The 51,724-nt window shown below is 52.5% G+C and carries 43 protein-coding genes and 8 tRNA genes; 9 read left to right on the forward strand and 42 right to left on the reverse strand.

Translation table 11 applies throughout. The features are described 5' to 3' along the window. A partial coding sequence (locus ABYK60_RS09280) for a diguanylate cyclase domain-containing protein (RefSeq protein ID WP_372871722.1) occupies positions 1-751 on the forward strand: 751 nt, incomplete at its 5' end. A 10-nt stretch (positions 752-761) separates the two neighbouring features. Here ABYK60_RS09280 and ABYK60_RS09285 read toward each other — a convergent pair. From ABYK60_RS09285 to ABYK60_RS09305, 5 genes are all read right to left on the reverse strand, one after another. Then, positions 762-1,376: a hypothetical protein gene (locus ABYK60_RS09285; protein WP_372871724.1), complete on the reverse strand. Its 615-nt coding sequence runs from the start codon at positions 1,374-1,376 to the stop codon at positions 762-764. A 114-nt stretch (positions 1,377-1,490) separates the two neighbouring features. Beyond that, positions 1,491-1,913 (reverse strand): hypothetical protein, encoded by a 423-nt coding sequence (locus tag ABYK60_RS09290; RefSeq protein ID WP_372871726.1) that lies wholly within the window; start codon positions 1,911-1,913, stop codon positions 1,491-1,493. Beyond that, positions 1,901-3,541, reverse strand: a complete 1,641-nt coding sequence (gene gshA, locus ABYK60_RS09295) for a glutamate--cysteine ligase (protein ID WP_372871728.1) — start codon at positions 3,539-3,541, stop codon at positions 1,901-1,903. Before gshA ends, ABYK60_RS09290 begins: the two co-directional genes overlap by 13 nt. 117 nt (positions 3,542-3,658) lie before the next feature. Continuing rightward, positions 3,659-6,496 (reverse strand): M16 family metallopeptidase, encoded by a 2,838-nt coding sequence (locus tag ABYK60_RS09300; protein WP_372871730.1) that lies wholly within the window; start codon positions 6,494-6,496, stop codon positions 3,659-3,661. Between the two features lie 110 nt (positions 6,497-6,606). Continuing rightward, complete coding sequence (locus ABYK60_RS09305) at positions 6,607-7,023, reverse strand: YqaA family protein (protein WP_372871731.1); 417 nt, start codon at positions 7,021-7,023, stop codon at positions 6,607-6,609. A gap of 271 nt (positions 7,024-7,294) precedes the next feature. On the opposite strand from ABYK60_RS09305, the gene ABYK60_RS09310 reads away from it, so the two are divergent. Both ABYK60_RS09310 and ABYK60_RS09315 read left to right on the forward strand, forming a co-directional pair. Next, positions 7,295-8,548 carry a dicarboxylate/amino acid:cation symporter gene (locus tag ABYK60_RS09310; protein WP_372871733.1) on the forward strand — a complete coding sequence of 418 codons (1,254 nt, stop codon included), beginning with the start codon at positions 7,295-7,297 and terminating at the stop codon, positions 8,546-8,548. 141 nt (positions 8,549-8,689) lie between these two features. Beyond that, entirely contained in the window at positions 8,690-8,863 is a 174-nt protein-coding gene (locus ABYK60_RS09315) for a hypothetical protein (protein WP_372871734.1), read from the forward strand. A gap of 102 nt (positions 8,864-8,965) precedes the next feature. On the opposite strand, the gene ABYK60_RS09320 is transcribed toward ABYK60_RS09315, so the two are convergent. The 16 genes from ABYK60_RS09320 to recA form a co-directional block, all read right to left on the reverse strand. Then, positions 8,966-10,096 carry a sodium ion-translocating decarboxylase subunit beta gene (locus ABYK60_RS09320; protein WP_372871736.1) on the reverse strand — a complete coding sequence of 377 codons (1,131 nt, stop codon included), beginning with the start codon at positions 10,094-10,096 and terminating at the stop codon, positions 8,966-8,968. A gap of 9 nt (positions 10,097-10,105) precedes the next feature. Further along, the gene (gene oadA, locus ABYK60_RS09325; protein WP_372871737.1) at positions 10,106-11,905 is read right to left on the reverse strand and encodes a sodium-extruding oxaloacetate decarboxylase subunit alpha; all 1,800 of its coding nucleotides are present in this window, start codon (positions 11,903-11,905) and stop codon (positions 10,106-10,108) included. Beyond that, the gene (locus tag ABYK60_RS09330; RefSeq protein WP_372871739.1) at positions 11,902-12,159 is read right to left on the reverse strand and encodes an OadG family transporter subunit; all 258 of its coding nucleotides are present in this window, start codon (positions 12,157-12,159) and stop codon (positions 11,902-11,904) included. Before ABYK60_RS09330 ends, oadA begins: the two co-directional genes overlap by 4 nt. Before the next feature lie 411 nt (positions 12,160-12,570). Then, positions 12,571-12,647, reverse strand: a tRNA-Arg gene (locus tag ABYK60_RS09335). Positions 12,648-12,693: 46 nt separating this feature from the next. Further along, a tRNA-Ser gene (locus ABYK60_RS09340) sits at positions 12,694-12,785 on the reverse strand. 7 nt (positions 12,786-12,792) lie between these two features. After that, a tRNA-Arg gene (locus ABYK60_RS09345) sits at positions 12,793-12,869 on the reverse strand. 29 nt (positions 12,870-12,898) lie between these two features. After that, a tRNA-Arg gene (locus ABYK60_RS09350) sits at positions 12,899-12,975 on the reverse strand. Positions 12,976-13,014: 39 nt separating this feature from the next. Continuing rightward, positions 13,015-13,091, reverse strand: a tRNA-Arg gene (locus tag ABYK60_RS09355). A 31-nt stretch (positions 13,092-13,122) separates the two neighbouring features. Further along, positions 13,123-13,199: transfer RNA gene (locus ABYK60_RS09360), tRNA-Arg, on the reverse strand. A 35-nt stretch (positions 13,200-13,234) separates the two neighbouring features. Continuing rightward, a tRNA-Arg gene (locus ABYK60_RS09365) sits at positions 13,235-13,311 on the reverse strand. A 23-nt stretch (positions 13,312-13,334) separates the two neighbouring features. Beyond that, positions 13,335-13,426, reverse strand: a tRNA-Ser gene (locus ABYK60_RS09370). Positions 13,427-13,656: 230 nt separating this feature from the next. Next, positions 13,657-13,851 (reverse strand): carbon storage regulator CsrA, encoded by a 195-nt coding sequence (csrA, locus tag ABYK60_RS09375; RefSeq protein WP_011759166.1) that lies wholly within the window; start codon positions 13,849-13,851, stop codon positions 13,657-13,659. Between the two features lie 113 nt (positions 13,852-13,964). Further along, positions 13,965-15,161, reverse strand: coding sequence for an aspartate kinase (locus tag ABYK60_RS09380; RefSeq protein WP_372871740.1), 1,197 nt, complete (start codon positions 15,159-15,161; stop codon positions 13,965-13,967). Between the two features lie 48 nt (positions 15,162-15,209). Further along, positions 15,210-17,831 carry an alanine--tRNA ligase gene (gene alaS, locus ABYK60_RS09385; RefSeq protein WP_372871742.1) on the reverse strand — a complete coding sequence of 874 codons (2,622 nt, stop codon included), beginning with the start codon at positions 17,829-17,831 and terminating at the stop codon, positions 15,210-15,212. Between the two features lie 226 nt (positions 17,832-18,057). Continuing rightward, entirely contained in the window at positions 18,058-18,495 is a 438-nt protein-coding gene (locus tag ABYK60_RS09390; protein ID WP_372871743.1) for a regulatory protein RecX, read from the reverse strand. Between the two features lie 11 nt (positions 18,496-18,506). Next, the gene (gene recA, locus ABYK60_RS09395) at positions 18,507-19,571 is read right to left on the reverse strand and encodes a recombinase RecA (RefSeq protein ID WP_372871745.1); all 1,065 of its coding nucleotides are present in this window, start codon (positions 19,569-19,571) and stop codon (positions 18,507-18,509) included. A 275-nt stretch (positions 19,572-19,846) separates the two neighbouring features. Here recA and mutS point away from each other — a divergent pair, with 275 nt between their 5' ends. Next, positions 19,847-22,414: a DNA mismatch repair protein MutS gene (gene mutS, locus ABYK60_RS09400; RefSeq protein WP_372871747.1), complete on the forward strand. Its 2,568-nt coding sequence runs from the start codon at positions 19,847-19,849 to the stop codon at positions 22,412-22,414. 86 nt (positions 22,415-22,500) lie between these two features. Here mutS and rpoS read toward each other — a convergent pair whose 3' ends face one another. The 13 genes from rpoS to rlmD all read right to left on the reverse strand — a co-directional run bounded on the left by rpoS (position 22,501) and on the right by rlmD (position 36,381). Further along, positions 22,501-23,484, reverse strand: coding sequence for an RNA polymerase sigma factor RpoS (gene rpoS / locus ABYK60_RS09405; RefSeq protein ID WP_372871749.1), 984 nt, complete (start codon positions 23,482-23,484; stop codon positions 22,501-22,503). Between the two features lie 84 nt (positions 23,485-23,568). Beyond that, positions 23,569-24,459: a peptidoglycan DD-metalloendopeptidase family protein gene (locus ABYK60_RS09410; protein WP_372871751.1), complete on the reverse strand. Its 891-nt coding sequence runs from the start codon at positions 24,457-24,459 to the stop codon at positions 23,569-23,571. Between the two features lie 29 nt (positions 24,460-24,488). Then, positions 24,489-25,124, reverse strand: a complete 636-nt coding sequence (locus tag ABYK60_RS09415) for a protein-L-isoaspartate(D-aspartate) O-methyltransferase (protein ID WP_372871753.1) — start codon at positions 25,122-25,124, stop codon at positions 24,489-24,491. Continuing rightward, positions 25,121-25,870 carry a 5'/3'-nucleotidase SurE gene (surE, locus tag ABYK60_RS09420; protein WP_372871783.1) on the reverse strand — a complete coding sequence of 250 codons (750 nt, stop codon included), beginning with the start codon at positions 25,868-25,870 and terminating at the stop codon, positions 25,121-25,123. Before surE ends, ABYK60_RS09415 begins: the two co-directional genes overlap by 4 nt. Then, entirely contained in the window at positions 25,848-26,930 is a 1,083-nt protein-coding gene (truD, locus tag ABYK60_RS09425) for a tRNA pseudouridine(13) synthase TruD (protein WP_372871755.1), read from the reverse strand. Before truD ends, surE begins: the two co-directional genes overlap by 23 nt. Further along, entirely contained in the window at positions 26,927-27,409 is a 483-nt protein-coding gene (gene ispF, locus ABYK60_RS09430) for a 2-C-methyl-D-erythritol 2,4-cyclodiphosphate synthase (RefSeq protein ID WP_372871756.1), read from the reverse strand. Before ispF ends, truD begins: the two co-directional genes overlap by 4 nt. 9 nt (positions 27,410-27,418) lie before the next feature. Next, positions 27,419-28,135 (reverse strand): 2-C-methyl-D-erythritol 4-phosphate cytidylyltransferase, encoded by a 717-nt coding sequence (gene ispD, locus ABYK60_RS09435; protein WP_372871758.1) that lies wholly within the window; start codon positions 28,133-28,135, stop codon positions 27,419-27,421. Next, positions 28,132-28,437 carry a cell division protein FtsB gene (gene ftsB / locus ABYK60_RS09440; RefSeq protein ID WP_372871759.1) on the reverse strand — a complete coding sequence of 102 codons (306 nt, stop codon included), beginning with the start codon at positions 28,435-28,437 and terminating at the stop codon, positions 28,132-28,134. Before ftsB ends, ispD begins: the two co-directional genes overlap by 4 nt. A 98-nt stretch (positions 28,438-28,535) precedes the next feature. Beyond that, the gene (gene eno, locus ABYK60_RS09445) at positions 28,536-29,831 is read right to left on the reverse strand and encodes a phosphopyruvate hydratase (protein ID WP_372871760.1); all 1,296 of its coding nucleotides are present in this window, start codon (positions 29,829-29,831) and stop codon (positions 28,536-28,538) included. Between the two features lie 227 nt (positions 29,832-30,058). Beyond that, positions 30,059-31,696 carry a CTP synthase gene (locus ABYK60_RS09450; RefSeq protein ID WP_372871762.1) on the reverse strand — a complete coding sequence of 546 codons (1,638 nt, stop codon included), beginning with the start codon at positions 31,694-31,696 and terminating at the stop codon, positions 30,059-30,061. Between the two features lie 97 nt (positions 31,697-31,793). After that, the gene (gene mazG / locus ABYK60_RS09455; RefSeq protein ID WP_372871763.1) at positions 31,794-32,621 is read right to left on the reverse strand and encodes a nucleoside triphosphate pyrophosphohydrolase; all 828 of its coding nucleotides are present in this window, start codon (positions 32,619-32,621) and stop codon (positions 31,794-31,796) included. A 79-nt stretch (positions 32,622-32,700) separates the two neighbouring features. After that, entirely contained in the window at positions 32,701-34,905 is a 2,205-nt protein-coding gene (relA, locus tag ABYK60_RS09460; protein ID WP_372871765.1) for a GTP diphosphokinase, read from the reverse strand. Positions 34,906-35,046: 141 nt separating this feature from the next. Further along, a complete protein-coding gene (rlmD, locus tag ABYK60_RS09465) occupies positions 35,047-36,381 on the reverse strand; it encodes a 23S rRNA (uracil(1939)-C(5))-methyltransferase RlmD (RefSeq protein WP_372871766.1) in 1,335 nt (444 codons plus the stop codon). A 94-nt stretch (positions 36,382-36,475) separates the two neighbouring features. Between rlmD and barA the strand changes: the two genes are divergently transcribed. Beyond that, on the forward strand, positions 36,476-39,301 hold the full coding sequence (barA, locus tag ABYK60_RS09470) for a two-component sensor histidine kinase BarA (protein WP_372871768.1): 2,826 nt from the start codon (positions 36,476-36,478) through the stop codon (positions 39,299-39,301). After that, the gene (locus ABYK60_RS09475) at positions 39,291-39,899 is read left to right on the forward strand and encodes a YjaG family protein (protein WP_372871769.1); all 609 of its coding nucleotides are present in this window, start codon (positions 39,291-39,293) and stop codon (positions 39,897-39,899) included. Before barA ends, ABYK60_RS09475 begins: the two co-directional genes overlap by 11 nt. A gap of 293 nt (positions 39,900-40,192) precedes the next feature. On the opposite strand, the gene ABYK60_RS09480 is transcribed toward ABYK60_RS09475, so the two are convergent. Continuing rightward, complete coding sequence (locus tag ABYK60_RS09480; RefSeq protein ID WP_372871771.1) at positions 40,193-41,095, reverse strand: LysR family transcriptional regulator; 903 nt, start codon at positions 41,093-41,095, stop codon at positions 40,193-40,195. Between the two features lie 118 nt (positions 41,096-41,213). Here ABYK60_RS09480 and ABYK60_RS09485 point away from each other — a divergent pair, with 118 nt between their 5' ends. From ABYK60_RS09485 to ABYK60_RS09495, 3 genes are all read left to right on the forward strand, one after another. Then, positions 41,214-42,155: an AEC family transporter gene (locus ABYK60_RS09485; RefSeq protein ID WP_372871773.1), complete on the forward strand. Its 942-nt coding sequence runs from the start codon at positions 41,214-41,216 to the stop codon at positions 42,153-42,155. 117 nt (positions 42,156-42,272) lie between these two features. After that, positions 42,273-43,937 (forward strand): DNA repair protein RecN, encoded by a 1,665-nt coding sequence (gene recN / locus ABYK60_RS09490; protein WP_372871774.1) that lies wholly within the window; start codon positions 42,273-42,275, stop codon positions 43,935-43,937. 179 nt (positions 43,938-44,116) lie between these two features. After that, positions 44,117-45,934 (forward strand): thiamine pyrophosphate-binding protein, encoded by a 1,818-nt coding sequence (locus ABYK60_RS09495; protein ID WP_372871775.1) that lies wholly within the window; start codon positions 44,117-44,119, stop codon positions 45,932-45,934. An 82-nt stretch (positions 45,935-46,016) separates the two neighbouring features. Here ABYK60_RS09495 and ABYK60_RS09500 read toward each other — a convergent pair whose 3' ends face one another. The 7 genes from ABYK60_RS09500 to ribD form a co-directional block, all read right to left on the reverse strand. Next, entirely contained in the window at positions 46,017-46,511 is a 495-nt protein-coding gene (locus tag ABYK60_RS09500; RefSeq protein ID WP_372871776.1) for a phosphatidylglycerophosphatase A, read from the reverse strand. Further along, the gene (gene thiL, locus ABYK60_RS09505) at positions 46,511-47,470 is read right to left on the reverse strand and encodes a thiamine-phosphate kinase (protein ID WP_372871777.1); all 960 of its coding nucleotides are present in this window, start codon (positions 47,468-47,470) and stop codon (positions 46,511-46,513) included. The genes ABYK60_RS09500 and thiL overlap by 1 nt, the downstream gene beginning before the upstream one ends. 98 nt (positions 47,471-47,568) lie before the next feature. After that, positions 47,569-47,973: a transcription antitermination factor NusB gene (nusB, locus tag ABYK60_RS09510; protein WP_372871778.1), complete on the reverse strand. Its 405-nt coding sequence runs from the start codon at positions 47,971-47,973 to the stop codon at positions 47,569-47,571. A gap of 14 nt (positions 47,974-47,987) precedes the next feature. Next, the gene (gene ribE, locus ABYK60_RS09515; protein WP_372871779.1) at positions 47,988-48,464 is read right to left on the reverse strand and encodes a 6,7-dimethyl-8-ribityllumazine synthase; all 477 of its coding nucleotides are present in this window, start codon (positions 48,462-48,464) and stop codon (positions 47,988-47,990) included. A gap of 135 nt (positions 48,465-48,599) precedes the next feature. After that, on the reverse strand, positions 48,600-49,706 hold the full coding sequence (gene ribBA / locus ABYK60_RS09520) for a bifunctional 3,4-dihydroxy-2-butanone-4-phosphate synthase/GTP cyclohydrolase II (protein WP_372871780.1): 1,107 nt from the start codon (positions 49,704-49,706) through the stop codon (positions 48,600-48,602). Between the two features lie 112 nt (positions 49,707-49,818). Continuing rightward, positions 49,819-50,472, reverse strand: coding sequence for a riboflavin synthase (locus ABYK60_RS09525; protein ID WP_372871781.1), 654 nt, complete (start codon positions 50,470-50,472; stop codon positions 49,819-49,821). 37 nt (positions 50,473-50,509) lie between these two features. Next, on the reverse strand, positions 50,510-51,646 hold the full coding sequence (gene ribD, locus ABYK60_RS09530) for a bifunctional diaminohydroxyphosphoribosylaminopyrimidine deaminase/5-amino-6-(5-phosphoribosylamino)uracil reductase RibD (protein WP_372871782.1): 1,137 nt from the start codon (positions 51,644-51,646) through the stop codon (positions 50,510-50,512). Positions 51,647-51,724 lie beyond the last annotated feature (78 nt).

Here is a 51,724-nt window from a genome sequence, read left to right on the forward strand (position 1 = left end):
CAGGGTTGTGGTGGTTGACGACATGCGCCACATCAACGCCGAAAGTACCCTCACTGAGGCTGAGCAGGAAATACTGCTCACCGCAGCCAAACTCCCTATACGCTCTACCTTATCCAGCCCCATCCACATCGATGGCAAGCTTTACGCCATGTTAAACCTCGACAGCAGCCAGTTAAGCGCCTTCAGCGACTATGACCGCAATCTGGTGGCCATTTTGACTCACGAAGCGGCCAATGCCATTTCCCTTTATCAAAAAAGCAGGGAAATCAGACGTCTTGCGCACTTTGATGCCTTAACCGGACTATTTAACCGTCGCCATTTTGAAGACAGTCTGTTCGAATGGAAACACAGCCGTACCCTGGGCAGTTTCCTGACTCTGATTGATATGGATAACCTAAAGACCATTAATGACCGTTATGGGCATCAGGCGGGTGACAGGGCCATTGAAAAACTGGGAGTCAAACTTGGGCAACTATGGCACGGCAAAGCCTTGGTTTCCCGCTTTGGCGGTGACGAATTTGTTGTGCTGAGCCAGGGGCCCGAAGACAGACTGCGGGCAAGCCTGAATAGCTTACTGCAGGAGCTTGAAAACGAAGCGATTCCCGTGGGCTTCAGCTATGGTATAGCGCCCTACGCATCAGATTGGGAGTCTGCATTCAGCGATGCAGATAAGGCCATGTATACACAAAAATTTCAACGTAAACAGGCGGCAATTATCAAACGTGGGGCTGAATATTCCGGCCAGCGCTGAGATTCACGAATTACCCCCAAAGCCAGCGGGAAAACCAGGAAGAATTAAGCTCATCCTTACAGCCTTTGTACTGGGCAGCGTAACGGCGGGAGCGTTCATCCACCCTGGCTGCCACCTTAATAAGCCATTTCTTTGATTTGTAACTGCCACGACGGTAGCCACCCCAGCCTTCATGGTAATTCAGGTACTGCGCACCTGCATCCCACTTGGATATACCATTAATTTTGTGGGTCTTGGTAATAAACCACCCCATAAAATCCATCGCATCGTCAAAGTCACTGCGGCTCGACCAGCTGTTGCCCGTCTCGCGCACATAATCATCCCAGGTCATGGTTTTGGCCTGGGCGTAACCATAGGCATCACTGGCACGGCCAATGGGGATAAAACCTAAAAAATACTCCATTGGCGGCTTTGCGTTGTGTTTGAATGAGCTTTCCTGATACATCATCGCCAGCGGCACATGCACGGGCACACCCCACTTTTTCTGAGTGTCCAGCGCTGCTTCATGCCAGCTGCGATGCTCCTTAAAAATGGCGCAGATGTTGTCGGGGTCTTTGGGAGGTGAAGTGGCACAGCCGCCAAGCAGCAGTGCCAGTGGAAACAGCAGAATAACGGCCTTTGACATAGCGCTTCTCTTTATATCAGGGATAGCGTTCACAGGGAGCTTGAGTGTCCCATGTCATTGATTAAGATGCAATTCAGATAAAGCTAACTGACGACCAGATCGCGAAGGAGACGCTTAAGGCGTCTGTGTCTCACATTCTGCGGCTTCCGTTTGCCAGATAACCGGCTCCCAAAAGTCAGCATCTTTGCCAAAGTAACGCTTATCGTCCTTAAAGCGGGCGGCAAAGTGATAGCGGGTGTTGGCCGCCACATCAACTTTGAGGGTCTTTTTCTGATGCGCCTCAGGCGCCACCCGCAAATCGACCGCATCAATCAGCTCCACCAGGGTGAACTCGTAACTGCCCGGTGCCAATTGATAATTGGGCCGGGAGATCACCGGCGTACCATTGAGGTGAGTGACGATGGCGCGGTAGAGGCGCTCATTTTCGGGGGGATCCTGATAACCTGATACCCAGCCGCACTGACGACTGGTATCCTCCTGACTGGCACAGCCGCCGAGCACGGCGACAATCCCCATTCCAAGCACTAGAGCGCGCATGGTACGTCCTTGAAATAGTCACGCAAGAAGTCATCAAAATTCTGAGTGTCCGCCGCTTCAATCTCATGCTGGGCTGCCAGCGAGGACGCCGCTTCTGCCAGGTAATCCGCTTCGGTTTCCTCGCTCAGCGGATAGCTGAGGAAATAATCCTGATACTTGGCGGCAAGGCTCATAACGAATTCGCCATGATCGTGCCCTTCTTCAATCACCGCCTGGTGCACACGGCCTGACAGGGTCAGCGATGGATCCAGCACAGCCTTGTGCCAGTGGCCGAGGGCATCGGCATACACACAGCTGTCACCATCGAGCAGGCTGGCAATCTTGCCAAGCTCGCCAAAGAGTTGCCCGAGCCAGTCTTTGATATCAACCGCTTCACCATGACGGCTTAGCTTCAGTCCGGGCTTTCGCCCCTCAAGAATAACCGCCTTGAGGTTGGCTGCGATTTCGGCCTCACCGCTGACATCGCCTTTTGGAGAGTCTGCCAACAGGCAATAGAGCAGGAACAAATCGAGGAACCGCAGCTGCGATGCCTCGACACCCACGGGGCTGAAAGGATTCACATCCAGTGCCCGCACTTCGATGTACTCAACCCCTGCCCGCGCCAGCGCTTCTGAGGGTTTCTCCCCCTTGCGGGTTACCCGCTTGGCGCGGATAGGCGCATAAAATTCGTTTTCAATCTGCAGTACATTGGCGTTGAGCTGACGGTATTCGCCGTCTACTTTAACGCCGATTTCAGCAAAATGGGCCGATGGCAAACAGATGGCTGCGCGGATGCCATCGAGGTATTCCGCGAGCGAGTTGTAGCTGATATTCAGGCTTGCCTGTTCTTTGTTGGTATAGCCTAGGTCGCTCATCCGAAGCGAGGTGGCATAGGGCAAATACAGGGTGCCGCGCTCGGTTTTTTCGAACTGCACACTGGTTTTCTGGCCCTTGAGGAAAGATGAGCACAGTGCTGGCGATGCGCCAAACAAATACGGCAGCACCCACACCAAACGGCGATAATTGCGGATAAGACCGAAATAAGACTCAGAAATAAAGTCGCTCAGGCTAAGCTCGCTGCCCTTGATGGCATGCAAGCGCGGCCAGAGCTCATCGGATACCGAAAAGTTAAAGTGCACGCCGGAGATAATCTGCATCAGCGGCCCATAGCGGTAAGTCAGGCCCTTACGATACAGGGTCTTCATCTTGCCGGTGTTGGAGCTGCCATATCGGGCGATAGGGATGTCTTTTTCGTCGCCGACAAAGCAAGGCATACTCACCGGCCACAACTTCTGACCGTCGAGGTGACGTAAAGTATAGGCATGGGTTTCGGCAAGCCCCTTAAGCAAGTCGTCGATATTACCATTGACAGGAGTAATGAACTCCAGCAGGGCCTCACTGTAATCGGTGGTAATCCGCGAGTGGGTCAACGCTGAGCCCAAGGCTTCGGGGTGTGTATCCATCGCCAAATTACAACAGCTGGTGATGCGCAGTGCCTCTCGCTCCAATCCCCTTCTCAGGTCAGCCAGAGCCTGACGACCTTGTGCATCGGAGAGAGCCCCGAGCGTCTCATTGAATACTGTCAATTGATTTTTCCTGGTTGCAATGGCGCGCGGCGCCGCCGTACAGAGCAGACCCGAATGGCACATCCGGTCTTTCGGCTTTCGTCCAAAATAATGCTATTTGCCAGTGGCGGCAAGAAACACAAGCAAGGGTGACGAAAACGCCACCCTTGCCAAACTACATATGGGGTCTTGGCGATTGAATTACAACGCCAAATCCTTCACCGGATAACCCAAAGCCTTGAGTTCTCGCTCCAGACTGGCTTTATCTCCCACAACAAAAATGACCATCTCATTGATGTTGAGGTGCTTTTTAGCCAGAGCATCGATTTCACCCTTGCCGATACCAGCAACAATTTTATCCTGCTCAGAGGTGAAATTGTCAGCCAGTTGATAACGCTGGATCATCCGCATAAAGCCGGCTTTCTGGTAAGGCGTTTCATAATCCAACGCCTGCCCTTGGGAGATGGAGCTGCGCATAAACTCAAGCTCGTCGGCGCGGATCCCGCTTTCGCGATAACCCGAGATTTCCTTGATGAACTCAGCCACTGCGGCGGCAGTCACATCGCTGCGCACACTGGCGGTCGCAAAGAACTGGCCAGTCTCAAGTCCACCACTGAAACGACTGCGGGCACCATAGGTATAACCCTTATCTTCGCGAAGATTCAGATTAATGCGGCTGTTAAAAGCGCCCCCCAGCGGATAGTTCATCAGTCCTGCCTTGAAGTACTCACCGGTGGCATCAAAAGGCAGCGACACCTTACCGATGGAAATCACTGACTGAGCCGCGCCTGGCTTATCCTGCACATAAATGGTGCCACCTTCAAGCTGCGGCAGTGCACCAAGCGCCGGCAGCGACGAGGCCGCACCCTGCCACTGGCCAAGGGCATTGAGGGATGTCATCAGCGATGCCTTGGGCGCACTGGATACCGCCACAACCTGGGCGTTACCGGCTCGGTACTGGGCATCATAGAAGGCTTTTACATCTTCCAGCGTCAATGCCTGCACCGAGTCTATGGTGCCTCCGGCATCCACACCAAGCGCATTGTCACTGCCAAACAGCAAACGGGCGAAACCTGTGCTGGCAAGGTAGTTAGGGTTTGATTGAGAGTGCTTAAGCCCTTGCAGGGTTTGCTGTTTCACCCGCTCAAAATCCGCAGCCCTGAAGCCTGGGGTCATTAGTTTTTCTTTCAAAACTGCCAGGGTGGCATCAAGCTTGTCGGTCAACGCCGAAACCTTGATCTCACTCTGATAATCGCTGGCAGAAAACTGCACCGACGCGCCCAGCAGCTCCAGAGCCTGAGTCAGCTCTTCGCTTGAACGTGACGCGCTGGACTCGTTCATCATGGCAGCAGTCAGGTTGGCGATACCCGCCTTGCTGACATCGGCCATACGGTGGCCTCCGGCAAGATAGACCACGATTTCGGTGGTGGGTGTTTCACGGCTCTCGGTACCGAGCACGGCAATGCCATTGCCCAGATTGTCACGCCACAGGCTGGGCACTTTCAGCTTGGGCGCCTCGCCGCTCTTGGGCATCACGCTTCTATCGAAGGATGACTTGGCCTGGGCCACTTTCAGCTCACCAACGATGGCATGCGCTGCCACCTGCGGCGCGGGCGCCACAAAGTTGTCAGCAGCGGCAATCAGGGCTCCGGCGCCTTCAGGCACTACGCTCATTACCACCATGGGCTTATCTTTAACGTACTGATTAAATACGCGAACAACATCTTCTTTGGTGACGCTGGCGTAGCGTTTCAGATCCTGGGCAATCATATTGGGATTGCCATAAAAGGTTTCGTTGGCGGCCAGGGTCGAGACTTTGCCGCGTACGCTTTGCAGACCAAAGACGGTGTTCGCCTCGAACTGAACCTTCACCTTTTCCAGATCGTCATCGGTCACGCCACGGCTTTCAAATTCAGCAATGGAAGCACGAAGCATGGCTTCAGCCTCTTTAAGGCTGCCGCCCTTGGCTGGGTTGGCAAGAGCGAAGAACGACATTTCACAGGAAAACTCACGGCAAGGGTGACTGACGCTGGCCTGCACCGCATAGCCTTCTTTCACCAAATTTTTGTACACCAGCGAGGTCTTGCCGCCACCGAGAATGTTGGCAAGCAAATCCAGAGCAGCTTCGTCCTGATGGCTGGCATACACCGTGGGTAACGCCATACGAATAAGTGGCAGGTGTACCTTGTCTTCCATGGACAGGTATCTGTCTTTATCCAGAGTAACCTTGGTCTTTGGCAGCGGTTCAACTTCCGGACCGCGCGGAATATCACCGAAGTACTTGTTCACCCAGGCCAGGGTTTGCAACTCATCAAAATCACCACCAATAGTCAGGGTGGCGTTGTTCGGGCCATACCAGCGCTGGAAGAACTGCTTCACATCGGCCAGTTCAGCACGATTCAAATCTTCCGGCCAGCCTATCACAGGCCAGGAGTAAGGATGGCCAGCCGGGTACATGGCCTGACTGAAACGCTCATACATGCGGCCATAGGGCTGGTTGTCGATTCGCTGGGCACGTTCGTTTTTCACGGTTTCGCGCTGTACTTCAAATTTCTCTTCTGTCAGCGCCGGCAGGAAGAAGCCCATGCGGTCAGATTCGAGCCACAGCATCTTTTCCAGCTGATTGCTGGGCACTGTCTCAAAATAGTTGGTGCGATCGGTATTAGTGGTGCCATTGAGGGTACCGCCTGACTCGGTGACGACTTTAAAGTGCTGCTCATCGGCGACGTTTTCTGAGCCCTGGAACATCATGTGTTCGAACAGGTGAGCAAAACCACTGCGCCCCGGCAATTCACGGCCTGAACCCACATGGTAGGTCACATCGACATGCACCAAAGGATCTGAGCTGTCCTGATGCAGAATTACCGTCAGGCCATTGGCCAGCTGGAATTTTTTGTAGGGGATGCCTACGCCAGCCTCAGTGGCACTGACCGTTTCCAGCCGCGTCACCCCGGCGGGTAAGGCGAGTGAGTCGGATGAATGCTGGGCACAACCAGCAAGTGCGGCCGAAACGGCGGCTGCGAGTATCCATTTTTTCATTAGCTATCCCTTATTTTACTTGTAGTTAGTCACCAAAAGATCTGGTCGACTATAACAGAGCCCCCACTGGGCCATTATGAATTTGTCTGCCTGGGTTGTAAAAAAAGATGTCAAAACGCCTGCATCAGCAGCAATAACAAGGCGTAACGCAACGCCTTGCCAATGAGGATAAGCACTGTGGATGCCAGCAGCGGCAACCGGATCCAGCCAGCGAGCACGCATAGAATGTCACCAATCACCGGTGCCCATGACAGCAACAAACTCCAAACGCCATATTTTTCCACCAACGCCATAGCACGCCGCTGCGACGCAGATAACTGCCGAGGTTCCCAGGCGATACGGCCCATACGCCCAAGCCCCAGACTGGTCAGCGCCCCCAGGGTATTACCCAGAGTGGCGGCCACAAACAGCCCAAACCACAGCTCGGGGCTGGACTTCACCAACCCCAGCAGCAATACCTCAGAGCCTCCGGGTAGCAAGGTGGCAGCCAGAAAGGCGCCGGAAAACATCAGCCATAACGGCTCCATGGTGAGACTCCAGACAGGCGCGTTAATAAAAACGGATCATTTTAACGCTATAAAAACAAAACTAGATATCACAATAAGTTATATCAAAAACGGTTTGTTTTGGATCTCCTTGTGTCGATACAATGCAATTGCACTGTAATTTTTCCCGCACTCTGCCGGTTAACTGCTTCAGGTGGCTATCGGCTTGGGCTGCCGCAATTTTGCCCCGTAGTCTTTTTTGGGCAAGGCAGTTTTGCTGTGGGCCTTTAGTTAAGAAATATTGGAAATTTCCATGATAATTCAAACGTTAAATAAAATTCCCTTCTGGCAGAAAGTTCTGGCAGGTTTCGCACTGGGGATCCTGACCGGCGTCATGCTGGGCGAGTCAGCGACCGCACTCAAACCCCTTGGCGATCTCTTTATTGCCGCCATCAAGATGCTGGTTGCCCCCTTGGTACTGTGCGCCATTGTGGTCAGCATTACCTCCCTTGGCAGCTCTTCCAACCTCAAACGCCTGAGTTTTAAAACCCTGGCGCTGTTTATGCTTACCGGTACCCTCGCCTCTTTGATAGGCCTGGCGGTAGGCAGCAGCTTTGACATGGGTGGCAGCATGCAGCTGGCAAGCTCTGAGGTACGGGAGCGGGTGGTACCGGGCTTTGCTCAGGTGCTACTGGATATGATCCCGGTTAACCCCTTTGCCTCACTGACCGATGGCAAGGTATTGCAAATTATAGTGTTCGCCGCGCTGGTGGGGATTGCCATAAACGCCGTTGGTGAAAAAGCCGAACCATTGAAGAAGGTATTTGACGCCGGCGCTGAGGTGATGTTCCAGCTGACCCGCATGGTGCTCAAACTCACTCCAATCGGGGTATTTGGTCTGATGGCCTGGGTAGTGGGCGAATATGGTCTCTCAACCCTGCTGCCGCTGGGTAAGTTTATTATTGCCATCTACATCGCTGCCCTTATCCACATTCTGTTTGTGTATGGTGGTCTGGTGAAGTTTGCCGCCCGTTTAAGCCCGCTGCAGTTTTTCCGTAAAGCCATGCCAGCGCAGCTGGTAGCCTTCAGCACCGCATCGAGCTTTGGCACCCTGCCTGTCACCACCAAGTGTGCCGAGTCCATGGGGGTTTCCAAGCGTTACAGTGCCTTTGTGCTGCCGATGGGCGCTACCATGAACATGGATGGTTGCGGCGGTATTTATCCTGCTATTGCAGCCATTTTCATTGCGCAGATCTACGGTATTCCGCTGGATATGACCGACTATATGCTGATTGCCGTGACAGCCACCGTTGCCTCCGTGGGCACCGCAGGTGTTCCCGGCAGCGCCATGGTAATGCTGACCGTAACCTTGGGGGTTATCGGCCTGCCACTTGAGGGGATTGCCTTTATTGCCGCCATCGACCGGGTGATTGACATGATACGTACCTGCACCAACGTCACCGGCGATATGATGACCGCCGTGGTGGTGGGTAACTCGGAAGGTGAACTCGACCGCGAGCGCTTTTACAAGGCAGAAGAAGACAAAATCGTTGCCGAGAATGCCTGAGGCTAAGCTCAAGTCTCTCCTTGGCAAAGCAAAGGTTTGTTGATATTGAAGGCCATTCCCACCGAATGGCCTTTTTGTTTACCTCGACGGGCAAAGCACCTACACTGACTTTAGTGTTTTCAATAATAACAAGCCCTTGCCATGACCAAGCTTTTTCTGTTCCCCATCATTCTGTGCCTGCTGTGGACGGCATTTTTACGCTTTAACGGCATTCCGCTGGTCAAGGGTAAGACGGGTTATATCTATATCATCGCCATAAGCGGTACTCTAATCCTGTTAATGGCATTGCTGTTATGGCTGACCCGGGTTCAATGATCCACAGGCGCAGTGAGCCACAATCAAAGGGAGCCACTGTCAAAATAACCCAAAGCTAAAATGAAAAAAGCGCCCAATGGCGCTTTTTGCATTTTCAGCAGATTAACCAAGCACAGCCAGCAGAATACCCGCCGCCACGGCGCTGCCAAGTACACCTGCCACATTTGGCCCCATGGCATGCATCAACAAGTAATTGTGCGGATTGGCTTCAAGTCCAACCTTATTCGCCACCCGCGCAGCCATGGGCACCGCTGATACGCCAGCGGCACCGATGAGGGGATTCACCTTGCCACCACTGAGCTTACAGAGCACCTTTGCCATCAACACACCGGCCGCTGTACCTATGGAGAAGGCAACGGCGCCCAGCACCAGAATCCCCAGGGTTTCTACCCTCAGGAACTGCTCTGCCGATAGCTTTGAGCCAACAGCAAGTCCGAGGAAAATCGTTACTACATTAATCAGCTCGTTTTGGGCGGTGTTGGACAGGCGGTCTACCACACCGGATTCACGCATCAGGTTACCCAGACAGAACATGCCAACGAGTGGGCTGGCCGCGGGCAAAAACAGTATTGTCAGCCCAAGCACCATCAGCGGGAACAATACCTTCTCCATTTTGCTCACTTCCCGCAACTGCTCCATCTTGATGGCACGCTCTTCCTTGGTGGTAAGCGCCCGCATGATGGGTGGCTGGATAATGGGTACCAACGCCATATAAGAGTATGCAGCCACCGCAATGGCTCCTAACAGCTCTGGCGCGAGCTTAGTAGAGAGGAAGATGGCCGTCGGTCCATCAGCGCCGCCAATAATGGCAATGGCCGCCGCATCCGTCATGGAAAACTCAAACCCTGGCACCAGATTCAACGCAATGGCACCGAGCAGGGTGGCAAAAATCCCGAACTGAGCTGCCGCCCCCAGCAACAGGGTCTTGGGGTTGGCAATAAGGGCGCCAAAGTCAGTCAATGCGCCGACGCCTAGGAAAATCAGCAATGGGAAGATGCCGGTTTCGAGCCCCACATGGTAGAGGTAATAAAGTAAGCCCCCTTCATCGGTAAAGCCCGCGTTGGGAATATTGGCAAGCACGGCACCAAAACCAATCGGCAGCAGTAATAAAGGCTCAAAGCCTTTACCAATAGCAAGATACAAAAGTACCAGCCCTACCGCCATCATCAGCAGCTGACCCAGCGTGAAGTGGGCAATACCCGTTTCGGCCCAGAAAGCCATCAATCCTTCCATGATGCCTCCTTAGACCAATGACAAAAGCTGAGCGCCTACGGCAACCGAGTCACCTTCTTTCACCCAAAGCCGTGCTATAACGCCATCGGCCTGGGCGCGGATTTCGGTTTCCATCTTCATGGCTTCAAGGATGATCACCACATCCCCGGCTTTAACTGAATCGCCGGGCGACACATGAACTTTGAAGATATTGCCTGAAAGTGGTGCGCTCATTTCCAGTTTGATTTCGTGACCAACAGGCGCAGCAGGTGCGGCGACTGGGGCAACTCCAGCGCTGGACTGACTTACACCCTGAGGCTGGATTTGACTGATTTCGCCGCCCGCTGAGACTTCTACCACGTAGGTTTGTCCATCCACCTTCACAGTGTAGGTTTCCGGCCCTGAGGCCGCCCTGACTGAGGCTGACGCTGTCTGAACGACTGCCACAGGAGCAGGCTCAAAGGCATCGGCATTGCCTCGGTTTTTGAGGAATTGCAGGCCAATCTGCGGAAACAGCGCATAGGTGAGCACATCATCATCGAGATCTTCACTAAGCGTTATATTCTCGGCAGCGGCCTTTTCGACCAGTTCAGTTCGAAGGCGATCCATCTCAGGATGGAGCAAATCTGCCGGACGGCAGGTCACAGGCTCGGCACCCTTAAGCACCCGCAGTTGCAATTCACGATCCACAGGAGCTGGGGTAGCGCCATATTCCCCCTTAAGAACTCCTTCTGTCTCCTTGGTAAGTGACTTATAACGCTCACCGGTCAGCACGTTGATCACCGCCTGGGTGCCGACGATTTGCGATGTTGGCGTCACCAGTGGCAGGAAGCCCAGGTCTTCGCGCACTCGGGGAATTTCATCGAGCACCAAATCGAGTTTATCGCTGGCGCCCTGCTCTTTAAGCTGGCTCTCCATATTGGTGAGCATGCCACCTGGCACCTGCGCCCGCAGAATACGGGAATCAATGCCCTGCAACGCCCCTTCAAACTTGGCGTACTTTTTACGCACCTCTCGGAAATAGGCGGCAATCTCTTCCAGCAGCACCATATCCAGGCCAGTTGAGCGTTCAGTATCTTCCACCATAGCCACCAGGGTCTCGGTAGCGCTGTGGCCGTAAGTCTGGCTCATGGACGAAATCGCGGTATCGAGCACGTCAATACCCGCCTCAATCGCTTTTTGATAGGTAGCCGTAGAAAGCCCTGTGGTGGCATGGCTGTGCATGGCCACCATCAGGCCTGTCTGGGACTTAAGGCGACTGACCAGTTCAAAGGCCTCCATGGGACGCAAAAGGCCAGCCATATCCTTAATGCACAAGGAATCGCAGCCGAGATCCTCAAGGCGCTTGGCCATGTCCACCCAGGTATCCAGATTGTGAACCGGACTGGTGGTGTAAGAAATAGTGCCCTGTGCGTGGGCGCCCACTTGCTTGACTGCACGGACCGATTCCTGGAGGTTCCGGACATCGTTCATGGCATCAAATACCCGGAATACATCCATGCCATTTTCATGTGCCCGCTCGACGAATCGATGCACCAAGTCATCGGCGTAATGGCGATAACCCAGCAGGTTCTGCCCTCTCAGCAACATCTGCATAGGGGTGTTGGGCATAGCTTGCTTTAACAGCCGCAGACGCTCCCAGGGATCTTCCCCCAGATAGCGTATACAGGCGTCGAACGTAGCACCGCCCCAGGTCTCCAACGACCAATAGCCCACCTGATCCAGTTTGGCGGCAATGGGCAACATATCTTCAATACGCAGACGGGTGGCGAGCAGCGATTGGTGTGCATCACGCAGCACCACATCGGTAAGGGCCAAGGCTTTGGTCATGAACGTCCCTCCTGGGCGCGATATTGTTTTACGGCAGAGGTAATGGCGGCCACCAGACGCGGATCCAGCCCTTGGGGCTTAGATGAAATACTGGGCGCCTCTGACCTGTTGGCAGTGTCTGTGGCTTTAGGTGCATAACGATTGGCTATCAACTTAAGCCCAAGGATCAAAATCCCCAGGAACAAGTACACCAGCACCATGCCCAGCATCATGATCCACAGGGCTTCGCCCATTTGATCCATAACTGATGTCATGACTTTCCCTCAAAGGTTTATTGGCTCTTCTCGCATAAAAATGCGCACATTTACCTATTTCATTCAGCGTTACCGACGCCAAATTGTAACGAGCGACAAAAATAGCACCCAGAAAGATAACCTTTTATTAACGCCAAAGGCAACACCTTGTAAATTGGTCTTACCAATATTTATTAATTAAGCCGGATGAATTTGAGTAATTCTCAAAAATATAGCTGCGAAATTACACAAAGGAGAATTTGATAGCGATGAATTTGAAAAAGCAATATTGACAATGGCTAAGGCAGATACAGCGTTTATTGACCGGGACAATCGGCCTGCTTAAATCAAAGCGCGGGGGAATTTATGCAATACGGGATGCAGCAAGTTGCTGAAAAAGAAAAAGCCCCTGAATATCAGGGGCTTTTAATATGGCGCGCATGGAAGGAGTCGAACCTCCGACCGCCTGGTTCGTAGCCAGGTACTCTATCCAGCTGAGCTACATGCGCAAATTTTGTGACTCTTAAGGGCTAACTTAAAGAGTATAGTAAAGAATGGCGGAGAAGGAGGGATTCGAACCCTCGATGGGATATAAAGCCCATACTCCCTTAGCAGGGGAGCGCCTTCGGCCACTCGGCCACCTCTCCGCGAATTTGGCGCGCATGGAAGGAGTCGAACCTCCGACCGCCTGGTTCGTAGCCAGGTACTCTATCCAGCTGAGCTACATGCGCTTTGAATTCGTTCAATCTTTAAAGACTTTTGGCGCGCATGGAAGGAGTCGAACCTCCGACCGCCTGGTTCGTAGCCAGGTACTCTATCCAGCTGAGCTACATGCGCGTTTCAAAAAGTCTGTCGCAGTAATCCGTTTGCCTGAAATGGCGCGCATGGAAGGAGTCGAACCTCCGACCGCCTGGTTCGTAGCCAGGTACTCTATCCAGCTGAGCTACATGCGCGTTGATAAATCAGGTAAACAGAAGAAAGAAGTGGCGCGCATGGAAGGAGTCGAACCTCCGACCGCCTGGTTCGTAGCCAGGTACTCTATCCAGCTGAGCTACATGCGCGAATTGTTTTCTTTACTGCTAAAAACGATAAAAGCTGGCGCGCATGGAAGGAGTCGAACCTCCGACCGCCTGGTTCGTAGCCAGGTACTCTATCCAGCTGAGCTACATGCGCACACTTTTATCGCTTTAAGAAAATGGCGGAGAAGGAGGGATTCGAACCCTCGATGGGATATAAAGCCCATACTCCCTTAGCAGGGGAGCGCCTTCGGCCACTCGGCCACCTCTCCGTCTTTTCTTGGCGCACATATTACTGTTTGAAGAAAATAAGTCAAACCCTTTTTCCCAAAGCGGATCTGATTGCCCTGTTTTTAATCACATGCCTGAAACCCAAGCACAATCAGCCTTTGCGCACCGTCACAAGTTGCCATTCTTAAGTCGCAGGCAATAAAAAAGCCAGCTATTGGCTGACTCTTCTATTGTCCATCCCGGACGCCCCTCAAGGAGCATGAAAACCGGCTTAGTAATTGCCACCCTCTGGTGAGCCCGTTTTCTCAGATTGAATACGCTGGTAGATCTCTTCGCGGTGAACAGACACTTCTTTAGGTGCATTCACACCAATGCGCACCTGATTTCCCTTTACACCCAGCACTGTCACCGTGACTTCGTCACCGATCATCAGTGTTTCGCCAACACGACGTGTCAAAATCAGCATTCGCTTGCTCCTTTAGTCCCATTCCATACGCCAGGACTGACGCCTGGACATTGCTCTATTATAAAGTCAGCTTAGTACAAATTATAGTATTGAATACCAAAACACTTTGATATTCACACTTTATTCAGACCGAAGGCCCTGTGCAAGCTTCTCACGGCGCGTTGCAAAGCAGATTCCTCGATAATGACTGACAACTTAATTTCCGACATGGATATCAACTTAACACGGATATTCTCAGCTTCCAAAAGCTCATTGACCTGCATCGCGACTTCCGTCATTGACGGTTTACCTGTGCTGATGAGCGACACCTTGGCTAAGCAGGGTTCAAAATGCACATCTCCCAAAGCATGTACCACAGCCAGCTTGTCTACTTCAGCTAATACAGAGTCTATAGCTCCCTGGCTCAGGGTAAAGGCCAAGGCCCGGTCGCTGCGAGCCTGCACCACCAAATCAGTGTCTATACCTGCTGCGCACAGCGCCTGAAATAAGGCTACTTCTGCCTGAGGATTTTCAAGCACTCCTGCGACAGAAACCAGCCCCTGCCCCCGCGACACGGCAATACCCACGATACCAGACACTGTCTGATCGGGCTCATCAAATCGGATCAGAGTACCACTGCCAGGTTCAAAACTGGACAGTACCCGCAATACCACGCCATGGAGACGGGCACAGGCGACACTGTCTGGGTGTAATACCTTTGCCCCTTGCCGGGCCATTTCATACATAGCTTCAAAGCTAATGCTGTCGAGTTTCTGGGCATCAGGGTCGATATTGGGATCTGTGGTAAACACACCGCTGACATCAGTGAATATCTGGCATTCGGCTGCATCGAGCGCAGCAGCGACTGCTACGGCTGTGGTGTCGGAGCCTCCACGGCCAAGAGTCGTAACACACCCCTGAGCATCCACCCCCTGAAAACCGGCAACCACAGGGATAATGCCATCATCCAGAAGCTGCATCAGCAATTCTGTGTCAACTGATTCAATACTGGCCCGGCCGAATTGGCTGTTGGTACGCACCTTCACCTGGCTTCCAAGCAACGAGCAGGCTTTAACACCACGCCTGTGCAGTGCCATCGCCATCAATGCAATACTCACCTGTTCACCTGCGGTGACCAGCATATCCAGCTCTCTGGAAGGCGCCATTGTATCTATATTGGCGGCCATAGCATAAAGGCGGTTGGTTTCCCCAGCCATCGCAGAGAGCACCAACACCTGACGCTCTCCGCTGAAATGAGCCCGGGCAATCGCGTCTGCCACCGCATCGATACGCTCAAAGGTACCCACAGAGGTACCTCCGAATTTTTTCACATAAATGTCTGTCACAAAAAGCCTGCTACTGCTCAGACCCTAACGGGATTAAAGGCGTTCGGTCAACCAAGGCAACACAGAAGCCAATGCACCATCAAGCTTGGCAGGCTCGCTGCCACCCGCTTGGGCCATATCCGGGCGCCCACCACCCTTGCCGCCTACCTGGGAAGCTACCATGGCGACCAGCTCACCGGCTTTGACTTTGCCGGTCAGGTCCTGAGTCACACCGGCAATCAGATTTACCTTGTCACCGCTGCCGATAGCCAGCACTACAACGCCAGACTTGAGCTTCTGCTTAAGATCATCCTGTAAGCCACGCAGAGCGCCGGCTTCGACGCCTTCAAGACGCTTCACCAGCACCTTAACGCCATTAATGTCCTGAGCGTCACCGGCAAGGTCGGCACTGGCAGCTGCGGCCAGTTTGTCTTTAAGCTGAGCGTTTTCTTTCTCGAGCTGACGGGCTTTATCGAGCTGGGCCTTGAGCTTGGCAACCACAGAAGCAACATCGCCCTTGAGCAGTGCCGCAGCTTCTTCGAGTTCGGCCTGCTGCTGGGCAACGTAAGCCATGGCTGCTGCGCCGGTAACGGCTTCGATACGACGAACACCTGCTGCAATACCACCTTCAGAGGTGATCTTGAACAAACCGATATCACCGGTACGGCCCACGTGAGTACCGCCGCAGAGTTCGATGGAAAAATCGCCCATAGTCACAACGCGCACCTTGGCATCATACTTCTCGCCAAACAGCGCCATAGCACCTTTGGCCTTGGCTTCTTCGATGTCCATCTCGGCAAAATTCAGTTCGTGGTTACGACGAATTTGGGTATTTACCATCTCTTCAACGGCCTTGATCTCTTCACGCTTAACGCCTTCAAAGTGGGAGAAGTCGAAACGCAGACGCTCCGGGTCAACCAAAGAGCCTTTCTGGGTCACATGTGTGCCCAGCACCTGACGCAGCGCAGCATGCAGCAAGTGAGTCACTGAGTGGTTAAGCTCGGTGCGGTGGCGCAGTTTTTTATCAACAATGGCTTTAAGGCTGTCGCCAACCTTGATACTGCCTGTGGCCAGTTTGCCTTTATGGCCAATGCCCAAACCGAATTTTTGAGTATCAACAACCGTGAATTCAACACTTTCAGCCAGTAGCTGACCTTTGTCACCAACCTGACCACCGGACTCGGCATAGAATGGCGTGTTATCCAACACCACGACCAGTTCAGCGCCAGCTTCAGCTGTATTTACAGACTCACCATCAAGGTAAAGGGCAACGACCTTGCTCTTTGCTGCAAGCTCTGTGTAACCACAAAAATCAGTGGCGGTGTCGATTTTAAGAGCGGCATTGTAGTCGGCACTGAACTGACCGGCGGCCTGAGCGCGACTTCTTTGCTCAGCCATGGCTGCGTTAAAGCCGTCTTCATCCACTTTTAGGTTACGCTCACGGCATACATCTGCAGTCAAATCAACAGGGAAGCCGTAGGTGTCATAGAGTTTAAATACTGTGTTGCCGTCCAGGGTATCGCCCTTCAGCTCCGCCAATGCGGCATCGAGCATACCCAAACCACGCTCGAGGGTACGGGCAAACTGCTCTTCCTCTGCCTTGAGGGCTTTTTCCACGATGGCTTGAGTGGCAGCCAGATCTTTGGCGGCATCACCCATGGCATCAATCAGGGTTGGTACCAACTTGTAGAAGAAGGTGTCAGTGGCGCCCAATTTATTTCCGTGACGCACTGCGCGGCGAATAATACGGCGCAGCACATAGCCACGGCCTTCGTTGGATGGCATAACGCCATCGGCAACCAGAAAGGCACAGGAGCGAATGTGGTCGGCTATCACGCGCAGAGATTTATTTTCCAAATCAGTCACACCAATAATTTCGGCGGTCTTGGCAATCAGCTTCTGGAAAATATCGATTTCGTAGTTTGAATGAACGCCCTGCATGATGGCAGAAATACGCTCGATACCCATACCTGTATCCACGGCTGGCTTTGGCAGCGGATCGAGAGTACCGTCGGATTGACGGTTGTACTGCATGAATACGATGTTCCAGATCTCGATAAAACGGTCACCGTCTTCTTCTGGGCTACCCGGACGGCCACCCCAAATGTGCGCACCGTGATCGTAGAAGATTTCTGTGCAAGGGCCGCAAGGACCTGTGTCGCCCATCTGCCAGAAGTTGTCTGACGCAAATGGCGCGCCCTTGTTATCGCCGATGCGGATGATGTTTTCGGCTGGAACACCGATTTCCTTGTTCCAGATATCGAAGGCTTCATCATCGGTGTGATACACGGTAACACACAGTTTTTCTTTCGGTAGTTTCAGGGTGCCGGTAAGGAACTCCCAGGCAAAGCGGATAGCGTCTTCTTTGAAGTAATCACCAAAGCTGAAGTTACCCAGCATCTCGAAGAAGGTGTGATGACGTGCAGTGTAACCGACGTTATCCAGGTCGTTGTGCTTACCACCGGCGCGGACGCAGCGCTGTGCGGTTGTTGCCCTAACGTAGCTGCGCTTCTCCATCCCCAGGAAACAGTCTTTAAACTGATTCATACCGGCGTTGGTGAACAGCAGTGTTGGATCATTACCGGGAACCAGAGAGCTGCTGTCTACTACCTGGTGACCCTGCTGCCTGAAATACTCGAGAAAAGCACTGCGAAGCGCGGCTGTGGTTTGATACATGAAAACGTCCTGAGTTGGTAAGCCTGATACGTCTAGCCGCAGCCACGTCCACGGGCTGCCGACAAAAATTTGGGGCTCATTATAACCTCAAGACTTTCGAAGAAGATAGCGCACCGGCCGTGAAATCCCTGTCAATCAAGCAGGAATCTACGCCGGCTATCTCTCAAGAAACGGCGTTCGGTAGTGAACTGGATACAAATAAAAAAGACCGCCAGAGGGGCAGTCTTTAATCCAAATCGTAAGGGTCAAAATCCAGCGCTTGAGATATTTCATCAAAACTGAATCCCTGGCCAACAAGGTAGCGTATGCGTTTCGCTCTGTCCTTGGCATCTACTGGTTTGGTAGCGCCAAACTTTTTCAGTGCCTTTGCCCTGGCTTGGGCATACCAATCCACATCGCAGCCTTCGAGGTTACTTTGGATAACCTCTTTATCCAACCCCTTGGCTATCATGGCCTGACGCGCTCGGGCAGCGCCATGGCCTTTCAGTACTGACGAGCGAACAACTGATGCGCCGTAGCGACTGTCATTCAGGTAGCCTTTGGCTTCACACTCATCCAATACTCGCTCAATCTCAAGGGCATCGTGCCCCTTGGCCAACAATTTAAGCTTAAGTTCGTTGCGGCTGTGATCACGCCTGGCAAGAGATGCCAGCGCGTGATTCATCAGTTCCTGACTCAGAACACTTCTCCGGTTTCGAAGTCGATGTTTTCATCGCCGTCGGCGCTGGTAGCTTCAGCAGAACTGGTGTGAGACAGCAGCAATTCACGCAGAGATTTTTCAATCTCAGCAGCAATAGCACCGTTTTCAGACAGGTACTTGGTGGCATTGGCACGACCCTGACCAATCTTATCGCCTTTGTAGCTGTACCAGGCACCGGATTTCTCAATCAACTTGTGCAGCACACCCAGGTCAACCAGTTCACCGGTACGGTTAATACCCTGGCCGTAAAGGATCTGGAAGTCTGCCTGACGGAAAGGCGCGGCAATCTTGTTTTTCACCACTTTCACGCGGGTTTCGTTACCCACCACTTCATCGCCTTCTTTGATGGCGCCGGTGCGGCGGATATCCAAACGAACAGAAGCGTAGAATTTCAGTGCGTTACCACCGGTAGTGGTTTCTGGGTTACCGAACATTACACCAATCTTCATACGGATTTGGTTAATGAATATCAACAGGGTGTTGGACTGTTTCAGGTTACCGGCCAGCTTACGCATAGCCTGGCTCATCATACGTGCCGCCAGACCGACGTGAGAGTCACCGATTTCACCTTCGATTTCAGCCTTTGGCACCAGCGCCGCAACCGAGTCAACGATGATAACGTCTACTGCGCCACTGCGGGTCAGGGCATCACAGATTTCCAGCGCCTGTTCACCTGTGTCCGGCTGCGAGCACAGCAGGTTATCGATATCGACACCAAGCTTGCGGGCATATACAGGATCAAGGGCGTGTTCGGCATCGATAAAGGCGCACACTTTGCCTTCACGCTGAGCCGCTGCAATCACTTCCAAGGTCAGAGTGGTTTTACCTGAAGATTCAGGACCATAAATCTCTACTATACGTCCCATTGGCAGACCACCGGCCCCCAGCGCCACATCCAGAGACAGCGAGCCGGTGGAAATGGTTTCCACATCCATGGAGCGGTCTTCACCGAGCTTCATGATGGAGCCTTTACCAAACTGCTTTTCAATTTGGCCAAGAACGGCGGCAAGTGCTTTCTCTTTATTTGGATCGATTTTCATTGTTCCCTCTCACACACAGCAGGCGCTGTGAAGACGCAACGGTTAATGCGGTTCAGGCAAAAGCCCTGTGTATTTGTACATATTGAAAGCTAGTATACTGTACAATCATACAGTATCAACCCCTGGGTGAAATAATTTTCAGCGATGGCGAAAAGCACAGTTTCATGACCTTGAATTGAAAAGGATCACTTTGGCGAAAAACTTGGTAGACTGGGCGCCCATAGGCTTTACCCGCGGCTTAACCTGACGAGCCCCACCGCAATAACAGAGTAGCAATGAACAGCACAGACCTGCTTGATCTCGAAAAACACACCCCCATGATGCGTCAGTATTTGACCATGAAGGCAGCACATCCCGACATGCTGCTGTTTTATCGGATGGGCGACTTTTATGAGCTCTTTTACGATGATGCCAAGCGTGCCTCGGAAATGCTGGCGATTTCGCTTACTGCCCGCGGGAAAAGCGGCGGCGATCCCATTCCTATGGCGGGCATCCCCTATCACGCCGTGGAAGGTTACCTCGCCAAGCTAGTGCAGCAGGGGCAATCCGTTGCAATCTGTGAGCAAATTGGAGACCCGGCCACATCAAAGGGCCCGGTTGAGCGCAAAGTGGTGAGGGTGGTCACTCCGGGTACGCTAACAGATGAAGCCCTGTTGCAGGAACGGCAGGATAACCTGCTCGCCGCAGTTTATCAGGGCAAGGTTGGCTATGGCTTTGCCACTCTGGATGTGGCATCCGGCCGCTTTGTCATTGCAGAGTTACCAAGCCGTGAAGCGCTTGAGGCCGAGCTTCAACGCACCACCCCCGCGGAGCTTTTATATAGCGAAGACTTTGCCGATATGGCGCTGATTAACCATATCAAGGGTAAGCGTCGTCGCCCCGAGTGGGAATTTGACTACGAAACCTGCATCAAGCTGTTACTGGAACAGTTTGGCACCCGCGATCTGCGTGGTTTTGGCATTACTGACGCTCGCTTATCACTGCAGGCTGCCGGCAGTCTGATGCAATACGTTAAAGATACCCAGCGCACCGCTCTGCCCCATATCAATTCCATAGTGCGCTTCAATCAGGGCGATAGCATCATTCTGGATGCCGCCACCCGCCGCAATCTGGAACTGACCATCAGCCTGTCCGGATCCCACGAAAACACGCTTGCCAGCGTTCTGGATAACACAGTCACCGCCATGGGCAGCCGTATGCTGCAGCGCTGGATCCACCAGCCACTGCGCTGTCACGATACCATTCGTGGTCGCCAGCAAGCAGTACAGGAATTGCTGGATACCGGACTCTACGACGACCTTCGCGCTGAACTCAAAGCCCTTGGCGATATCGAACGCATTCTGGCGCGTCTTGCGTTGCGAAGCGCACGCCCAAGAGACTTTGCCAGATTAAGGGATGCATTAGGTGTTTTGCCGCTCATCCGTGAACGCGTCCAGAGCTGTGAATCACGTCACCTCAGGTCACTGAATATTCTTCTCGGAGATTTTCCCAAAGAATACGAGTTGCTTTGCCGCGCCATTGTCGATAATCCGCCGGTACTTATTCGTGATGGCGGCGTAATCCGTGAAGGCTACCACAGCGAGCTGGATGAATGGCGCAAGCTCAGTGACGGCGGCATCGACTATCTGGAACAAATGGAGCTGCGCGAAAAGGAGCGTACTGGCATAGCCACCCTCAAAGTGGGCTTCAACCGGGTGCACGGTTACTATATCGAGGTAAGCCGCGCGCAATCAGCTCTTGTTCCAATTGCTTATCAGCGCCGCCAGACCCTGAAAAACACCGAGCGCTATATCACACCGGAACTGAAAGAGTACGAAGAAAAAGTACTGTCCAGCCAGGGTAAGGCACTGGCACTGGAAAAACAGCTGTGGGACGAACTGTTCGATTTGATACTGCCCAAGCTTCAGGAATTGCAGGACTTTGCCCGCGCAGCCTCTGAACTTGACGTATTGGCGACCTTTGCTGATAGGGCCGATATCTTCAATTATCACTGCCCTGAACTCAGCGATACCAACGGCATCTTAATTGAAGCCGGTCGTCATCCTGTGGTTGAGCGGGTCAGTCAAAGCCCATTTATCCCCAATCCGGTTGAACTATCAAATCAGCGTAGAATGCTGATTGTGACCGGCCCCAACATGGGCGGTAAATCCACCTATATGCGGCAGGTTGCTTTGATTACCCTGATGGCTCATATCGGCAGTTTTGTGCCAGCGGAACGTGCTTTGATTGGCCCAGTGGACAGAATTTTTACCCGCATCGGTGCCAGTGATGACCTCGCATCCGGTCGTTCCACCTTTATGGTAGAAATGACCGAAACCGCTAATATTCTTCACAATGCCACAGCAAGCAGTCTGGTGTTGATGGATGAGATTGGTCGAGGCACCTCAACTTACGATGGTATGTCGCTGGCGTGGTCGGCAGCGGAATATCTGGCACAGAAACTCGGTGCCATGACGTTGTTTGCGACCCACTATTTTGAACTGACTCAGTTACCGGAGTTACTGGCCGGGGTTCACAATGTGCACCTCGATGCTATTGAGCATGATGACACCATTGCCTTTATGCATGCAGTCCAGGAGGGTGCCGCCAGCAAGAGTTACGGTCTGCAGGTTGCGGCGCTTGCCGGGGTTCCGGCGAATGTCATCAAGGCCGCCAAACATAAGCTGCACCAACTTGAAAATCGTGATCATCAAACCGGCAACTCAACGCAGCAAAGTTTACCACTGTCAGCAACCTTACCTGAACCGTCTGCAGTGGAAGCCAGACTCGGGCAAATTGTACCGGATGAACTTTCTCCAAGAGCAGCGCTGGAGCTGATATATGAGTTAAAGCGGCTGATGTAGTTGCCTTATACAGCAAAAAGTAACCCCATTAAAAAACGCCTCATTTCATGGAAACAGAGGCGTTTTTTATACCACAGGCCAAGGCGTCAGGTTCTGAACAACGCCTCCACAGACAACCCTTGAGCACTCAGGATATCCCGCAGACGTTTCAGGGCTTCGACTTGAATTTGCCTAACCCGTTCACGGGTAAGACCAATCTCAGCTCCAACATCTTCAAGGGTGGAAGGCTCATAACCCAGCAAACCAAAACGACGTGCCAAAACTTCCCGCTGCTTGGTGTTAAGTTCATTTAGCCAATTCACGACCGAGTTAGAAATGTCTTCATCCTGCACCTGATAATCAGGTCCGACTGAGTCGTCATCGGGCAACACATCCAGTAGCGCCTTATCGTTATCACCACCGAGGGGAATATCGACCGAGGTGATTTTCTCATTAAGCTTCAACATCCGACTGACTTCGACACTGGGCAAATCGAGCTTGGCGGCAATTTCCTCCGCTGTCGGCTCATGATCCAGTTTATGAGCAAGTTCTCTTGCGGTGCGCAGATACACATTCAACTCTTTCACTACATGAATAGGCAGACGAATGGTACGGGTCTGATTCATGATGGCACGCTCAATGGTCTGACGTATCCACCAGGTGGCATAAGTGGAGAATCGGAACCCTCTTTCAGGGTCAAACTTTTCGACGGCCCGGATCAGGCCAAGGTTACCTTCCTCGATAAGATCAAGCAGTGCCAACCCACGATTATTGTAGCGACGCGCTATTTTCACTACCAATCTGAGGTTGCTTTCTATCATACGATTGCGGGATTTTTCGCAGCCGCGAAGTGCTTTGCGGGAGTAAAAGACTTCTTCTTCCGCGGTGAGAAGTGGGGAAAAGCCTATCTCGCTCAGATAGAGCTGAGTGGCATCGAGGTTGCGTTGTAAATCGTCCTGAACCTGCTGTTCCAGTTCCAGGTCTTGAACCAGATTAACTTCTTCACCTTCCGCATTGGCATCGAATTCTGGCTCTTTTCCGGAAAAATCTACAAGCTCTTCAGCAACAAGAGATTTGTTTTTCAAGCTCATAATATACTCTCCCAAACCCAAATATGTTAATGAATCTAAAACACTTTTCTATCCTCCAAAATGCCAAAATTGGCTGCCGTAATGTTATTGCTTCGGCAAATATTTTTGTGGGTTTACTGACACACCATGCAGACGGATCTCGAAATAGAGCATCACTTGTTCTGCATCGGTATTGCCCATTTTTGCAATGGTCTGTCCGGGACTGACCTTTTGTTTTTCGACAACAAGGATCTTGTCCAGATGAGCGTAAGCACTAAGAAATTCATCGCTGTGCTTAATAATGACCAGATTCCCATAACCGCGAAGCGCATTGCCTGCATAGACGACTCTGCCTTCTGCAGCGGCTCTGATGGGGTCACCCCGCCTACCTGCAATCTTAATCCCCTTTGTTCCCTGCTCTCTGGCAGAGAAAGTTCCAACCAAGCGCCCTTTTGCGGGCCATAACCAATGAGTGACTTCTTCAGGCAAACCTTCGGGGTCAGTAATGGAGCGGTTAGCTTTTTGTTGTGAACTTGTTACAGCGTAATCAGCTTTATTTTTCGGATCAAGTGTTTTTTTTGACAGATCCCTTGAAAGTTCTTTTTCGGACGCCGACTCATTAACGTTATGTTTATTAACATATTTACTTCCATTTCGCTGTCCGGAAGACTGATCTTTGACGCTACCCTTTGTACTACTTTTATTGGCAACTCTCGTATTCGCGGTGAGCTTCAGCACCTGCCCTGGGTAGATGGTGTACGGTTTATTTAATTGATTAATCTTGGCAATTTGCTGGTAATCAGTCCCTGCACCCCAAGCAATGGAATACAGTGTGTCACCTTTTTTTACCGTGTAAGAGGAACTGGTCAGACTTCCTCTTGGATGGGCAGGTTTTTTTTTGGATGTTGCACTTTCGACTGGCGCAGGTTGATGTGATTGCAGACTGCATCCTGCAAATAAAAGCAAAAAAAGACACATGAGTGTCAATTTAGCCATGCTGCTGCACTCCTTTCCCAGAATCTGTATCAAGCCAGTACGCCATTAACCAGTGGAACAAATTTAACTGCTTCAATAATCTCTGAACAGTATTCCTGTCCCTTGCGGGTTATCGCCATCAACTGCTGAGCGTCATCCCCCACTGGGATTACCAGTAAACCTCCGTCAGCCAATTGTTCCAGCAATGCTCCGGGTACGGTGGCAGCCGCTGCTGTAACCATGATGGCATCAAAGGGGCCTCGGTTAGGCCACCCCTGCCAGCCGTCACCATATTTAAAAGACACATTATGCAAATCCAGACGTTTGAGCCTTTGCCTGGCCTGAATTTGCAACGCCTTTATCCGCTCGATGGTGCACAGCTCTGGCACCAGCTGCGCCAGAATGGCCGCCTGATAGCCTGAACCCGTGCCCACTTCCAGTACTCGCTTTGGCCTTGAATGCATCACCAGCTCGGTCATACGGGCAACAATGTAGGGCTGTGAAATGGTTTGTCCCTGACCTATAGGCAAGGCGGTGTTTTCATAGGCCTTGTGTGCCAATGCCGCGTCGAGAAACAATTCTCGCGGGGTATTGGCAATGGCCTGCAATACGGCGGTATCACGGATCCCCGCTTCGTAGAGCTTTTTTGCCAGATTCATGGCCACCGTCGTGCCGCTCGGATTCATATCTTTTCTATCCAGTTTGCCAGTGCGTTAAGTTGACTGTGAGCAGTTAAATCCACGGTTAATGGGGTAATGGACACATAGCCTTCGGCCACAGCGCCAAAGTCGGTGCCCTCACTGGCATCCAACTCTTCGCCGGGGGGACCGAGCCAGAATATCTCTCTTCCGGCAGGATCTGCTGTACGAACAACACCCTCTGCACGGTGACGTGCACCCAATCGGGTCACCTTGATACCCTTAATTTGCGCCAGAGGCAAATCAGGTACATTCACGTTTAGGATCTGGTCTGCAGGCAAAGGGTGCGCCTTCAAGCCTTCAACAATACGCAGTGCAATTTGCGCCGCCGCATCATAGTGCTCAGGATTTCGGGCAGACAGCGACACAGCAATGGCCGGCAGCCCCTGAAACCGCCCTTCCATAGCCGCCGCCACAGTACCGGAATACAAGGTGTCATCCCCCATGTTGGCACCGGCGTTAATCCCAGATACAACCAGTTCAGGCTCTTCGGTACAAATTTCACGAATGGCGATATGCACACAATCTGAAGGCGTACCATTAACCGCGATATAACCGTTGTCTAACCTATTAATTCTCAATGGATTAGTCAAGGTTAGCGAGTTACTTGCCGCAGAGCAGTTACGATCTGGCGCAACCACATCCACATGAGCAATAGTCTTTAAGGCCTCGGCCAGAGCCTTGATCCCCGGGGCATGCACACCATCATCATTACTGACGAGCAGGCGCATCAGCGGCCTCCTTCGCATCACGCTCAGCGACAGCACGGCGCCACTCCAGCTCTTTCACATCTGTGTATTCGCACAACTCCCGCAGCACACTGGTGGCGAAGGCTCCGGCCGGCAGGCAGAAATCCAGAGTCAGGGTATTACCGTCCAGCTTAAAGCTCAGCTGCTCAGGGCGCAGCAGCAGCGCGCGTCGCTCCTGGGTCAGGCCTTCTTTTTCAAGGCCGTTGCGCTCAAGTTCGTAAGATGCCAGCACCGAAGCTTCAAACTCAGCGGCGTCGCCCTTGGCAAGCAGCTCACCACGGCCCCATAAAGGTGCTGACAGCTGAATGTCATTCTCGGCAAGGCGGCCTTTTAAAGTGTCATCCCAGGTTTCGGCCACAAAAAAGCTGCGGCTACCGGAGAGCATCACGCAGTCGCCATCTAACAGATCCTGACCATGAGTCTGTAGACGGGCGCTGACCACCTGATTAAACAGCTCTGAGCGCACCGCAGAAAGGTAAAGACTGCGCTTGTTCCTGTCTTTTACCTTGCGGCCTTCGAACATCTGCCGCGCCTTGATAAGGTTGCCACCGTCGTGGCCAAAGCGCTGCTCGCCAAAATAGTTGGGCACGCCACCATCACGTACCTGACCGAGACGGGCAACCAGCGCCTGTGGGTCGGAAACATTGCGCAGCACCAAAGTAAAGCGATTGCCTGAAAGTGCGCCTGTGCGCAGCTTTTTGCCATGGCGGGCAAAGGACAACACCTGCATCTGCTCATTGCTCATGGCTGACCAGTCAGGTGTTTCCTTACCTGGAATGCGTACACCAAACCACTGCTCGGTAATGGCGTTTTTGTCTTTTTGGCCGGCAAAAGTCACTTCCTTGGGATGCACCCTGGCAAATTTGGAAATCATCTCCGCCACCTGCGCCGTATTCAGACCATCTTTGCGGATATGCAGCAAGTGGTGTTCGCCTTCACCATCGGGCAGGAACGGCAGGATTTCCTTTACCTGAAAGTCGCTGTTGTGGGTGCGGATATCGGCGCTAGCTGCCGGCTTGCCGTAAAGATAAGTCAGCTCAGTCATTTTACTTTCTCCATCAACACCACAGCTTCCACGGCGATGCCTTCTTTGCGACCGGTGAAGCCAAGCTTCTCAGTGGTGGTCGCTTTTACGTTGATATTCTCAAGCTCAGTTTGCAGATCGGCGGCCAGCACCGCGCGCATGGCCTCTATGTGAGGCAACATTTTCGGTGCCTGGGCAATGATGGTCACATCCAGGTTGCCAACGACAAAGCCGCGCTCACAGGCAAGTTTAAAGCAGTGGCGCAGCAGCACCCGACTGTCCACACCTTCATAGGCGACATCAGTATCGGGAAAGTGCTTACCAATATCGCCAAGTGCCATCGCCCCAAGGATGGCATCGCTGATGGCATGCAGCACCACATCACCATCGGAATGAGCAATTAAGCCAATCTCATAAGGAACTTCGATACCGCATAGAATGAGTGGACGGTCCGCACCAAACTTGTGCACATCAAAACCGTGGCCAATCCTGATTTTCATAATTATTCCTCAATTACGTTGCTGCTGAGCCTGCAGAAAAAGCCCTGCCAGCTGTAAGTCGTCCGGATGAGTGACCTTGATATTATCTGCTCTGCCACTGACGAGCCCGGGGTGCACTCCGGCCCACTCCATCGCCGAAGCTTCGTCGGTCACGGCAACACCGGCTTCCAGCGCTTGCTTTAGGTTCAGTTTCAGGCTTGCTGCGGGAAACAGCTGTGGCGTTAACGCATGCCACAGGGCATCACGGCATACTGTGGTGTCTATACAGCCATCCTTCGCAGCCCGCTTCATGGTGTCACGCACCGGCATGGCAAGAATCGCCCCCTGTGGGAATCTATCGCAGCTTGAAAGCAGTGCATCTATATCACTGTGAGTTAAACAGGGGCGTGCAGCATCATGCACCAATGCCAAAGCTTTGGAATCATCAGCTATTACATTCAAGGCTGCCAGTACCGAGTCAGCCCGCTCCTTCCCCCCCAATACCCGGGTAAGCTTGGGGTGATGGGCGGCATCAAGGCTGTCAAACCAGATATCATCGGCCGATAACGCCACTATGACTCTGACGACGGATGGGTGAGACAAAAGTGCATCAAGCGTATGAGCCAAGATAGGCTTGCCCAATAGTGGCAGATATTGCTTCGGGATAGTGGCCCCCATTCGACGGCCAATCCCGGCAGCAGGTACTATGGCCACTAAATCAGGTATAACTGTGGAAGTTTGGGTCATGGATTGTCCTGCCTCTGGGGGGTTCGGTTATCACCACCCACTACCCTGAAAAAGGTTTCGCCGGTTTCAATAAGTCCCAGTTCATTGCGGGCACGCTCTTCCAGCGCTTCGGTACCACTTTTCAGATCCTGGATCTCCTCCTTCAGCACATCGTTACGTTGCTGAAGTTCGGCGTTGGTCTGTTGCCTCACCTGGATTTTCTCCTTCAACGAAAAATATTCCGTCAAACTGTTATCACCAAACCACAGACGGTATTGGAGCAGTCCCAAAAGAGCAAAAAGAACCAGAATGAATCGCTTCATTGAATTGGAGTGATTAAATGAATTTGGGGAGATATTACAACAAAAAAGGCCACCCTGGGGGTGGCCTTTTACGCATTCAATCAAATTTTATCAGGCGATTAGCCCTTGGCGTTGATTTCGGTCAGACCGCGGTATGGCGCTTTCTCACCCAGTTGCTCTTCGATACGCAGCAGCTGGTTGTATTTGGCAACACGGTCAGAACGGCACAGAGAACCAGTCTTGATTTGGCCAGCCGCAGTACCCACAGCCAGATCGGCAATGGTCGCATCTTCGGTTTCACCGGAGCGGTGAGAGATAACCGCGGTGTAACCGGCTTCTTTGGCCATACGGATAGCAGCCAGCGTTTCGGTCAGAGAACCAATCTGGTTGAACTTGATGAGAATTGAGTTGGCAATGCCCTGCTCGATACCGCGGCTCAGGATTTTGGTGTTGGTTACGAACAGATCGTCACCCACCAACTGTACCTTGTCACCGAGAATTTGGGTCTGGTATGCCCAACCGTCCCAATCAGACTCGTCCAGACCGTCTTCGATAGACACGATTGGGTACTGCTCGGTCAGTGACTTGAGGAAGTCAGAGAAACCGTTTGAGCTGAATACCTTGCCTTCGCCAGACAGGTCATACTGACCATCTTTGTAGAATTCTGAAGCGGCACAGTCCAGAGCCAGAGTCACGTCGGTGCCCAGCTTATAACCGGCAGCTTCAACAGCTTCTTTAATAACAGCCAGAGCGTCGGCGTTGGAGGCCAGGTTTGGCGCGAAACCACCTTCATCACCCACGGCAGTGTTCAGACCCTTGGCCTTCAGCACTTTCTTCAGGTTGTGGAAGATTTCGGCGCCCATACGCAGGGCTTCGCGGAAGCTCTTGGCGCTCACTGGCTGCACCATGAACTCCTGGATGTCCACGTTGTTGTCAGCGTGCTCACCACCGTTAAGGATGTTCATCATAGGTACAGGCATGCTGTACTGACCTGGGGTACCATTCAGCTCTGCGATGTGGGCGTACAGTGGGATGCCTTTCGCAGCGGCAGCGGCTTTAGCAGCGGCCAGAGACACAGCCAGAATGGCGTTGGCGCCCAGCTTGTCTTTGTTCTCGGTACCGTCCAGGGCAATCATGATGCCGTCAAGCTCAGCCTGAGCGGTGGCATCTTTACCCAGCAGGGCTTCACGAATTGGACCATTAACGTTGTCAACGGCTTTCAGAACACCTTTACCCAGGTAACGGGCTTTGTCGCCATCACGCAGTTCAAGTGCTTCGCGGCTACCGGTAGAGGCGCCTGATGGTGCTGCTGCCATACCAACAAAGCCACCTTCCAGGTGTACTTCGGCTTCCACGGTTGGGTTGCCGCGTGAATCCATGATCTCGCGACCGATCACTTTGATAATCTTAGCCATAATGTCCTCGATTTAGTCTTGAATTAAAAGTTAAGTTGAAAAGAAAAAACCCATACCCATAGCAGCGCTATACGTTCCCTGAAGTCCATTCTGAATGCACCCTGATATGGGTATCTGATTTTTTCTGTTTGTTTATCTCGCGGCTCTGAGCTCACGTTTGAATACTTGTTAACACCACTTCGAGAGTAAAAAGCCGGTACTGCCATCGCGGTACCGGCCTTCAGGCATTAGCTCAGGCTGCGCTTCTGGTGCGCACGGGCTGCGGCCACAAAACCTTCGAACAGCGGATGCCCATCACGGGGTGTAGAAGTAAATTCCGGATGGAACTGGCCAGCCACAAACCATGGGTGGTTTGGCAGTTCAATCATTTCCACCAGCTTGCGGTCAGAAGACAGGCCGCTGAATACCAGACCGGCTTTTTCCAACTGCTTCACATAGTGGTTATTCACCTCGTAACGGTGACGGTGACGCTCGATGCAGCTTTCGGAACCATAAGCCAAAGCAGCCTTGGTACCCGCCTTGAGGTGACACAACTGCGCGCCAAGGCGCATGGTGCCGCCCAAATCAGACGCTTCGTCACGCTGCTCAATATTACCTTCTTCGTCAATCCATTCTGTGATCAGACCCACAACCGGGTGCGGAGTTTGCTTGTCAAACTCGGTTGAATGCGCATTTTCCAACCCAGCAACGTTACGGGCGAACTCAATAAGCGCCACCTGCATACCCAGACAAATACCGAAGTAAGGCAGGTCGTTTTCACGGGCATACTTGGCAGCCAGGATTTTACCTTCCACGCCGCGCTCACCAAAGCCACCGGGAACCAGAATGCCATCCAGGCCTGCCAGTGCTTCATCGCCTTTGGCTTCTACGCTTTGAGAATCAACGTACTTGATGTTCACGGTAACGCGGTTTTTCAGACCCGCGTGCTTGAGCGCCTCGTTGACAGACTTATAAGCGTCCGGCAGCTCGATATACTTGCCCACCATACCAATGGTGATTTCACCGTTAGGGTTGGCTTCCTGATAAATCACGTTTTCCCACTCAGACAGGTCGGCTTCTTTGCAATCCAGGTGGAATCGCTTGCAAACCAGGTCATCCAGTCCCTGAGAGGTCAGGAGTGCTGGGATCTTGTAGATGGAGTCAACGTCTTTCAAAGAGATAACGGCGCGCTCTTCCACGTTACAGAACAGGGAAATCTTGGCACGCTCGTTGGCAGGAATAGCGCGGTCACCGCGGCAAACCAGAATATCCGGCGCAATACCAATAGAACGCAGTTCTTTTACTGAGTGCTGAGTCGGCTTGGTTTTCACTTCGCCGGCAGCACCGAGGAATGGCACCAGAGTCAGGTGCATGAACATGGAGCGGTCACGGCCCAGTTCAACCCCCAGCTGACGGATAGACTCGAGGAACGGCAGGGATTCGATATCCCCCACAGTACCACCGATTTCCACGATAGCCACATCGTGACCTTCGCCGCCTTCCAGCACCTTGGCCTTGATGGCGTTGGTGATGTGTGGAATAACCTGAATGGTTGCACCCAGATAGTCGCCACGACGTTCTTTACGCAGAACCTCTTCGTAAATGCGACCTGTGGTGAAGTTGTTACGACGGTTCATCTTGGTACGGATGAAACGCTCGTAGTGACCCAGGTCCAGATCCGTCTCTGCGCCGTCCTCAGTCACAAACACTTCACCGTGTTGTGTCGGGCTCATGGTACCTGGGTCAACGTTGATGTAAGGATCCAGCTTCATTATGGTCACGTTGAGGCCCCGAGCCTCAAGAATGGCTGCCAATGATGCTGCTGCAATGCCTTTGCCCAGCGACGAAACCACGCCGCCAGTCACGAAGATATACCTTGTCGTCATGCTGAACCTGAGAAAATATGAGTGTGAAAATATGTGCTTGTAAGAAAGCACCAGGACGGGGCGACAGTATATCAAAGCCCTGTGCTTTCGACAAACCTCAACCGGGAGATTTTTCCTGGTCTTTTACCTGATCCCAGAAGCCATCGAGCTCAGCCAGAGAATAATCAGTCAATTGTCTGCCACTCTGGGATGCCAGCGCCTCCACGCCGCGAAAACGGCGTTCAAACTTTTGATTGGCCCGGCGCAGTGCCTGCTCAGGCTCCACGCCTAAGTGGCGCGCCATGTTCACCACCGCAAAAAAAAGGTCGCCCATCTCGCTGGCAACCCGCTCCGGGTCTGGGTTATCTACCTGCACTTCGGCCAGCACTTCGGCAATTTCCTCTTCCACCTTAGCGACCACCGGCGGCAGCTCGCCCCAGTCAAAACCCACCCGGGCAACCCGCTTCTGGATTTTGGCTGCGCGGCTTAAAGCCGGCAGGCCAACCGGCACATCGTCGAGCACCGAGTGTTTTTCTTTGGCTTTACGCTCAGCGGCTTTGATGGCTTCCCAGTTATCTTTGACTTCGGTACTGGAGCTGACTTCAATATCGCCAAACACGTGCGGATGGCGGGAAGTGAGCTTGGCACAGATACGCTTTACCACCTCGTCGAAGTCAAACAGCCCCTGCTCTTTGCCAAGCTGACAATAGAACACCACCTGAAACAAAAGGTCACCCAGTTCATCGGGCAGCTCATCAAGATCCATCCGCTCTATAGTGTCGGCCACTTCATAGGCTTCTTCCAGGGTAAAGGGCACTATGGTCTCGAAACGCTGCGCCTTATCCCATGGGCAACCGTGCTCCGGGTCTCTGAGCCGTGCCATAATCGCCAGCAGCGGATTGATATCGGCGTTTGGTTTTTCATGTGCACTGATTTCTGCAGCCATTTAGGTTCCTTTCACTGTTTCTTACTGATAACCAGGACAAAAAAACAGAGGCTGCATAGCAGCCTCTGAGTCGCCTGGGTTAGAGGCGTCTGGCCTCTATTACACCATCCACCTGACCGAGCTTGGACAGCACTCTTGAGAGACCATCCACGTTATAAAGCTCAAGCTCCAACTCAATGGCCGCTGTCTGGTTTTTTACATCCGACGAGCTGCTCATGGCCAGTACGTTGGATTTTTCCGCCGCCAGCACTGAGGTTAAATCCCGCAGCAAGCCGGTTCTGTCATGGGCCAGCACCCGCAGGCGGATTTTGTAACCGCCGGAGTAGTTTTCGCCCCAGACCACATCCACCACCCGCTCTGGATGAGCACGCATCAACTCTTTAACCTGTTCACAATCGGCTCGATGTACCGAAATACCCCGGCCCTTGGTGATAAAACCGAAAATCTCATCGCCGGGCACAGGGCGGCAGCACTGGGCAATATGGCTTAAAAGGTTACCCACGCCGTTTACTTCAATCTGATCGCGGGTCTTGGCAATCGGCTTTTGCTGACCTTTCTTAACCAGATCTTCCACCGCAGCTTCATCAGAAATCTCATGAACCCGCAAACGGCTCTGGATATGGTTTACCACCTGATTGAGACGAACATCTCCACCACCAATGGCGGCCAGCAGGTCGTCCATATTGGTCATGTTAAAGCGCTCAATGGCGCTGGAGGCATCCTTTAATGTCAGGCCTACCCGGCTAAGTTCTGCCTCCAGCATTTCACGACCGGCAACGAGGTTTTTGTCCCTGTCCTGCTGCTTGAACCAGTGCTGGATTTTGCTGCGGGCCCGTGAAGTCCTGATGTACCCCAGATTGGGATTAAGCCAGTCGCGCTTGGGATTGGGGTGCTTGGAGGTGATGATTTCAATCCGCTCACCGGTTTCCACCTGATAAGTGAAGGGCACGATGCGGCCATCCACCTTGGCGCCAATACATTTGTGACCCACCTGCGAGTGAATGTAATAGGCAAAATCGAGCACGGTACTGCCTGCTGGCAGGTCAACCACTTCGCCGGATGGCGTGAACACGTAAACACGGTCTTCAAACACCTGGCTGCGAATCTCTTCCACCAGGTTGCCACTTTCGACCACATCTTCCTGCCACTGCAAAATTTTACGCAGCCAGTTAATTTTCTCTTCATAGCCGCTTTGCTTACCTGCGTGCCCCTCTTTGTACTTCCAGTGGGCCGCAACGCCAAGCTCGGCGTCCTGGTGCATTTCTTCGGTACGAATTTGAATTTCGACGGTTTTCCCTTCAGGCCCAACCACCACTGTATGGATGGACTGATAGCCATTGGGCTTGGGGTTGGCAACATAGTCGTCAAACTCCCGTGGGATATGATGGTACAGGGTGTGCACTACGCCGAGCGCGCCATAGCAATCCTGCAGGCGGTCGGTCACTATCCGAACGGCACGCACATCAAAAAGTTCATCGAACTTCAAGTGCTTGCCCTTCATCTTGCGCCAGATTGAGTAGATATGCTTGGGACGGCCGTATACTTTGGCACGGATTTGGTCATGATCCAGCCTGGCCTGCAAATCACTGACAAATTGCTCAATGTAGGTCTCGCGATCGATGCGCTTACCGTCGAGTTGTTTGGCTATTTCTTTGTAAGTTTCGGGGTGCAGGTAACGGAAGGAGATATCTTCCAGTTCCCACTTGAGCTGACCAATACCCAAACGGTTAGCCAGCGGCGCATAAATATCGGCGATTTCCCGCGCCAACAGCACCCGGGTTTCTTCATCGGCATTTTTTACTGCTCGAAGCAGACATACCCGCTCAGCCAGCTTTATCACCACGGCGCGTACATCCTCCACCATGGCCAGCAACATTTTGCGGATATTGTCGATTTGCACTTCACCAGAGCGGGACTGCTCACTGAGATTCAAACTGCCGATGGCGTTCATGGTCACCACGCTGGCAACGAGATTGCCCAGCTTGTCACCGAATTTTTCGATGAGTTTTTCCTGTGGCAACAGCCCAGCTTCCTGTACCGAAAACAGCACTGCGGCCTGCAGGGTTTCAATATCCATATTCAGCGGCGCCAGGATTTCAATCATCTCCCGCGCCCTAGACATCAGTGCCTGATGGCTTTTTACGTCCTTGACCGGCATGGCCTCAACGCTACGCAGCAGCTCGAGCAGAACCTCTGCGTCCTGCGGTTCTTCCACATAGCGGGCAACCCATTCTTCAAGGTTGAAATCGACATCGTTGAAGTGTGCTTCGCGGACTGACACCATAGGTTTAAGGATCCCTCTTTACTGTTGCTCTCGCAACTGGGTAAAAATGCTAAAGCCCTTATCTTCAGGATTGATTCGGACTTGTCAAACCATAGCAAATCAATTGCACATTAATTTTGCTTCAGAGCGCAATTTCCATGCTTATTCGACCAACTCAAACAACGCCATAGCTTCACTGTGGTGAGTTTGCGGGAACATGTCTATCAGTCCCATCCGGCTGAGTTTATAGCCAGCATCTTTGATCAACGCCGAATCCCGGCCAAGACTGGCGGGATTGCAGGATACATACAGCACTTTGGAGGGCTTCATTTTTTTCAGCCACTTCAAGCTTTCATAAGCGCCGGCGCGGGCGGGATCCAGCAGTAATTTATCAATTTTGCCAAGCCAGGGCTCGGCGGCCAGATCAGCGCTGAGGTCAGCACAGTAAAAAGCCACATTTTCAAGACCATTTTTGGCGGCATTGCTGCGGGCCCGCGATACCATCTCTGGCACGCCTTCTACGCCAATGACCTCGGCGCCGCGCTGTGCCAGCGGCAAGCTGAAATTACCAACGCCACAAAAAAGATCCAGCACCCGCTCACCGGGCTGAATATCAAGCCATTCAATGGCCTGCTCCACCATGGCCTGATTCACCTCGCCATTCACCTGAATAAAGTTGCCCGGGGCAAACTCAAGTTGAATCTCATCGCTAAGCAAATACGCGGGCAAGGCACTGCCCTCAGACAGAAATTCAAGCTCGCCCTCATTCCCTTGCAGCAACAGCGCTATCTGCCTGTCATCGGCAAAACCCTGCAGCAATTTTCTATCGCTCGAAGCCAATGCAGCCGTGATCCTAAGCACCGCAAAAATCCCACGCTCAGTTTGCAGCAGCTCCAGGTGTCCCAACCGCTGCTTGCCCTTCATGCGATTGAGCAATTCTGAAAAAGGAGTAATCAAATCAGAAAGCGGTTTTGCCAGCACGGCGCAGTGCTTAATCCCGACCACGGTTTTACTGGCTTCTTCGCGAAAACCCAATGACAACTGCTGGCTGTCTTTACTGAACAAGGTGGCAAGACGGGCACGGCGACGATAATGCCATTCGCCGCCAGTAATGGGCTGAGCGTTGATCTCCACAGGCTCTCCCACGCCCCGACTCACCATATCGGTCAGAGCCAGGCTTTTATATTCCCGCTGCGATGCCAGCGACAAATGCTGCAGATCGCATCCACCGCAACGGCCATACCAAGGACAAACGGGGGATTGGCGATATTCGCTTGGGGTCAGTACCCTCAGCAATTTGGCATGGGCATAATTTTTCTTTTGCTCTGCCAGCTGCACCTCAACCCGCTCACCCGGTAATGCCCCCGGGACAAATATTATCTTGCCCTGGGCTTCGGCAATGCCAGCGCCCAGATGATCAAGGCGGTTTACGTCAAGTACTATCTTTGCAGACAGCTTTTTTGCTTTATTGGGCTTTGCTTTAAAAAACTGTGCCATTGTGGTCTCACACAAGAAAAATCTGTTAAGACAGCCGGCTTTCTGGCAGTCTTAGAACATTCAAACTCAAAGGAAAACAGGGATAACCCAGCACATGAACACCGCGCACAATATGACAAAATACAGTCTGCGGTCCTGGGTATTGGTGCTCGCGCTGGCGCCCACTATTCTCGTTGGTATTCTTTTGGGCAGTTACTTTACCATAAACCGCTTCTATGATCTCGAAGACACGCTCAAAGAGATGGGCAGCAATATCATAGAACCCCTTGCCATTTCCGCCGAACAAAGTCTGTCAAGCAACAACAGAGAGATAACCAAAGTACTACTGGCCAGAGCCCAGCTGAACAAATCCACATTGGTTAAATCCATTGCCATTTTTGATGTCGATAATCAGTTGTTTGTTACCTCGCACTACCATAAGGATTTTGAGGTAATGCGTTATAAAGAGGCGCTGGACAGCCTCAGAGAAACTCAATTTGAACATGAGGGTGATACCCTGGTTGTTCGCACTCCTATTTTCTCCATCAGCAATCGTCCTCACTCTACCGATAGCAGAGACAATGGAACCAGTCGCTACAGTGATGCGGTGGTGATGCCAGATAATTCAAATGCCACCTTGCTTGGTTATGTGTCTTTGATGCTGAACAAGGAAAAAGCACTGCTGGAGCAACACAGAGCCGCTGTAGCGGCGTTTATTATTGTGCTGATAGGTGTGCAATTGAATTTGCTGTTTACCTTTCGTCTGGTGAAAAATGTGACTCAGCCCATCACTGATATGGTGAAGCTGGTAGGAAAGATCCGCGAAGGCAAACTCGATGCCCGTCTGGAAGGCAACCTCATCGGTGAACTGGATTTGCTGAACCGCGGTATCAATGCAATGGCCTCATCGTTGTCTGAATACCATGATGAAATGCAGCAGAATATCGATCAGGCTACTTCAGACCTCAGAGAAACCCTCGAACAGATTGAAATCCAGAACATTGCGCTGGACAGGGCCAAAAAAGATGCCCAGGAAGCCAGCAGGATCAAGTCCGAGTTTTTGGCCAACATGTCCCACGAGCTCAGAACACCGCTCAATGGCGTTATCGGTTTCGCCCGCCAATTGCTGAAAACCCCATTGCACTCCAGCCAAATGGAATACATCAAAACCATCGAGCGCAGTGCCACCAGTCTGTTGCAGATCATCAACGACATCCTCGACTTTTCAAAGCTTGAAGCCAATAAGATGGTGTTGGAGAGCATGCCATTTGGCCTTCGCTCATCACTGGAAGACACCATTAACCTGCTGGCAGGCAGTGCCCATGCCAAGGGACTGGAGTTTGTGGTGGATGTCGACTCGGCTGTGCCTGAGAATCTGGTGGGTGACGTAATGCGCTTATCGCAAATCACCACTAATCTTATCGGCAATGCCATCAAATTTACCGAAGAAGGCAGCGTCCATGTCCGGATTACTTTGATATCCAACGAAGAAAACAACATTGTGCTGCGCTTCGAAGTCAATGACACAGGAATAGGGATTGAAGCGGAGCAGCAGGAGTTGTTATTCCAGGCATTCGGTCAGGCCGACTCATCCATTTCCCGTCGTTACGGTGGCACGGGTCTGGGACTGGTGATCACCAAGCGTCTGGTGGTGCAAATGATGGGCGGCCGGATTGGATTTCATTCAGAAGCAGGCAAGGGTTCCAGTTTCTGGTTTACCGTACCGCTGCAACTGAGCCCCTTCCCGGCGCATGAAACCCTGCCGATGGATAAGCTTATCGGCCATACCGTATTACTGTTCGAACCACGTAAACTGTCCAGACAGTCCATTGCCCGTACGCTTAAAAATTGGCAGATGCTGGTCACTGAAGCCACCAGCGAGGCTGAATTGGATTACCATCTGAAAGGTAACCGTTATGATGCCATTTTACTTTCAGGCCACAGCTGCGAAACCCATGAACAGCTTCAGCGATTGCTGACACAAGTGAAAGATCATACCGGTTCCTTATTGTTACTGAATGACTGCCTTGATCCCGAGGTGTTTTCACAGGAAATGGCATCCTATGTTGATTTGGTGATGCCCTTACCAATCAGCGAGCTTAAACTTGCCCAGTACCTGATTTTCCCACCGCTGAGAAAAGATACACCCGCCATACAAAAAACGGTGAAAGCCCCCGCCAAAAGGCACCCTTTGAACGTATTGGCGGTGGATGACAATCTGGCCAACCTGAAACTTATCGATACTTTGCTTAAAGAGTTGGTAGCCAATGTAGTGGCAGTGAGCAGCGGCGATCAGGCTGTTGCGCTGGCAAAAAGCCGGGCTTTTGACCTCATTTTTATGGATATCCAGATGCCCGGCACCGATGGTATTACCGCGACCAAGCTTATCCGTCAGGACTCGCTGAATCGCAATACGCCGATAATTGCAGTGACAGCCCACGCAATAAATGAAGAGCGCGAACGCATTCAATCCAGCGGCATGGACGGCTATTTGCCCAAGCCCATCGATGAAGCTGCGCTGAAAGGTGTTATTGCCCGCTGGCTTACCCGCCCCACCTTTACCCATTTTGACAACAACACCCTGAACTGGGAGCTGTGCCTGAGCCAAGCCAATCAGAAAGAAGACTTGGCCATAGATATGCTCAAGATGATGCTGGACTCACTGCCGGGCACAGTAAACGATATTGAGCTTGCCATGAGCCGAACCGATAACGAGGCCATGCTGCACACTGTCCACAAGCTTCACGGTGCCAGTTGCTACTGTGGCGTGCCCACCACCCAGAAACTCTGTCAGCAAATCGAGTCCGCACTGAAACGTGGTACCATGGTGGCAGATGTCGAACCCGAAATCCTTGAGTTACTTGACGAGCTGACTAAGGTAGAATCGGCAGCAACCCAAGTTATTTCCCAGATGTCAGCGGAAGTTCCCAATGAGCTCTAAACCCGGATTTTTCAAGCGCCTTAAAGCCTTATCTTTACCTCAAAAACAGTTATTCGCCGTAGCCCTGTGCCAGCGAATGTATCCCAATTACCAACTGTTCTCTGAAGTGTGTGAATTTGGTGACCCCAGGGTGCTGGACACCGTACTGAATCTGCTGTGGCAATCGATGTACGACAAAAAACTTAAGTTGAATCTTGAGTTGCACCTTGACCGGTTGGAGGACGTGATTCCAGAGCCGGAAAACTTCGATGTCTACGGTGTGTACCCCGCCATGGATGCCGTAGTGGCACTGGTAAGCCTGCTTAGCGGTATACAGAGCAAAATTGAGGACGACATTACCAATATCAGTAAATTGTCTTCAGCAACCGTAGCCAACTATATTGAGGCCATCAGCGATGTGGAACTGGATGGGGACGCCCTGGACGACTTCGTATTCAGCCACGAAGCAATGAATGCCGAAAGAGAGTTGCAGGCCTCGTTACTGGAGCTGGTTGAAGATAATCCGGACATGTCAGCAGACTTTATCAAGGCTCTGAGAAAGGAAATTGTCAGCAGCGGTGTATCAAACATCGGCATCAGTGCTCAGGAAGCCTCCTGATTCCGAAGTAAACTGAAGATAGCGCACTGAGGCCTGGCAACTGACTATCATCGGGAGACCTTCTGCGGGATACCCTCCTTTGATAACAAACAGCGCCAGGCTCCTTCTCAACTGTGCCGCTGACCAGCCTTTAGCGGAAGTTTGCGTTCACTGCGTTAAGCCAGGTTACCGCCTAAAAGGTATTAAGGCCGTTTTCACTCAAAAGCTTAAATGTCACGGCAAAAAAAGCTTTCGCCCCCTAGTACTCACTGGACTACTGGTCAATCCGGCAATCTGCAATAGCGGCACGAAATTCATTCCTGCATTGAAAACAGCCTGTCAGCTCGCGCCTTCATAAACTCAATAAAAGCTTTCACCTTGGCTGGCTGCCGTTGGCGGTGATGACATAAAATCGAGATTCTGCGTCGCTCGCCAATCCAATCCGGGAGCACGGGCATTAAAGTGCCTGATTGTAATTCCTGCTTAAAAAAGAGCTCCGGACCGTAAAGAATACCACCATCGTCAACGCAGGAACTGATAGCCCCCTGCAAATCAGTCAGCGTCAAACTGGCGGGGCCGTCATAATAAAACGCCTCTCCTTGTGGGTGCCGCAGCGACCAGTTATACAGCGGCCATACCTTAATGACGTCATGGCTCGCCAACGCACTGGGATGTTCTGGCATTCCATGCGCCGCCAAATACCCGGGAGCTGCCACCATTCGATAGTCCAGAGTCCCCAAAGGTACTGCCACCCAGGACGAATCAGGCTGAATGCCACCGACAATGGCAATATCAATGCCCTTGTCAATCAGGTCGACTACCTCATTTTTCTGAGTAATGTGCAGGCGAATCCCCGGATAAGTGCGACGAAATTCATTGATGGCCTTCATAAATATCATGGATACAATGGAGATGGGTGCCGCCACTCTCAAAGTACCTTCCAACAATTCCTCACCACCCCCATAAAGCGTGTCAACGGTAAGAACCAACGCCCGGTAGCGCTCGTACAGAGCCATGCCTTCTTCGGTAAGACGGATTTTACGGGTGCTGCGCATCAAAAGCTGGCGACCCCGGCTTTGTTCCAATCTCGACAATTTACGGCTGACAGTCGCCACCGGCATGTCCAGCCGCATCGCCAGCGCCGACAAACTGCCGGCGTCCACTAACTGAACAAACAGGTAAATCAGCTCAAGTTCGCTGCCGGGATGCTCTCTCATTAAGGCTGCTCCTGAATTACTGCGACCAACTGCCAATGGCCGGACAGCTAAATCATATGCTAACTTGCTGGCTTCGCCTGTATCCCAAATACCGAAATTGTGACCCCCAGAGGCCTTTATGCCACAACTGCTTTTGCCGCTCCTCGCCGTGATTGCCATTATGGCGACCGGTGCCCTGTGCAATCGCATCCTGCCACGGCCTGTCGAAGGGGCACTGAATCAGTACGTTTACTTTCTGGCATTCCCGGCCATTTTGTTTATCAGCCTGGCAGCGACGCCGTTTAACGACATCATCAATCCAGGGTTTGTCTTTGGCTATCTGGGGGCGATGGTAATCACCTACTTCACGGTTTACCGGGTCTATTGCAGCAGCGAAGGGAAAGCCGGTTCAGCGGCCATTCGTGCGCTGGCAGCCACCTTTGGCAACACCGCCTTTATCGGGATCCCGGTATTGATGGCGCTCTATCCCGGCAGTAACACCGCCATGATGGCCGCCGCCGTGGCAAGCCTTTTATCGGTACTGATGTTTGCCGTTAGTGTGGTGCAGTTAAAGCTGGTTCACGAATCACTGCCGCCCATTCAGCGTCTGTGGTTGATAGCAAAGGTGGTAGGGAAAAACCCCATAGTGCTCGGCAGTGCCCTGGGGGTGTGGGCATCGTATCTTGCGCTTCAGCTGCCAGAAGCCGTTGAAACCACGATTCGTGTCATAGGCCAAAGCTCAAGCCCATGCGCGTTGTTTGCAATCGGCATAGCCCTCGCCCGCTCCCTTAAAGAACCACCACTGGCCGAAAGGGTTCTACCGTTCTGGCCTATCAATCTGGCAAAGCTGGCAATCCAGCCGCTGCTAGCACTTGCCCTGCTTACTATACTCGGCGTATCTACTGAGCTGCTCGCCATGGGGGTACTGCTTGCTGCCATGCCCACAGCGGCGAGTGTATATTTGCTGGCTTACCGCCACCAAACCCTTGAGAAACAAACTGCCCGAGGCATAGTCACAAGTACCGTATTAACCTTACTGAGCCTGCCCGCACTGGCAATCTGGCTAAAGTTAATAGTTTAATCAGCACGATAAAAATTATTTCCAACATGACCGTTACAAGGATTTACTGTACAAAAAATCAGTATATACTGGTTATCAATACAGTAGTTTGGTGACATTTCAAACAGGATTGCCATTATGCTTTGTCAGCTGAGCATTAATAATTTTGCCATCGTCAGATTTCTCGAACTGGACTTCCGCCCCGGAATGACCAGTATCACCGGCGAGACGGGGGCTGGTAAGTCCATTGCCATCGACGCCCTTGGTCTGTGCCTGGGAAACAGAGCCGATGCATCGGCAATCCGCCCGGGGGCATCCAAGACTGAAATCAGTGCCCGCTTTTCCCTGAGTGATGTGCCACTGGCGCGCCGCTGGTTAGAAGATAACGATCTTGAGCTCGATGATGAGTGCATTCTGCGTCGTACCATTACCGCCGATGGCCGCTCCCGCGCTTATATCAATGGCAATCCCGTTCCCCTGTCGCAATTGAAAGCAATGGGCCAGCATTTGGTAGGCATCCACGGCCAGCATGCACATCATGCACTGTTAAAAAATGAACACCAGCTGCAGCTGCTTGACAGTTACGCCAACCATCGCATGTTGCAGGAATCGGTTGCCAGCGCATATCAACGTTGTCGTCAGGTTGAGGCTGAGCTCAAACAACTCGAACAAAGTCAGCAGGAACGCATTGCCCGCAAACAGCTGCTGCAATATCAGGTGGAAGAACTCGACGAGTTTGCGCTGGCAGAGGGCGAGTTTGAACAAATTGAAACCGAACATAAACGCCTGGCCAATGGCACCGCTCTGATTGAAGACTGTCAGCACACCTTATCGCTTCTGAGCGAGTCTGATGAGGGTAATATTGAGTCACTGCTGAACCGGGCTTTATCGCTGGCGACTGCACTCGAATCCCTCGACCCGAGTCTTGCGCCTATTGGCAATATGCTAAATGATGCTCTTATTCAGGTGCAGGAAAGCAGCAGCGAACTTGGCCGCTACCTCTCCAACCTGGAGCTGGATCCCGAGCACTTTGCCGCGCTGGAAGAGCGTTTATCCAAGGCCATGACTCTGGCACGTAAACACCATGTGTCCGCTGACAAGCTGGCTGAACATCATAAGGAACTGGCGCAGGAGCTTGCGGGCCTGGATTCAGATGAAGCCCAACTTGATGAGCTCAAGCAACAGGTCAGCACCAGCCGGGAAGCCTATATTAACCATGCCCAAAAGCTGAGTCAGAGCAGAAGCCGCTATGCCAAAGAGTTGGATAAGCTGGTCACTGCTTCCATCCAGGAACTGAACATGCCCAAGGGCAAGTTCACCATTGAGGTTAGTTTCAACGACAAGCTATTGAGCCCAAGCGGCAGTGACAGTGTAGAGTTTCTGGTGACTACCAATCCGGGTCAACCTCTGTCTCCACTGGCTAAGGTGGCCTCGGGTGGCGAGCTTAGCCGTATCGGTCTGGGTATTCAGGTGATTACCGCCAAAAAAGTAGCTACGCCAACCCTGATATTTGATGAGGTGGACGTCGGAATATCCGGACCTACTGCCGCCGTGGTCGGCCGCATGTTGCGCTCGTTGGGAGAAGCCACACAGGTCTTCTGCGTAACGCACCTGCCACAGGTGGCAGGGAATGGCCACCAGCATATGTTTGTCAATAAAACCACCAAGGGCGGCCAAACAGAGACATACATGCAACCATTGGATAAGGAACAAAGGGTACAAGAACTGGCAAGACTGCTGGGTGGGGACACAATAACCAGTAATACCCTCGCCAACGCCAGAGAGTTGCTACAAGGGACGTAATTCTAAAGTTACACCGAATTAGCTTTTAACAACAGTTACATAGACGCAGCCATCCCTATGGTGTCAAGCTTGGGTGACGAGTACCCGGCTGGAGCCGGTTATAGCAACTGATCCAAATCAACATCTGAGTTGCGGGTGTTCTCTATGCTGAGTCCATTGTGTTTATCAATGGACTCATCATGAACGCCATCAGTCAAAATCTGGGTATTCCTTACAGCGAACAGTTACCCACTCTGGGTCAAAGCCTGTGTGAAGTGTTGCAGTTTTTTGGACTTAACCGCATCTACGGAGTAGGCGGTGACTTTGTAGCCAACCTAATCAATGCGTTAGATCCAAGCATTAGCGTACTGCCTTCCAGCAACGAGATGCACGCAGGTTTCACGGCCTGTGCTCAGGCCGAATTATCCGGTCTCGGAGCCTGCCTGACCACCTATACGGTTGGTAGTCTGCCCTGCGTCTCCGCAGCGGCGCTGGCGCGTACCGAGGGTCTGCCCGTTATTTTTCTGTCAGGCGCTCCCGGAGAGAGTGAAATACACGGTCAGGCACTGCATCATATGGTACATCCAGGCTGTGGCTGGCATACAGATCTCAATGCCGCCCTCAATGCTTTCAAGGCGCTTGGGATTAAGGCTGAGCGACTGCAGGGACAGCGTCATCAAGGCCAGCCCAATGTGGCAGCAGCGCGCTTCTTCGAGCTGGTGAGCGAGGCTCTGCAAACCCGTCAGCCGGTTTATATTGAAGTGCCCAGAGACCTTGTCAACCTTCCCACCCAGAAGCTTCGTCTGCCAACCTCACTTGCCGAGCTGACGGCCTATACCCGTCTTGGCCTTGAAGGCGCAGAACTGATCGCGGCCGATATCAGTGAGCGCCTCAAAAGAGCAACATTTCCGATGTTGTACCTTGGGGAGCGGCTCAGGATGAACCGCCCCCTGCTAAAGCGCATTCTGGATTTTTGTCACAGGTTAGGACTGCCCTATGCCACCAGCTGGTTTGCAAAAGGAATGGTCGACGAATCACATCCTCTGTGCCTTGGTGCCTATAACGGCGTGTTCAGCGCTTGCAGAGGGCAAGCTTACGTAGAAGGGAAAGCCGATTTCGTGCTTGAGCTTGGCACCGCGATTTACGACTCTGACACCAATAACGCTTTTGCCAGTGGTACGCACGCGATAGACACACACTCAAATAAAACACTGCTCAAAGGTACCGCACGTTGTGAGCTGGATCTATTGGCCGTGATGGATGAGCTTGAAAGAACAGAGCTACCAGTCCGGAACATCCCACTCGGTTTGAATGAATCCGGCGGGGAAAAGAATAATTCCACCAACGACATGTCGCTGAGTTATGCCAACCTGGCGACGGTTATAAATGCATTTCAGCGGCATGCCGGTCAGGATTTGGTCATAGTTCCCGAAGTAGGCAATGCCCTCTTTGCCGCCTTTGCTTTGGAAGCTCGCAGCTCAGTGACAGGAAGAAGCTTTTTGGCCAATCCCTGGTATGCAGCAATGGGCACCAGCTTGCCCTATGCCCGGGCCATAGCCGATGAGCTTAACGCTCAGGAAAGCGATCAGCCGATATTGCTGATAACCGGCGACGGCGGCTTCAATTTCCAATGTAATGAACTGATAAACCTACAAAAACAAAATGCAAATCTGATCATTTTGTACATGCGAAACAACATTTTTCACTTGGGTAAAGCTGGTGACGCCCCCATTTATCACTGCAATGACCATAATTTCAGCCCTGCCAAATTGGTGGAAGCCTATGGCGGCAAATATCACTATTGTGACAAGACAAACTCCCTGGCTGATTTACTTCAAATTTGCTGCCAAGGCGGACTTCACCTTATCGAAATACCCACTTCCACCCACAACGAGTGTCTGAGCCCAATCGCCATAAAGCTTAATACCTACATAGGTTTCAAAAATGGACTGGCGGAGGCAACTGAAGCATGGCACCAATTATGTGGGATGAACCAATGCAACGCAGAGTCAATCTGAAAGCCTTTGTCAATGAATAAGGCCAGATAAAAAACAAGGGGGCATCTGCCCCCTTGTTCATTAACTACTGGATTTTAAACGCTCAGGGTATGATTTGAGCCAGTGCCTGCAGACAGGCCAGCGCAAAGAGACCCGCGAGTACGTCGTCTGCCATTATACCAAGTCCGCCATGAACCTTGGCATCCAACACCCGGATAGGCCAGGGCTTCAAAATATCAAAGACCCGAAACAGCACAAACCCCGCCATCAACCAACCGATGCCAGCAGGTGCCGCAATCAAGGTAATAAGCAGCCCAGCTACTTCATCCCATACAATGGCGCCATGGTCATGGACCCCCATATCCTTGGAGGCCCTGTCGCAGATGTAAATACCAGCTATCACCACTATAAGGGTGACAACCAAGTACCAAACCAGTGGCAGCGGACTCAGCAGCAGATATAGCGGCACGGCGGCAAGGGTACCAAAAGTGCCGGGCGCCTTTTTGGCCAAGCCGGAACCGAAGCCCAATGCCAGAAAATGCCAGGGATTTTTTAAAGACAGCCGCTTTAAGGCCTCATCATCACTGAAAAACGCCATCAGAAATGCTCGAAGCCCTTATTTACCGGCGCAAAAGGTTCACCATTACGCATCAACTTAAGACCGTTGCCAGTGGTTATCTGACCAATGCGGACAAACTTTACCCCAGCATGGGCCAGTGCTATCTCAAGAGCACCACGCTGAGCCTCAGGCACAGTGAACAGCAATTCGTAATCCTCACCACCGGTGAGCGCATAGCTCAACGCCTGTTCAACGGAAACTGAATCCTTCATGGCCTGGGACAGAGGCAATTTATCGACCTCTATATGGGCTCCCACGTGAGATGCTTTAAGAATGTGAGTGATATCGGATACGAGACCATCGGATAAATCAATTGCACTGGATGCAAGGCCACGCAAAGCCTGTCCGGCCAATACCCGCGGCGTTGGTCGATAGTGCCTGTCTATCAGAAACTCTTTATGTTCCGGACGACTTTGCAGACGCCCCCTGAGCAGAACCAATCCAAGGGCTGAGTCCCCCAGAGTCCCTGTCACATAAACCCAGTCACCGTTTCGGGCACCATAGCGGGTCAGCGCCTTGCCCTCGGGTACCTGGCCATTGACGGTAATGGCAACCACCTTAACCGGACTCTGAGTGGTATCCCCGCCAATCAGTGCAATACCGTAATATTCGGCTGCTTCAAACAGCCCTTCACTGAAACCGGCAAGCCAGGCCTCATCCACCGAAGGCAGACTGAGCCCGAGAGTAAACCAGGCAGGCTCGGCGCCCATGGCGGCAAGGTCAGACAGATTGACTGCCAATGCCTTATGTCCAAGTGCCGAGGCTGGCATATCCGCGTAAAAGTGTACCCCTTCAACCAGGGTGTCGCAGGATACGGCGATATGCTTATGTTCTGCTGGCTGCACCAAAGCGCAGTCATCACCGATACCGTGTTTAACATCCCTGCGGACAGGTCCCCGGCCGCAAAAAAACTGATCTATGAGTTGGAATTCTTTCACTGCATTTCCGGCGCTGAAGTCGAACTTTGCTCACCGGCCCATGGAAAAAATTAAACACCCAAAATGAAAAACGGCACCCAGAGGGCACCGTTGTTCATTTAGTTGCGTGCAACCAGCTTGTCCAGAATACCATTAACGAACTTATGTCCGTCTTCGGCACCGAAAGACTTGGCCAGCTCAATAGCCTCGTTAATCACCACCTTGTATGGTACATCCTTGCGGAATGTCAGCTCATACGCAGCCAATCTGAGGATGGCTTTCTCCACCGGAGAAACCTCTTCAAAAGGACGGTCAAGCAAGGGGGATAACAGTTCATCAAGCTTGGCTGATTTGGTCGCAGCGCCAGCAAATAACTCCCGGAAGTAAGCAATATCGACTCCGTCGAGCTCTTGTTCGGTGAGGAACTCGTGCTCGACATCGGCAACATTATTGCCACTGAGTTGCCAGGAATAGATGGCTTGGACCGCCAGGCGGCGGGCCTTACGGCGCTCTGAAGGCTTCATGATTTTTCCTACTGTTACAGCTCTTTATCAATGGCGCTCAGCACATTGACCATTTCCAACAGCCCCAGAGCAGCTTCGCCGCCCTTGTTGCCTGCCTTGGTACCTGAGCGCTCAATGGCTTGCTCAATGGTATCTGTGGTCAATACGCCGAAAGATACTGGGGTGTCGAACTCCAGGGAAACCTGGGCCAACCCCTTGTTGCACTCACCGGCAACAAAATCGAAATGTGGCGTGCCACCACGGATCACGGCGCCCAGCGCAATGATGCCGTCAAACTTGCCAGAAGCAGCAACTTTCTTGGCGGCCAAAGGCAGCTCGAAGGCACCAGGCACGCGCACAACTGTAATGTTGTCTTCGCTCACCTGACCGAAACGCTTGAGTGTGTCGATAGCGCCAGACAGCAGGCTCTCGACCACAAAGCTGTTGAAGCGTGATACCACAATGGCCACTTTGGCTGATTTGGCTTCGATTTGACCTTCTAAAATGTGCATTCTCTCACCTGGTTAAGCTAAGGCACCCGGCTTGGTGCAATCCACCCGGACGAGTCCGGGGCAAAATTGGCGCATATCATACCACAGGCTTTTGCCCCAATCCCTATGCTATTTAACTGAATTCGTGTTTTTGTCTTACTCGCCGGAGACGTACTCGGTCACTTCCAAGCCAAACCCCGACAGTGAATGATACTTCTTGGGTGAGCTTAAAAGACGCATTTTGTGCACGCCGAGGGAGGACAAAATCTGCGAGCCCACACCCACGCGACGGGAAGTTCCCTGCCACTTGGCTGGTGCTGCGGCTTCGCCTTTGTCTTCAGCTTCAAAGGCTTTCACCTTGGCCAGAATATCGCTGTCGTGCTCGCGGTTGCCGAGGATAACCAGCACGCCACCTTCACTGCCGATACGTGCCATGGCCTTTTCCAGCGGCCAGGAGCGTTGTTGATCGCGCTCTGAGTGCAGAATATCGTTAAAAGTATTGGTCAGGTGTACCCGTACCAGAACGTTCTCATCCACCTCACCTTTTACCAATGCGTAGTGCAGCTGGTTATCAATAGTGTCGCGGAAAGTGTGCATCATAAACTCGCCAAAACGGGTTGGCAGCTTACAGCTGGCCTCGCGTACCACTGTGGTTTCGGTGTTGTTACGGTACTCAATCAGGTCGGCGATGGTACCAATCTTAATGCCGTGCTTCTCAGAGAAGATTTCCAGATCCGGGCGACGCGCCATGGTGCCATCTTCATTGAGGATTTCCACAATCACACCGGAAGGCTCAAAGCCTGCCAGACGGGCAAGATCGCAACCGGCTTCGGTGTGACCGGCGCGGGTCAGCACGCCACCTTCCTGAGCCATCAGCGGGAAGATGTGGCCGGGCTGAACCAAGTCCGAGGCCTTGGCATCTTTGGCCACGGCAGCCTGAATGGTCACCGCGCGGTCCTGGGCACTGATGCCTGTGGTCACACCCTGCGCGGCCTCAATAGATACCGTGAAGTTGGTAGTGAACTGGGCATTGTTGTTGCTTACCATTAACGGCAGATTCAGCTGCTGGCAACGGGCACGGGTCATGGTCTGACAAATCAGGCCACGGCCGTATGTCGCCATAAAGTTAATGGCTGCCGGAGTCACCAACTCAGCGGCCATGATCAGGTCGCCTTCGTTTTCCCTGTCTTCATCGTCCATCAGGATAACCATTTTGCCCTGACGAATGTCTTCGATGATTTCTTCGATACTGTGTAGCGCCATTGTAAGACCTTTATCTTCTTAAAAGAGTGTTGTGAATTTTAACGACCTGGTGGACAAAAAACAGTACCGGGCGCACAAAGCGGTGCTTTGAATGACCAGTGCGCCCGCCTGCTCAGCGCATAAAGCCGCTGCGGGCCAACAAATCAAGGGTGACGCCGCCGGACGCGGTTTCTTCGCCACGTTGCATCAATCGCTCAAGGTAGCGGGCTATCTGGTCTACTTCCAGATTCACCTTCTCACCCACCGCCAAATCAATCAGGGTGGTTTCCCCTGCAGTGTGCGGCACTATGGTCAGACGAAAACGGCTGCCGTCCACTTCATTTACCGTAAGGCTCACACCATCAATGGTGATGGAGCCCTTGTGGGCAATATAACGGGCAAGCTCTGCTGGTGCCTCAAGCCAAAACTCAATGGCCTTGCCAAGCTGACTGCGGCTGACCACAACAGCGCGGCCATCCACGTGACCACTGACCAGATGGCCCCCAAGGCGGGTAGTCGGGGTCACCGCCTTTTCAAGGTTAACCGTCTGACCGGGGCGATATGCAGCAAAACCGGTGAGTTTCACGGTTTCTGCCGACACATCAGCCACATAGCCATCAGCAAGGCACTCCACCACGGTCAGACACACGCCATTGGTGGCAATGCTGTCGCCAAGGCGCACGTCCGATAAATCCAGCTTGCCACTGGCAACCGTCAGACGAATATCATCGCCCTTGCGATCGATTCGTCTTAAGGTGCCTACGGCTTCAATGATCCCGGTAAACATAAATCCTCTTTAGGCTCGATGCAGCAGAAGCTGACACTCAGGCCACAGTGAAGGTAAAGCGCCAATCCTGGCCTACTTTACGCTCATCAATAAGCTTAAGACCCGGCACCTCGGCCATGGTCTGATAGTCGGGCAGTTGCAGCATATCGCGGCCATGACTGCCAAGCAGCTTTGGCGCCTGATACAGCACCAACTCATCACAAAGCCCTGCGGCGATAAAGGCACCGGCCAGGGTTCCGCCGGCTTCCACCAATACCCGGTTGCAGTTTTCACCGAGGTGGCTAAGCAGTGCCTTAAGGTCGATACGCCCCTCATCATCAGGCAGAGTCAAGCAGGTAACAAAGTCCGGCAGCGAGTGCAAAAATTTCTCATCGTAAGCCACAGCGGACACCAGCAAAACCGGGCCAGCAATGCCAAAGAGTTTGGCATTGGCACTCATCCGCCGCTGGCTGTCGAGCACCACCCGAATGGGTTGAATAAGCTCAGCTTCCGATAAGCTATTGCCTAGGCTGCCAAGCTCGCCGTGGCGAACATTAAGGCTGGGATCATCCATCAGCACAGTATCTATGCCGGTGATCAGGGCGCAGGATTTGGCCCGCAGCCTTTGCACATCCCGGCGCGCCTCAGGCCCAGTTATCCATTTTGACTCACCGCTGGAGAGCGCAGTTTTGCCATCGAGGCTGGCACCGACTTTTACTGTAACGAACGGACGCGAACGCTCCATCCGCGATAAGAAGCCCGGATTCAGTGCCCGAGCCTCAGCTTCCATCAAACCGTGAGCCACCTCAATGCCGGCATCCTTGAGCAGCTTGAGGCCACGGCCCGCCACCTGGGGGTTGGGGTCGGTCATGGCCACCACGACACGCCTTAAGCCATTGTCAATCAGCGCCTTGGCACAGGGCGGCGTGCGGCCGTAATGGCTGCAGGGCTCAAGAGTGACATAGGCTGTGGCACCGCGCGCCTTGGCACCGGCGGCCTTAAGGGCATGCACTTCGGCGTGGGGGCCGCCTGCACGGATATGCCAGCCTTCACCGACAATTTCACCGGCGTCATTCACTATCACGCAGCCCACATTGGGATTGGGCCGGGTGGTGTACTGGCCACGTTTGGCCAGCATGATGGCGCGGGCCATCATGGCGCGGTCAAGAGCGGAAAAAACGCTGTTATTACTCATGGATACAGTCCGCCGCAGTGCTTACTTCTGAAGCCTGGCAATGGCCTCACCAAACTCGGAAACATCTTCAAAGGCGCG

Origin of the sequence: Shewanella sp. (assembly GCF_041630135.1) — a bacterium.
GTDB lineage: Bacteria > Pseudomonadota > Gammaproteobacteria > Enterobacterales > Shewanellaceae > Shewanella.

Excerpts from the sequence above, each read along its gene's own strand:
- ABYK60_RS09285 (WP_372871724.1), bottom strand. The coding sequence starts at position 1,376 with ATGTCAAAGGCCGTTATTCTGCTGTTTCCACTGGCACTGCTGCTTGGC.
- ABYK60_RS09290 (WP_372871726.1), bottom strand. The coding sequence starts at position 1,913 with ATGCGCGCTCTAGTGCTTGGAATGGGGATTGTCGCCGTGCTCGGCGGC.
- gshA (WP_372871728.1), bottom strand. The coding sequence starts at position 3,541 with ATGTGCCATTCGGGTCTGCTCTGTACGGCGGCGCCGCGCGCCATTGCA.
- ABYK60_RS09300 (WP_372871730.1), bottom strand. The coding sequence starts at position 6,496 with ATGAAAAAATGGATACTCGCAGCCGCCGTTTCGGCCGCACTTGCTGGT.
- ABYK60_RS09305 (WP_372871731.1), bottom strand. The coding sequence starts at position 7,023 with ATGGAGCCGTTATGGCTGATGTTTTCCGGCGCCTTTCTGGCTGCCACC.
- ABYK60_RS09310 (WP_372871733.1), top strand. The coding sequence starts at position 7,295 with ATGATAATTCAAACGTTAAATAAAATTCCCTTCTGGCAGAAAGTTCTG.
- ABYK60_RS09315 (WP_372871734.1), top strand. The coding sequence starts at position 8,690 with ATGACCAAGCTTTTTCTGTTCCCCATCATTCTGTGCCTGCTGTGGACG.
- ABYK60_RS09320 (WP_372871736.1), bottom strand. The coding sequence starts at position 10,096 with ATGGAAGGATTGATGGCTTTCTGGGCCGAAACGGGTATTGCCCACTTC.
- oadA (WP_372871737.1), bottom strand. The coding sequence starts at position 11,905 with ATGACCAAAGCCTTGGCCCTTACCGATGTGGTGCTGCGTGATGCACAC.
- ABYK60_RS09330 (WP_372871739.1), bottom strand. The coding sequence starts at position 12,159 with ATGACATCAGTTATGGATCAAATGGGCGAAGCCCTGTGGATCATGATG.
- csrA (WP_011759166.1), bottom strand. The coding sequence starts at position 13,851 with ATGCTGATTTTGACACGTCGTGTTGGCGAAACACTGATGATCGGTGAC.
- alaS (WP_372871742.1), bottom strand. The coding sequence starts at position 17,831 with ATGTATCAAACCACAGCCGCGCTTCGCAGTGCTTTTCTCGAGTATTTC.
- ABYK60_RS09390 (WP_372871743.1), bottom strand. The coding sequence starts at position 18,495 with ATGAATCACGCGCTGGCATCTCTTGCCAGGCGTGATCACAGCCGCAAC.
- recA (WP_372871745.1), bottom strand. The coding sequence starts at position 19,571 with ATGAAAATCGATCCAAATAAAGAGAAAGCACTTGCCGCCGTTCTTGGC.
- mutS (WP_372871747.1), top strand. The coding sequence starts at position 19,847 with ATGAACAGCACAGACCTGCTTGATCTCGAAAAACACACCCCCATGATG.
- rpoS (WP_372871749.1), bottom strand. The coding sequence starts at position 23,484 with ATGAGCTTGAAAAACAAATCTCTTGTTGCTGAAGAGCTTGTAGATTTT.
- ABYK60_RS09410 (WP_372871751.1), bottom strand. The coding sequence starts at position 24,459 with ATGGCTAAATTGACACTCATGTGTCTTTTTTTGCTTTTATTTGCAGGA.
- ABYK60_RS09415 (WP_372871753.1), bottom strand. The coding sequence starts at position 25,124 with ATGAATCCGAGCGGCACGACGGTGGCCATGAATCTGGCAAAAAAGCTC.
- truD (WP_372871755.1), bottom strand. The coding sequence starts at position 26,930 with ATGACTGAGCTGACTTATCTTTACGGCAAGCCGGCAGCTAGCGCCGAT.
- ispF (WP_372871756.1), bottom strand. The coding sequence starts at position 27,409 with ATGAAAATCAGGATTGGCCACGGTTTTGATGTGCACAAGTTTGGTGCG.
- ispD (WP_372871758.1), bottom strand. The coding sequence starts at position 28,135 with ATGACCCAAACTTCCACAGTTATACCTGATTTAGTGGCCATAGTACCT.
- ftsB (WP_372871759.1), bottom strand. The coding sequence starts at position 28,437 with ATGAAGCGATTCATTCTGGTTCTTTTTGCTCTTTTGGGACTGCTCCAA.
- eno (WP_372871760.1), bottom strand. The coding sequence starts at position 29,831 with ATGGCTAAGATTATCAAAGTGATCGGTCGCGAGATCATGGATTCACGC.
- ABYK60_RS09450 (WP_372871762.1), bottom strand. The coding sequence starts at position 31,696 with ATGACGACAAGGTATATCTTCGTGACTGGCGGCGTGGTTTCGTCGCTG.
- mazG (WP_372871763.1), bottom strand. The coding sequence starts at position 32,621 with ATGGCTGCAGAAATCAGTGCACATGAAAAACCAAACGCCGATATCAAT.
- relA (WP_372871765.1), bottom strand. The coding sequence starts at position 34,905 with ATGGTGTCAGTCCGCGAAGCACACTTCAACGATGTCGATTTCAACCTT.
- rlmD (WP_372871766.1), bottom strand. The coding sequence starts at position 36,381 with ATGGCACAGTTTTTTAAAGCAAAGCCCAATAAAGCAAAAAAGCTGTCT.
- barA (WP_372871768.1), top strand. The coding sequence starts at position 36,476 with ATGAACACCGCGCACAATATGACAAAATACAGTCTGCGGTCCTGGGTA.
- ABYK60_RS09475 (WP_372871769.1), top strand. The coding sequence starts at position 39,291 with ATGAGCTCTAAACCCGGATTTTTCAAGCGCCTTAAAGCCTTATCTTTA.
- ABYK60_RS09480 (WP_372871771.1), bottom strand. The coding sequence starts at position 41,095 with ATGAGAGAGCATCCCGGCAGCGAACTTGAGCTGATTTACCTGTTTGTT.
- ABYK60_RS09485 (WP_372871773.1), top strand. The coding sequence starts at position 41,214 with ATGCCACAACTGCTTTTGCCGCTCCTCGCCGTGATTGCCATTATGGCG.
- recN (WP_372871774.1), top strand. The coding sequence starts at position 42,273 with ATGCTTTGTCAGCTGAGCATTAATAATTTTGCCATCGTCAGATTTCTC.
- ABYK60_RS09495 (WP_372871775.1), top strand. The coding sequence starts at position 44,117 with ATGAACGCCATCAGTCAAAATCTGGGTATTCCTTACAGCGAACAGTTA.
- ABYK60_RS09500 (WP_372871776.1), bottom strand. The coding sequence starts at position 46,511 with ATGGCGTTTTTCAGTGATGATGAGGCCTTAAAGCGGCTGTCTTTAAAA.
- nusB (WP_372871778.1), bottom strand. The coding sequence starts at position 47,973 with ATGAAGCCTTCAGAGCGCCGTAAGGCCCGCCGCCTGGCGGTCCAAGCC.
- ribE (WP_372871779.1), bottom strand. The coding sequence starts at position 48,464 with ATGCACATTTTAGAAGGTCAAATCGAAGCCAAATCAGCCAAAGTGGCC.
- ribBA (WP_372871780.1), bottom strand. The coding sequence starts at position 49,706 with ATGGCGCTACACAGTATCGAAGAAATCATCGAAGACATTCGTCAGGGC.
- ABYK60_RS09525 (WP_372871781.1), bottom strand. The coding sequence starts at position 50,472 with ATGTTTACCGGGATCATTGAAGCCGTAGGCACCTTAAGACGAATCGAT.
- ribD (WP_372871782.1), bottom strand. The coding sequence starts at position 51,646 with ATGAGTAATAACAGCGTTTTTTCCGCTCTTGACCGCGCCATGATGGCC.